A 57,671-nucleotide genomic window follows, 5' to 3' on the forward strand; every position below is an offset into this window, starting at 1 on the left:
TCCGGTACCTGCGACGCTAAAAACGCTACCGTTTATATCGACGTTAACAGCGACGGCCACCACGATTTCGCGACTAAAACCGACGCAAACGGAAACTGGTCCTTCACGCCGGCTACGCCGATTGCCGACGGTGCAACCGTGACCGTATGGGTAGTAAACAGCAAGGGCGAAAAAATTCCTGTCTCTACTCAAATTGACGCCACGGCGCCAGAAGCAGAGAGCATCGTTGTATCTCAGGATCTGAACGTCATTAGCGGCAAAACTGAACCCGGCGCCAAGGTTAAGCTTGACGTTGACGGCGACGGTAAAGCCGACTATGAAGTGACTGCCGATGAAAACGGCAACTACAAGATTACGCTGAATGAAGGCCAGACATTAGTTCCCGGCACGAGCGTTATCAGCCTGGCGGACGATCTTGGCAACACGGCCAGCGTCACGCTTCCCGGTTCACACAAAGCATCCGTACTGGGTATGGGCGAAGACGGCCAGTCAATGGATCTGACCGCTACGACCGACGTAACCTCTCCAACTATTCATGGCCGCGGCGTTCCCGGTTCAACCGTGAACCTGTTGGACGGCGGTAAAGTCATCGGCACGGCCGAAGTTGACGCTAAAGGCAACTGGTCAATCAAGGTTGAGAATCTGGACGCAGGTAAGCACAACTTTGACGTACAGACCGTTGTAGGTACAAAAGTAACGGAGTCAGGTAAAGACGTATCCGTGACGTACGAGCAGAAGGCTTACGACATGTCTGTCGCTAATTCAGACGTTCGTGAGATCGAAACTGACGGTACGATCGACGCACCGATTTCTATTACTCGCGCTCTGCCGAACGGCGGCTACCTGGTAGCTTATCCGGAAGCGGAATCTGCAGGTTCAAAATACTACGACATCAAAATCAAGATCTTCGATGCTGCGGGTAATTTGACCAATACCTTAACGCTGGGCGATAAAAACGTTGCCGACGGCTACAGCAAAGAAAGCGCGCAGAAGTTCCTGTCCAACTTCGACGTTGCCGTTTCTCCGACCGACGGCGCGATCACCGTACTGTACGCCAAGAATGATACGGCCGGCAGCTATACGGGCCACGACGTTGTTTATGAGCGCTTTACCGCTGAAGGCTCGCCTATCACCAGCGGCCCGCAGATGGTCTCCGCCCATAACGACCTCGGTGGCGCTAACGGCATTTTGAAGGAATGGCTGCCGGACGGCATCGCGGATCAAGTTACTGGCTTCCTGTCCAGTATCGTTAATCCGATCGCCGACTTCCTAACTAATGCGCTCAAGACGCTCGACTTCCTGAACGTTCTGCCGAATACCGACTTTAAAGCGCTGGTCGACGGTCTGGTCAACACCCTGCCGAACCATATCCTTTCAGCGATTATCGGTCAGGGAGCAATGAGCTCCTCTATCGTTCAGATGCCTGATGGCAGCGTCGTATTTACCGGTACGCATACGCGTGAATTCCTGGACCTGGAAAATCTGAATGACAATTTGGATATCTCCGGCCTCGTTCGCGACCTTTGCAAAGCGCTGGGCCTGTCCGGCATTCCGATTATCGGTCAGCTGATTGATACCGTAACGGAGCTGGTACTGACCTGGATTAAGGAACCCATCAAGTCGATTGAAGACTTTTTCCTGAAGCTCATCGATACCGATGCGTTTGAACTTGGTTCACACCTGTACAGCTATCGCTATGCGGAAGACGCCAACGGTAATCTGGTTAAGGTCAGCAGCAACATTGAGACGCCGACCGACACTAACTTCGGCGGCTTCCTTGATGAAAACGGCTATATCACCACTAATAACGGCGTGTTTGACACTGTCGTCAACTTCCTGTTTGGCACTAACCCTGGCAGCGATACCGAAGGCCTTGCCGGCGCCGGTATTGGCAACAACCAGTATGCGGTCGTATGGCAGCAGGGTTGCAAAGACTGGTCTCTGGACAAGCTGTTAAGCAGCAGCCCGGTAGATCTGAAGCTGTCCGTCGTTGACTTCAAAACGGGTAAGATCGTTCTTGACGGGGCAAAAATCAATACCAATGCGCCTGCCGGCTCTACCGACATCGCGCCTAAGATTGTTGCTCTGGATGACGGTACGTTCCTGGTTTCTTGGGTTCGCGCAACCAAGGGCGACGGCGGCGACGTTATGGTTCAGCGCTTTGAAGTGTTGAACGATCAGCTGCATCCGCTGAGCGACGCTATCGTAGCTAATCAGTCTACCGATGGCACTCAGGGCCTGATGCCGAACACGCTGACCGGCGCTTACGACATTTCCGTTCTGGAAAACGGCAACTACGTTGTCACTTGGGCATCTAACGCTAACGGCGAATCGCACGTTATGGCCCGCGTGTATGACGCTAGCGGCGCACCTGTGACCGGTGAGCTGGTGGTTGATAAAGGCGTTGACGATGAAGGCACCTGTTCTCTGCCTTCCGTCACGTCGCTGGCCGACGGCGGCTTCGCGGTAACCTGGTCTGAAGTCTCCAACGGTGACAGCAACCTGTATAGCCGCACCTACAACGGCGACGGTACTTCTCGCTATCAGGGCGACAACGGCGACGTTAGCAAGCCGGGTGAATTCATTGAGGGTAACTACCACTCAGCCGAAGGCACCGCGGGTAATGACGTTATCGATGGCCGCAACGGCGTAAGCAATGTTAACGCAGGTGACGGCGACGATCGCATTCTGGTCGACTCTCACAAGTTCAGCGCGATTAACGGCGGCGACGGCTTTGATACTGTGGTATTCCACGATCAAAGCGGCACCACTATCGGTTCTGACGTTCTGAGCAAGCTGCACAGCATTGAGCAGATCGACCTGAACTCAACTTCCGCTCTGCAATTGGACGTTAGCTATAACGATCTGATCAAACTTAACGACGACAAGAAGCTGTTCATCAACGGCACGTCCGACGATAAGGTCGATCTGGATCTGACCAGCTGGAGCAACGTTGCAACCGCTAACAAAGGCGGCGTTGAGTACAACCTGTATGTCTACGACAAAGACGAAGACGCACAGATTTGGGTACAGAACGGCGTTAGCGTTATTTAATAACTCTCTAAGGGGCGAGCTCTCGCCCCTTTTATTACTTAATCACTATTAATCGGATAGTTATTAATTAATAACCTTTATATTAAAGATAAAATGTCTCAAGGATAGATTATGGGTTTTTCACCGTGGAGTGAATGCGTAACAATTATTGCCAAAGAGCTGGGAATTAGCGTTACACCAAACAACTTGCAGCACATTATCCAGAACGGCGGAAGCCACGATGAGATAATGGAAAACATGATAAATTACATAGGATTAAACCACAAAAAAACTAATGAAAAACTGGAAAGAATCCCCAAGCTTCTGTTTCCGGTTTTCGTGCCGTTAAATAACGATCAGGCCGTCGTCATTTATAGTATAAATGAAAATAAAACCGCAACTCTTTCCTTTAATATATCTCCTGATATAAAAACCCAGGTCGACTTAGAACAGCTCGAATCTATGCGAGAGGGTCCGGCTTGGCTTATTTATCACAAAGAGCGAGTTGAAGATAAGCGAATAGATGATTTTCTTAAACCTTATAAAGAAAACTGGCTATTCAATTTGATAAAAAAAGATCTCAAATTTTATGGACAAATTGCGCTGGGTGCCCTGTTCGGCAACATTCTGGCGCTTTCCAGCGCCCTTTTCTCCATGCAGATATATGACCGCGTCATTCCCGCACAGTCCTACAATACGCTTTGGGTATTATTTATCGGCGTTGTCGTTGCGCTACTCATGGACATGATGCTGAGGCTTGCCCGCAGCCACTTGGCCGACGCGATTGGTAAGAAAACGGATCTTTTTATGTCGGGAATGTTCTTTTCACGCGCGCTGCGCATGAAGAACGATGCCAGACCCAATTCTACCGGCGCCTTTGTTGCTCAGCTCAGAGAAATCGAACATATCCGAGAGCTGTTGACGTCTACGACGGTCGTCGCCATGGTGGATATGCCCTTCATTCTGATATTCATCGGCGTTATTGCCTTTATCGGCGGTCCTTTAGCCTTTGCGCCACTGCTGGCTATTCCTCTTGTCATTATACCGGGATTAATCGCCCAGTGGCCGCTTGCGCGCCTGTCGCAACAGGGGATCCGCGAAAGCGCCATTCGTAACGCCATGCTGGTAGAAACCGTCGAAGGCCTGGAAGACATTAAGATCATGCAGTCCGAAGATCGCTTCTTGCGTACCTGGAACGGCTGTAACGCGACAACGGCGCAAATCTCTCTTGAACAGCGTCATTGGGGCAGCCTGATTACCAACTGGTGCCAGTTCGTTCAGCAGCTGGTCTACATCAGCGTTATCGCTATTGGCGTCTATCTGGTTATTGAAAATGACATTACCACCGGTACGCTTATCGCCTGTTCCATCCTTTCCAGCCGCACAGTTGCGCCCCTTGGCCAGCTGGCTCAGGTATTAACCCGCTGGCAGCATGCCAAAATGGCAAAAACCGGATTAGACGAATTTTTGAAAAAGCCGCTGGACCAGAAACCGTTTAGCGAAACGCTCCATACTGATGCAATCCGTGGTCATTTCAGTCTGAAAAACGTTAAGTATCGCTTTAATCCTGAAGCGCCGATGGCGCTGGATATCGGCGGGCTGGAAATCAGTCCTGGAGAAAAAGTCGCCGTTCTCGGTTCTATTGGCGCGGGTAAATCAACGCTGCTGCGACTGATTTCAGGCATCGCCGAAACGACCGAAGGGGAGCTGCTGCTTGACGGTCTGACGATGAAGGACATCAGCAACAACGACGTTCGCCGGGATATTGCCTACCTTCCGCAAAGCGCCCAGCTCTTTCACGGCACGATCCGAGACAATCTGATCATGGGCAAGCCCCAAACGTCATTAGAAAAAATTGTCGAAGCGCTCAATATTGCCGGCGCCGCCAGCCTGCTAAAAACGGGCCAGGGGCTAGAGCTCTCTATAGCAGAAGGTGGACGAGGGCTCTCCGGAGGCCAGAAACAAACGCTTTTGCTGGCCAGAACGCTGCTCCGAGACTCCCCTATCCTGCTTTTGGACGAACCGACGGCCAATATGGATGAAACTCTAGAAAATCATGTCGTTAGCGCTCTGAGCGAACACATTAAGGACAAAACGTTTGTTGTCGTTACGCACCGGCACGCACCGCTAAGGCTGGTAGACCGGATTATCGTTATGAGCCAGGGAAGCGTCGTTCTCGACGGGCCGCGAGATGCGGTATTACAAAGGCTGAAGGCAGCGAACTAGCAGAGATTATAAAAATGAGACTTTTTAAGAAAAATCAAGACATGGCTGAGATTGGCGATGCTCAAACCAGTAAAAACGCGAATATCATTTGGTTCATTCTATCAACATGTCTGGTTTTGCTCATTTGGGCCTATTTTGCCGAACTTGATGAAGTCACACACGGTCAGGGAACCGTCATTACCTGGAACCGTTCTCAGGTCATTCAGGCCAGAGACGGCGGCGTCATTCGAGAGTTGATGGTTCGTGAAGGCGATATAGTGGAAGCCAATCAGCAGTTGGCCATTCTAGACTCAACTCGCTTTAAGGCCGGATACGATGAAGTCGGCGCCAAGGTAAAGGCATTAGCCGTCAGCATTGCGCGCTTAACGGCCGAGATTAAAGATGAAAAGGCACAGCCGGACTTTATCGCTTTTCTGCGCAGCTATGCCAGTGAGTCCAACGATAAAAAGCTCAGCGACGAGGAGTTATTAAACGAACACAAGGTGCTTATCGATCACGAAATGTCGCTATTGGTATCGCGCCGCAGAAGCCTGGAAGAAAACGTCTCCGGCCTGCAAAGAAGCCTGAAGTTAACTAACAATGAGCTGGGATTAATCCGCCCTCTCGTTGCAAAAGGCGCAGTGGGCCAGGTTGAAGAGCTTCGCCTGAGAAAAGAAGAAAACGATTTGAAAAATCGCATTACTGAAGCGCGTAACCATTACTTTGAACAGGCTAAAGAAGAGCTGGTGAAAAAGAAAAACGAGCTGGATTCCATCTATTTCCAACTGCTGCAAAGAAAAGATCAGTTGGCCAGCACGATCATCACATCGCCCGTAAAAGGCATTGTTAAAGACGTTCAGGTGACGACGGTTGGCGGTGTGCTTGAACCCGGAGGCAAGCTGATGGAGGTTGTTCCTTCAGAAGATCAGCTGTTGATTGAGGTAAAAATTAACCCTCGCGACATCGCGTTTATTCATCCTCACCAGAAAGCGATCGTGAAGATAAGCGCCTATGAATCCTCTATTTATGGAACGATGGATGCAGCAGTTGAACGCATTTCGCCAGATACCATTCAGGATCAGGTACGTCGCGAACAGTACTACTACAAGGTGTTTGTTCGTACAGAGCGAGCGGCCCTGGAAACCAAAGACGGAAAGCTGCACGAAATCGTCCCGGGAATGTTAGCGACCGTCGACATTAAAACCGGACAGAAGAGCGTTTTTGACTATTTGCTTAAACCATTGAATAAAGCCAAAGAAGCACTGAGGGAAAGATAAGTGATCAACTATAACAGGATTATGCTATGCCTTGTGCTAGCAGGTATTACCACCCTTTCCGTGCCGTCGAATGCACAAACGCTAAAGAACTCGCTGCAAGAAGCGATAAATCGTTCACCTACGATTAAATATCACAAGGGCAAGGTAGCCTCAGCGGACAGCTCTATCGGTGAAGCCCGCAGCGGGTGGCTCCCCAACGTGTCGGTCAATACGGGAAATGAGCTTACCAATACAAACAGCAACAACAGTAATGACGATGGAAAAACCTATTCTGTGAAGGTTGAGCAAAATCTGTTTGATTTTGGGCGTACCGGAGATCGGGTTGATTATGCAAAATACAATAAGTCGACCGAAGTATATAGCGCTTATGACGAAGCAGAGGTGCTGTCATCTAAAGTTGCGGAAGTTTATTTAAATATTATTAAGTTTCAGCAGATAATCGATATTACCAATAAAAATAAGGCCGAACACCTTAACATACTCCATCTTGCTCAAGCGAGAGCTGACGGCGGTGTTGACAGTTTGGGTGACGTTGAGCAGGTTGAAGTTCGTATTAAGGGGCTGGAAGCCGATCTTTCCGGCTATGAGGCCCAGCTTAAGGCTGCGCAAGAAGACTATTACATTTTAGTTGGCAAGCGCCCTTCCGAGCTTATTGATCCAGACTTAACGGCTATCAAAAATAAGCTGACCGGACACATGCGCGAGAGAATATCAGAATCTCCTCGTATCCAGGCCATGCGCGCAACTAAAGACGCCGCTTCGGCAGAATACGCCTACACGAGCAAAAGCTGGATGCCGGCATTAAGCGTTTCGGTTTCACAAGGGAAGACAACGACCTATGGTGAGAACGATACGCTGGTCATGCTAAACGTTAATAGCAACATTTTTGACGGCGGCGGCGCCATTTACCGCAGCCGCGGCGCTGCCCAGCGCGTAGAAAGCGCACGTTGGAATATTGAAAAATCCATTGAGGATCTATCAACAAAGATTTCTCAAATGTATCAGGATGCGCTGAGTCAGGAACGGCAAATTGATATTTATTCTCAACGCATTACTCACTCATTGGAAGTTAAAAGCCTTTATCACGAACAATACAAAGTTAACCGTCGCTCCGTTTTAGATCTTTTGAACGCGGAACAAGAACTGTTCCAGACGATGAGCAACAAAGTCAGCTCAGAATTTAACTTCAAGATCCTGCTTGTCCGAATTTTTTCTGAACTTGGACAAATAAATAGCGCGTTCAATATAAATGTTGATTTTAAAGAAAATAATGATAATAACTTCATTGTTGATATTATTGGATTTGGCGATAATTCATCTGAAGGATCTGAAAAAGAGGCGGATGAAAATACATCAGTAGACGCTTCACTTATTGCGTCTTCAGTGAACAAGTCAAGCGAAGAAGAAAAGGTGGAAGCCAAGGAATTACCTATCAAAGAGATAGTGGATAAAAATATAAATTCCACGTCAAATATCAGTGTACAATCCCCTCCCGATGCCACAACCCCGGCATTGCGGGAAATCGAGGACCCACTGGCGCTCATTGGCGTTCAGATTAAAAAATAATTATATACAGGATTTCTAGATAAATAATAGTTGATTTAGCTTACATTCAGAAAATATATAATATTAAGTTTCAATAGGCACTGTCTTTGCCCTCAAGAAAGGCAGTGCCAATTTAGCCCAGAAGGGAAAAAATCACAGTTAACCTTGGCATTTTAAAGTATAAAGGCTAATTAAACAGAACCAAACTTGGTCTACAAAATGTGTAGCCACTTGGATAATAAGATCGCAAATCGGCACTGATAATGACAAAAAGGATATTTTTATAAAAAATATATAAGAATGAGATTTCTTATCGTTACTTATATCAAAATGGAATTAAGCAATTATATTTCTATTAACATTTTAACATCTAACACCAGATAGGAAGTGGATTTTCTACTTACGGCATATGTGATAAAAGGACACTTCTTAACTCTTATACTAAACATAGGATAGGCGCTTGAAATGGATAAAGAAAAAATAAAGACCTTGATCGTAGACAACAATAAGTTTGTATGTTTTGCGATCAGTGAGATATTAAAAAACACTGATTTTCTTGACATCGTCGGTGCGATTCATTCGACATCCGGTATTGTTGATATGATTAAAGAGCAAGACATTCAACTCGTTTTGATCAATATTGACTTAATTAATAGCGATAAGGAAAAGCTGGTAAAAGAGATTCAGGGTGAAAGTGCCTCAACCAAGCTCATTGGCCTCACCTCTGAAAGCTCAAACCTGGACATTATCAACTCGCTGGAAGCCCCTATCGATGGGATTATTGATAAAACCCATGATATAGAATCACTTACATTAGTTTCCCGATTAGTAATGAACGGTTTTCAGTGTATTCCTAAGACCAAGCTTTACCATAGCAAAACCAGTAAAACGGCGTCATTAACTAATCGTGAAAGAGAAATACTGCAATTCATTACTCAAGGATTATCAAACAAGGACATTGCGGAAAAACTAAACATCAGCAGCAAGACCGTTAGCGTTCATCGTTATAACATTATGTTTAAATTAGAAATAAAGAACTCTTTGGACTTATTCAAGCTGGGACGCTTTTCCGGATAATCAAAGGCCCGCTTATGGAAAAGCGGGCTTCATAAGCTCACTGGCCAGCCACAGGCCTATTTCATGAATAGGGCTGTTCTTACGCCACGCTTAGCCGAGCATTAGGCAACCCCCCTTTTCCCGTTCGGTAAGTGAACGGGGAAGCTTGCATCCCCCATTAGAAGCGCCTCCTCAAGCAGTAACGATAGCTCTCGGAGCCGGTCACCTATGAGCCTCTTGCTCTTGTCCTGCTCATAGGCTTTTTTATCAATAACCCAATTGCTTATGGGAACATTCTGTCTATCGCACTGACTTCAAGCGGCGTTGTGAGTGGTGCGAGAAAAAGAGTAAAGAGGACTGCCAAAACGCTCGCTTTTTTTGCCAGCGCTTTGGCGCATCAAGGAATAGATTAAGGTAGGTACATAACAAAAAGCGTCGAATAAAACATGAGCAGGACAAAACCCGTAACGGCAAACAGTACTTTCATAATCGCCTCCTCCACCAATAGACACATTAAGTATGCATCAAAAGCGTTTCAATTAAAAACATAAAAACCATAAACGCCATAATGCTTTCACTATTAAGACTAGGAGAGGAATGAAGAAATGTCACTAAAATGTAAATTAAATGTTTAATAAAAGTTTATTTCAAAACAAAAGCGACTGCCCAGTTTGAGATCTTTTTCTATAAATCATTTTTTAATGGAATTTAACGGAAGTATATTCATATTTCTCGATATTAACTGCGATTAAAACCGTATGATAAAAATGACCTATTAGTGTTATTGATCCAGGCTCTCAATCAAAACGCCCTCTGTTTAGCTATAAAAAAACGCCGCAGCAGCGGCGTTTTTCACAAGAAACAGTATGATAGCAAAGAAATCAATCTTGATAACGAACGATATCGGTCGCCATATCGCTAACTATTTGCTGTAAATCTCCAACGGTGACCTTTTGCTTATCGTTGCTTAACTCTTTTCCGAAGCCTTTACGCACAACCTCAAACACCGTTTTTCCCGTTTTGGCGTCAACCAGCTCGCCCTCAAACATTAATACGGTATCTTCATCGCGCTCCCCGGTTGCGGCCATAGTGCCAGCGATGACCAGAGCAACGGGGATCACTTCATAGAAATGTAGCCCTTGGGTTGGTGCGCTAACGCCGGTAATCGCGCCGCGGAATACCAAAGTATTCGGCGTTTGCTTGTTGTCGACTAAGTGCAGGCGCTGGCCCAGCGCAGTCTTGACGCGCTGGTTAGTAAAGCTGAGGATCTGGTCTAAAGTTTGCTGAGAAATTTGCTCATTGGGTTGAGGCGCCGGATGGAACACAATCGGCTCATAGTAGATATTTTGGTAATTATTCATCTTCAGCGCAGGGTCAACCCAGCGCAGTACGGTCTGCCCCGTTGGGCTTTCCGCTTTGTGCAGCTTAGAATAATCAGATAAAAAACCGGAGTACTCATTAGAATCTGCAACTTTTGACGTACACCCCCCTAATAAAAAAGCGCCAAGAACGACCGCCGCAGACAGATGCTTTATCGCCAACATAGTTAACCCCTATTGTCCCATCGTTAGTAAACAGTATCGCCAGTTCCCCGCATTCATATCCTACGATCCTGAAAGCGGACTTTCAGACTTTATTATAGAAGGGATTGGGCAACAGTGAAAAAGTAACACAATGACAATAGTAGCAAATAACCCAGACAATAAGTTAGTTAATCAATAGTCACATCTGTTGATATTCAAGGTATTTTTCTTTTTCGTGAGCGAGCCAACGTTTCACTCGGTCGTTCGCTAAACGTACTGCGGTAAGTTGAAGAAAAGCGCGCCAGGTGCTGGAATCCCCAGCGAGTCGCCGTTTTAGCAACATTATCATTATCTTGTGCCGTCATCAGGTCGCGCAGTGCGCCGTTTAGCCGCATGTTAATAAACCATCCTTTGGGAGACATGCCGACGGTATTTTTGAAAATCATTTCAAGGGCTCTCAGAGTGTATCCCGTAGAGTCCGCCAGTTCGGATAGCTTAATGTTGTAATTCTCGCTGGACAGCACCAGCGTTTCACTGGCCAGAATAAGCTGACCGTGCAGCTGGCTTAAGCGATTGGGAAGAATACCCAACCACTGGTTATCATTTTTGCTTATTGCGGTTGCGCACTCGTTAATGAGATCGCTAGAAAGCTTATTAATAACGTCTGGCGGCAGCATTGGCTTTGCCAGAGGTTCAATGAAGCTAAACATCTCCTTAAAGAATCCGGTTAAGTGCTCGAACGTCGTATTGCTTAGCTTTATCGTTATGATTTGATTTGTAGGCAGCGTCAAACCGTCAGGATGCGCGGACAGCGCCGCCTGTAGTAGATAACGTGGTATAGAGCAAAGAAACCATTCACACTCTCCCTGGGATTGGTAAAAGATATCCGTTCCTTCCGGAAATATGCGCAGGTTTCTTTCACCGACGGGCATTCCATTACATCGGGTAAATTCGTTTCCCTTTACCGTTAACCCAATGTATACAAAGTGAGGTGAGAATTTTCCTCGGCCAGAAATCGACGACGTTCCGGAACGACGATAACCGTATTCAAGCCGAGTTTGCCCCAGATTGAGGCTTATATTCTCTATATCATTCTGCGAGCTAACCAGGCGACGAACCATATTTCCGCCTTGAACCAGATCAAAGTCAGCGGCATCTAACCCGTTGTAATTTCTTTTAAAATAGATGATTTTTTCCACGGTAAGTCGCCCTAAAAGGGAATCAAAAAGATGTTTTTTCTGTATACCATTATGACCTATTATTCTTTAGAATAGTTCAAATTCATAGTGGTATGCTTATTTGATTGATTTTAAATAGGTTAATAATCAATTTCGATTTAGAAACGAAACGTTAGGACACACTCTTAAAAGCAATTATACATTCTGGATTTTTATAAACAAAAAAAACGAAATTAGCACAAAAAAATAACGCACTCGCGTGCGTTATTTAAAATATTTTGAACAATGTTAATGTTGGCGATCGCTTAACGTCTGCACATACTCTGCTAACTGTTGAATATTTTCGTCACTAAGGCGCTTTTTTACCATATTCCCCGCGCCCTTTACCTTTCCATCGCGGCGCGTTTTCAGTGCTTGTATAACTTGAGCCTCATCGAGCGTTTCGAGCTTTCTGGCTTTATTCAGCGCCGTTTTTTCACCATTACGACCATGGCAAGAAGCGCAGTTTTTCTGATAAAACCCCTTAATCTCCTGAGCTTGAGTCGGCGCTGTCGAGCATAGAAATACAAGCGCCAGTGCAAACGCAACGCTAATTCGCTTTATCAAGGCTGCACTCCTCTCGTACGCTCAAAAATGGCGGCCAACTGAGGCTCTTTCATCATGCCAACGTATTGAGCAAGCAGCTTTCCATCGGGCCCGATAAGAAAGGCCGTCGGCGTACCAATAACCTGATAACGTTCCTGAGTAATCGCCAGCTGATCTTTCACGTTAGGAAACGTCACGTTTAAGTCGTTTAATAACGCCTCAACGTTAAAGTCGCCTCTGTCCGTATTTATGCCAACGACCACTATACTGTCGTGAAAATCCTTGCTGAGCTTTTCAAGCGTAGGCATCTCGACCAGGCAACCTCCGCAGTTTGAAGCCCAAAAGTTAAGATACACGTATTTACCCTGCCATTGGGCAAGGGAGGCCTGATTGCCCTGCAGATCGTAGACGGCCAGCGTCGGCGCAGCCTCCCCCACTTTTGCCGTTTCTTCCTTACAGCCGCCGAGCAGCAGTGAAACGCCAAGCAAAGCCGCGACCGTCCACCTGTTCATTTCAGCCAACATGCTGTTCTGCCTCCTGACGATTCACCTCTTCGCCAAGGTATTTTCCGTGCTGTAGGCGAATAATTCTGTCGGTAAAGCGCCCCAGCTCCGGGTTGTGGGTAACCATAACGATAGTTCTGCCCTGCTTGTGCAAATCCGTTAACAGCCCCAAAACCAGTTTTTCGTTCTGTTCGTCAAGGTTTCCGGTCGGCTCATCGGCAAAGATAACCGGCGGTTCGTTAACCAGCGCCCGGGCAATACAAACCCTCTGCTGTTCGCCGCCGGAAAGCTGGCTAGGCAGATGATCGACGCGGTGATCGAGCCCAACCTGCGCCAGAACCTTACGCGCGGCCTTTTCGTCCACCACGCTGTGATAGTGTTGCGCCAGCATGACGTTTTCCAACGCGGTTAAAAACGGGATCAGGTGAAACTGTTGAAACACCAGCCCGATTTTATCGGCTCGAAAGGCGCGACGTCCCTCTTCATCCAGCTTTGCGGCGTCAACGCCGTCCAGCAACACCTGCCCTTCGCTAGCCGTATCCAGGCAGGTCAGAATGTTCATCAGCGTCGTTTTTCCAGAGCCTGATGCGCCCATAATGGCAACAAACTCCCCGCGCTTGATGTGCAGGTTAATGTCATCCAGCGCGATAACCTGGCCAAAACGCTTATACAGGTGCCGGGTTTCTATCACCCACGGCGATGGCGCTTGAATATTTGATTGCTGTTGCATCACCGCTACTCTCCTTTTAATACTTTAGCCGGCTCAATCTTGACGGCGCGATAGGTTGGCAGAACGGCGGCGATCAGCGCCACCAGCAGAGAAAGCGCCAGCGTGAGCGGTATAACCTGAACCCGAAGCCCAATCGCTGCAGAGAATACCGTTTGACCAAGGATCTGTGCCAAGACGTAGCCAATGACGATGCCGACGGCGGCGGCAAACAGGGCCACTATCAGCGTTTCCGTTACAATCTGCCGCACGATGTCGCGGCCCTTAGCGCCCAGCGCTTTTTGTAGCGCGAACTCGCGAGAACGCTCGCTGACGATAGCCATTAGCGTGGTATTCACGCATAGCGTTGAAAGCACCAGAATGACTAACGAAACCAGCCCCATTAGCCCTTTGATCTTGTCCAACACCTGGCCTTCCGAGGCGGAAACCTTACGAATGGGGCGAATTTCAAGATTGGGGTAGTCAGCCTGCAGCCTTTCGGCAAAGGCATCTACCTGCCCTTGTTCATTATTAACGCTCAGCAGCGCGTGGCTGATGACGTTCGGCTGATTCAACCAGCTTTGCGCCAGCGGCAGATTAATAATCAGCACGTTGTCCGTTGCGTCTCCGGCTTCAACGATGCCCTTAATCTGCAGCGGCTTTTTTCTGTCGCCGTCAACCAACACCACCGTATCGCCCACCTTTAACTCAAGGCGGTTGGCCAGCTTGTAACCTATCATGGCGTTACGATCGTCAAAGCTCACGCCGATCCAGTTCCCCGTAACCTGCCAGTAAGGAACGATCTGCTTGAGCGACTCAAACCACACGCCCATCACAACCACCTTTTCAAGCTCCGTTCGAGCTGTCCCATACAGATAGGGCGTTCCCGCATTGACGATATCTTTCGAAGACCCGTCCATAATCTTTTGGTACTCGGCCTGCTCCATGGTGTGCCCATGCCCCGGCCCGATATAAAAGTTGGCGCCAAAGGTGCGCAGTTCCTGGCTCATTTTGGCGTTGATATCAAAGTAGACGGCGGACATCGCGGTCACGATCGCCGCCCCTACCGCCAGCGCGGCGAAGACCACGACGACGCGCTGCATGCGAAGCCTGAGCGCTCGCCACACCAGGCGCCAGAACATGCTTTGTGCCTTAGCGGCCATACAGCACCTCCACCGGATAAAGATAGGCGATTCTACGCGCCGGGAACCACGTACCGACCAGCGCAATCAACACCGACAGCGCCAGCACGCAGGGAACGACAATCCAGGCAAAGCTCAGCGGCGCGTCAAACAGCATCATACCGATGCCCTTCGCCAGCCCCCATCCGGCCAGGCAGCCGAATAGTCCGCCGATAACGCCGCTCATGGCGGCCTCCAGATAGAACAGCGTCATAATTTGCCACTGCCTGGCGCCTAGCGCTTTCATCAAGCCTATCTCTCGCGTGCGCTCCATAATGTTGCTGGTCATCAGCGACGCAATACCCATCGCCGACGCCAGCAGCGCAGCTAACGTAACAACGGCCAGAAGCAGTTGAATCTTTTCGATAACGATGCCTTCTGACGCAGCCACCTGCCAGATGGGGCGAACCCCCGAGCCGGAAATCGCCTCTTCCAACTGGTGAGCGATGGAAGACACATAGGCGGTGCAGTACCACAGGTCATACTCTTCCGCATCCAGCGACTCCAGATCGGCGCGCGCTTTGCGTGAAAGCTCGTTTTCCGGCACGGTCAGCGCTGAAACGCGAACCGCCTGCACTTTACCCGGCAGCCCTAGCAGCGTTTGAACCTGAGCCAGCGGCATGACGAGCTGCTGCTCTTCATCGCCGCCGCTGGCCAAAATGCCGCTAACGACGACCTCCAGACTGCCTTTTGGCCCCTTAACGCTCAAACGATCGCCGATCTTCCAGCCGGTCTGCTGAGCGAGCTGTTGCCCGACCAGCGCTTCAACGGCATCGCCCTCTTCTTTAGGCCACTTGCCGCTGACCTGCCAATAGGGACTCACCGTTTTCTGACCGGTGTGATAGTCCTCTTCATCGGGTACGTCGACGGCCCGATCGAAGAACGTGCCTAGCGCGATGACGCTATGCCCCTGTACGCTAACTTCGCCGCTGAGCAGCGGCGCAAAGCCGATAATGTTATTACGCCAGAAGATGTCCTTTATATTGGGCAGTTCGGCTTCGTCCAGAAACTCCTGCCCGGCCAGCGGATTGCTCTTTTCGCCAAACAGCGCCGGCAGCGTCGCCTGTCCGGCGGGCTCGATCAGAATATTTGCGCCGTAAGACTTCATCTCTCGGGCCATCTTGTCGCCGATATCGATAGATACTGCCAACAGCGCGGATATCAGTCCGGCTGCCAGAAAAATGGTGACTACCGCCAGCGATTTTTTGCCTACGTTGCGCGACCAGGACTGGCGCAGCATTCGCCATAGCATGATTACTTAGCCTCCTGAACGTATTTTTCCGGGTTGTCTCTGAAAGCCTCAAAGTTCGCCTCGTTTGAGAAAAAGTAGGTTTTACCGGCGAAGGTGTAACGATGTTCGGCCTTGGTGTTGGTCAAACGGCTGCCGTCAACGGGATCGGTAACCTCCAGCGTAATGACGGTATTGAAATAGTTAAGCCCGGATTCAAGCGCCTTCTTGCCAATGGTCAGTTCGGTGTCCGTCATTGACCATTCGTCAATCGGCACTGGGTTGCAGCCGCCCGGTTTACCAATGGACGGAATAAAAATGTGTACGTCGCACGCCACGCAGATGACCTGATTGCCTTCCATCACGTATCCCTGATCGCCGCACAGCAGGCAGGCGTCGAACACAACGCCCAGCCGAAGCTTGTCCGGATAGCGATTGATGACAAAAAAACGTACGGCTTTACCGTCGTCAGCGACCCAGACGAAGCGGTGAAGTTTGCCGTCCTTTACTTGCTCAATGGGGATATGAACCATGCCGTCATCAGCCAACAATACGGGCTGAGCCTCCGACAGGCGCGGCGGCTGGGACGCCACCTTATCCCAATAAAGCTGAGCGCCAAAGGCGGCGGCGGCCAGAAACAGCGTTACAACCATCGTTCGACGAGCGTCGAAATAGCGGGCCAGCGCCTTCCGATGCGCAATAGGTTCGCTCTGAACCCGCTCTTTTGCTCTGGGAATGACTACGCGCAAGAGATAAACCAGCACGGTTATCAGTAAAATAAGCGCGCTGACGTAGTTAATCAGCGCCCAGGCGTTGGTGACCTTAGCCACATAGCTCAAAAGCGACTTGGTCAGCCCTATCGCCTGAAGCTTCATCAGCGCCAACATCAGCTCGCCGGATACCGGCGCCAGCAGAATTAATGCAAGCGCAATAATCAGAGGCCAGCGTAAAAAGCGCAGTTGGCTAACGCAGGCGGCGATAAGCGCAGCGGAGGCCGCAACGAGCGCGATGCCGCCCAGGACGGCGCTGACGTTGAGTATAAGATCCGTATTCACCACGCCGGTCGCGGTGATAGCGCTCAGGTTGGGCGTTTGGCCCCAGCGTACGGAGGAGAGAAGAATCAGGATAAACAGCCAGAAATAGCCGACTCGCCGTGAAGAAACGCGCTGGCTTACTAAAAACAGCACGATGGAAGCCAGTTGGAACAGCGTAAAAAACAGCGTCCACTGCTGTGAACGGGGGAAATGAATGCCGGCGAACGCCCCGACCAGAAAGCCCAACAGGCTTAACCACACGACGGGACGCAGTCCCGGCGCCTGACGTGGCGCCCAGCTAACTCCCAGCAGGAGAGAAACGGGTAAAAACGCCTGCAGAACCGAAACCAGAAAATAGTTCATCATAGATATCTGTTTCACGCCCAGACCGCAAAGGCCGGAACGCTTCCCCTATTTTTATGGCGACCACTGCAATCACAGTGATTAAAGAATACGGCCGGAAGGGCTTCACACCCTTCCGGCTAAACGCGCTATTTCAGTTAAGACCTCAGTTCAGACCGACGTACTTAAACTCAAAGCTGGCGTCAAAAGGCTTCCACCAGCGGCCAACGCCGGTTTCGCTGTCGGTATGACGATGCATGCCCGCTTTTGAGGGCGGCTCAATGTGATAGGTCACTTTATAGTTGCCCACGCCCATCATTTTGATGTTTGCGCCGTAGTGCGGGCCGTCGCCGGCAACCATCGGCATGAAGGTGCCTTCCTGCTTCTCTCCGGTATCGGTGTTAACCAGCGTGTAGGAGATAGTCAGATAAGGCATCCATTCGCCGGCGCCGAAGCCGTTTTTATTCCCCTCAATGGCGTGAATATCCGCTTCCAGGTGAATATCAGACTTGGCGGCTGGCAGGCCCATTCCGCGCGGTTCCATGTCTATCGGCTGCAAATAAACCGCCGCGATCTCCAGCTCATTCATTTTTACCGGTTCACCCGCAGGGTACTCTTTAAAAGCGAATGCCGCCGGCGCCGTCAACAAACCGGCGATAAATGCACCGGTAACAAACGTTTTCTTCATTGCCATTTTTTCCATCCTCTTTATCGTCACAATCATTACATCCGTTAGCCGCCCCAGAGAAGCGGTACTAAAGGCATAGGTAGAATTGCCCACATTGCTTCTAGTTATTTATCGCCTTGCGAGACGAATTATTTTTCATTACCCACAGGGCAATCAGCGCCGCAACGATCAGCGCCGCCTGCGGTATCAACGTTTCAACATAGGGGTAGACGCCAAGCCACACGATTTCCGGCATTCCTGCTATTAGCGTGGGTTGGAACAGCTTGCCTTCTATCAGCTCCAATACGCCTTTGCCGGCGAAGACAAACGCCATCAGATACATAAAGCAGCCGGTAAACATAAAGAACGGCTTAAGCGGCAGCTTAACTACGCTAAAGCGCATAACCACGTAGGCAATCAGCAGGATCACACAGCCGATAAGGAAACCTGCCAGAATAGAAAGATGCCCGCTGACGCTTGTCGAATCCCCCATCAGCGCAAAGTAGAACAGCACCGTCTCCGCTCCTTCACGATACACCGCCAGGAAGCTGGTTAGCCAAAGCCCAACGATAGAGCCCGTAGACAGTGAGTTTGAAAGCTTGCCTTCCAAATAGGCTTTCCAGTGCTTCGCTTCGACTTTTGACAGCAGCCAGTAGCTCATAGAGAACAGCATGACTACGGCAATCAGCATCGTCACGCCTTCCAGCAGTTCACGGCTGGCGCCGGAGTTGGAAAACAGCCACTGGAATATCACCGCCGTCACTACGCTTGCCAGCAGAGCAACGTAGACCGACTGGCGGATCAGAGGAAGCTTGTCCTGATGGTTGTTTTTCACCAGATAGGCCACGATGGCGGCCACGATAAGCAGCGCCTCCAGCCCTTCGCGCACGATAATAAGCAGGCTATAGATGAGAAGGCTCCAGCTCGTTTGAGCGCCGCTGCCCAGCATCTCGACGGCGGCTATAAGATCGGTTTGCAACGCCTGGGACTGCTGCTCTACGCTCTCTATTGGCTGACCGGCCTTAATCTGGCTAACCATTCGGGTGAAGTGGTTTTCTATTTGGGTTTTAAATGCGGCGTCGCGGGAACCAATCTTATTCTCCATTCCGCTGGCTTCAAACAGATCGAAGTAGGCGTCCTGTATGGCCATCATCGCCCCTTTGCCGTCTCCACCCTTATACTGCGCCAGCGCGGCCTTAACGGCGGCGTCGATATCAGTGACGACCTTGGACCAGTCAGCGTCCGGAACGCTGTCGGCAACGGTATCCGCCGCGGCGACGGCCTGTTGCTCTTCGCGCGTGATGGGAAGACCCGGCAGCAGGTCTTCAAGATCCTGCAACAGCGTGGTGATGCGGTAGCTGACGTCATTCATCCTGTCGGCTTCGCCGCTGATATTAATCAACTCGTTAAACTGGCGGTTAATATCGCCGGCCTGCTGCGAAGAGCGATTTTGACGAACGGACATTTCCATTTCGGAATTTTTGAAGCCGTCATACTGCGCCTGCTGCACTTTGCGGCGAGCCTCGGCATAGTTTCCGTTTTGATAAAGCGTTATCGCTTCCGCCAGCAAATCGTCAATCGTTTTAAAGCTCTGCTGCCAGTACGGCGCAATATCGCTGTTGTCGTACGTACCGTGCTGCTGCTCTGCGCTGAGTTTATGTCCATCCTTCAACACGGGTAAAACGCTGTCCAACTCGTCCTTCAGCCAGTTAATCTTGGCGTCAACGTCGGCCTGCGGCTTACCTTCGCCGATCATTTTGCGAATTTCGCCAAATGCGGCTTCCATCTGATAGCTTTTTTGGGCGGAGATGTTGATGCGAATGGGGCCTTCAAGGTTCTCAAAAACCTCAAAATAGGCCATCTGCACTTCCGTGCGGGCTTCGGCAATTTGCTGCTGCTGATAAAACTGAGAGGTTTTATCCAAGCGCTGACGAATGTCGTCCGTAAGCCGTTGGTAATCCGTTGCCATAGCAATCGCACTAAACGCACACCATCCAATCAGAAGAAAAATCGTTTTTTTCAAGATAGACATAGTTATGATATTAGCTATTACAATGATAGTTATTCTCATTATACTGACTTAGAGAAAATAATTAACCTGATCTTTGTCAAACTATGAGGACAGGAGAAGCTGCTGCGGCAAATTGGATGCCTTTGTAGAGTGGTAAAACGGCTTTCTTAAACGCGTGGGATTGTTAGCGATCAAAGAAAACGCTGTTTTACGTTTCTCGCCCGACGGCGATGTGGAATAATTAGCGGGTTTGAAGTTGAGCGGAAGTAATGCAGGGTATGTCGATATATTGCCAATATGCTGTCAGTTCCTTCCCGTTTTTACGCTATATCTCTCAATCATGATAGATTTGTTAAATTAAAGATAAATAATCTTTGTTTTATCGCCGCTTACGCAGCGTTTCATCTTGAATTCACTTCACCCTATAGTTTAAGCCCCTGTTTGTTCCCGTTCTCTTAACAAGCCAACGCATTTCTCGCTCAAAAAATAAGCGTTTCATCCCTCACTTTAATTCCCCTAAGTCACACGCTTTAAAGGCAAAAGAATCAAAATACATTTAAAACAAAGCGTTATTCCAAAATGCTCCTTTTAACATAAGGGAACATCTCGGAGTTTTGGTGAAGCCTTACCTATTATAAAAAAAGCTGGTAAAATTGACTCACGTCAAATAAATCAGAGTTACAACCTATGATTCCGGAAAAGCGAACAATTCGGCGCATACAGTCAGGCGGATGTGCAATTCACTGTCAGGATTGCTGCATCAGTCCGCTATGCATCCCTTTTACGCTGAATGAGCATGAACTGAATCAACTTGACAACATCATTGAGCGTAAAAAGCCTATCCAGAAGGGGCAGGCTCTTTTCAAGGCCGGCGACGAACTTAAGTCGCTGTACGCCATTCGCTCGGGCACGATCAAGAGCTATACCATCACCGAACAGGGCGATGAGCAAATTACCGGCTTTCATCTGGCGGGCGATCTGGTTGGTTTTGACGCCATCGGTACGCACACCCATCCTAGCTTCGCTCAGGCGTTGGAAACGTCGATGGTGTGTGAAATTCCCTATGAGATATTAGACGACCTGTCCGGAAAGATGCCCAGCCTGCGCCAGCAAATCATGCGCCTGATGAGCGGCGAGATTAAAGGCGATCAGGATATGATCCTGCTCCTTTCCAAGAAAAATGCCGAAGAGCGGCTGGCCGCCTTCATTTATAATCTGTCCCGCCGCTTTGCCCAGCGCGGTTTCTCCCCCAGGGAGTTCCGGCTGACGATGACGCGGGGAGACATAGGCAACTACCTCGGCTTAACCGTAGAAACCATCAGCCGCCTGCTCGGACGCTTCCAGAAAAGCGACATTCTGAGCGTGAAGGGTAAATACATTACGATTCAGGATATTGACACGCTGGCCGACTTGGCCGGGCAGAATCAGCCCGAATAGACATACCCGTTATATTCACGCGATGCGCTTGCCTGGCCGTCGCGTGAATCGCCCTCTTCTTCTCTTTCTTCTTTCCTTCTGAATTCATTTCACTTTTCTCTTGATTGTGCCTTTCGTTCTTAGCGCTTCGTGACATAATTAGGCTATGTTTCGCCACTTACAACGATACAAACTACACGAACAGGGGAAATCCTATGAGCCTTGAACGCGGCGCCGAAAAACTCTCTCCGGCCCAGGCGCTGGACAGATTGGAAGCCATGTATAACGAATCGGTCGAAGCGCTGCGCGGCTCCATCGCCGCCTTTATCGAGACCGGCGCCCTTCCCGACGATAGCGCCCGTAAAGCGGGCCTGTTTGTGTATCCGGAGCTGAAAGTCAGCTGGAACGGCGTATCCCAGTCGCCGAAGAAGATCCGCGCCTATGGCCGGTTCACCCATCCAGGCTGCTACACAACGACCATCACCCGCCCGTCGCTGTTTCGCGCCTATCTGGAAGAACAGCTGACGCTTTTACAGGAAGACTACGGCGCTAACATCGAGGTTGTACCCTCTCACCACGAGATCCCCTATCCCTACGTCATCGACGGCGCCAGCCTGTCGTTGGACAGATCGATGAGCGCCGACTTAACGCGCCACTTTCCAACAACCGAACTGTCCCAAATAGGCGATGAAATGGCCGACGGCCTTTTCCAACCGACGGACTTCAGCCCGCTTTCACACTTTGACGCACGGCGCATCGACTTCTCGCTTGCGCGCCTGCGTCATTACACCGGCACGCCCGTAGAACACTTTCAACCGTTTGTTCTGTTTACCAACTATACGCGCTACGTTGACGAATTCGTCCGCTGGGGGCGCGGGCAAATCGCCGACGCGGATTCCCCCTACGTCACGCTCTCCTGCGCCGGCGGCATACTGATTGATGAACACAACGTCCTACAGGCCGACGCTTTCGACTTCAGCGGCAAAAATCATCAAATGCCCGCCTATCATCTGATAACGAAAGATGGTCAGGGCATCACGCTGGTCAACATCGGCGTCGGGCCTTCTAATGCTAAAACTATCTGCGACCATCTGGCCGTGCTGCGCCCCAACGTCTGGCTGATGATTGGCCACTGCGGCGGCCTGCGCGAAAGCCAATCTATCGGCGACTACGTGCTGGCCCACGCCTACCTGCGGGACGACCACGTATTGGATGCCGTTCTGCCGCCGGATATCCCAATCCCCAGCATTGCAGAGATACAGCGCGCGCTTTACGACGCCACCAAGCTGGTCAGCGGTATGCCCGGCGTCGAGGTAAAACAGCGTTTACGCACCGGGACGGTGGTAACAACGGACGATCGCAACTGGGAGCTGCGCTATACCGCCTCGGCGCGACGCTTTAACCTCAGTCGCGCTATCGCCATTGATATGGAAAGCGCCACTATCGCCGCTCAGGGCTACCGTTTTCGCGTTCCCTACGGAACGCTGCTGTGCGTATCAGACAAGCCTCTGCACGGCGAAATCAAGCTGCCTGGGCAGGCGAATCGCTTCTACGAAGGCGCTATCTCCGAGCATTTACAGATAGGCATCTGCGCGATAGACCTCTTACGCACTGAAGGTGAACGCCTCCATTCTCGTAAGCTGAGGACGTTTAACGAGCCGCCCTTCCGCTAGCGGTTAAACTATCGTCAATCCAGCGCGATACGGACTCATATCAATCTGCTAGATGGCAAAAGATTGATCCGAGTCCGATTATCGCGCTGTTATGTTTTTGTTGTATGGTTTACTCTTTATTTACTAATTTAGTTAGTCACGTTTACTAATGGCTGGGAGGACGCTATGGCACACTACCAAAATCTTATCGTGGCAATCGATCCGGACGAAGAGGATCAGGCTGCCCTACGGCGTGCGGTTTATCTGGTTCGCCGCAACGGGGGAAAAATCAAAGCGTTCCTGCCTATCTTCGATTTTTCCTACGAAGTGACAAGCCTACTGTCGCAGGATGAGCGAATGGCCATGCGCCAAAGCGCAATAGACCAGCGGGTTGCCTGGATACGCCAGCTGAGCCACTATTACATTGAGTCCGGCGTAGACATAGAGATTAAGGTCGTTTGGCACAAGCGCTATCATGAAGCGGTGATTGAAGAAGTCGCCGAATTCGGTCACGACCTGCTGCTGAAGGCCGCTCACCAGCAGGACCGCCTGGAATCCGTTATCTTTACTCCCATCGACTGGCACCTGCTGCGTAAGTGCTCCTGCCCGGTATGGATGGTAAAAGACCAGCCGTGGCCTGAACAGGGCAAAGCGCTGGTTTCGGTCAACCTGGCCAGCGAAGAGGATTTTCACGACGAGCTTAACCATAAGCTCATCAAGGAATCGCTGGAACTGGCAACCTTCGCCGACAGTACCGAAGTGCACTTGGTCAGCGCCTATCCCACTACGTCTATCAATATCGCCATTGAGCTGCCCGAGTTCGACCCGACGGTGTATAACAACGCCATTCGCGGCCAATACCTTGTGGCGATGAAGGCGCTTCGCCAGCAGTTTGGCATCCCTGAGGAGTTGACTCACGTTGAGCGCGGCCTGCCGGAAGACGTCATCCCGGCCGTTGCCGAGGATATCAAAGCCGGTATCGTTGTGCTGGGCACCGTGGGCCGTACCGGGCTCTCCGCCGCTTTTATCGGCAATACGGCTGAGCGAGTGATAGGCCATCTGCGCTGCGATCTGCTGGCCATTAAGCCGGATGACACCGCTGAACACGACGAGCACGACGACGAAGACTGACGCGTTCATCGTTAGCGCCAGATAAAACAAGGGCCGCAATTTGCGGCCCTTTGGTTTTGACAATTCAGACGAACGCTTAGAGCGCGCGCAGGATGTTGTCTACGCTGGCTTTCGCATCCCCAAACAGCATTTGGGTATTTTCTTTAAAGAACAGCGGGTTTTGCACACCGGCATAGCCGGTATTCATTGAGCGCTTGAATACGATAACGTTCTGCGCCTTCCACACTTCCAAGACCGGCATGCCGGCGATTGGGCTGCGCGGATCTTCCATCGCTGCCGGGTTAACGGTATCGTTCGCGCCGATAACCAGAACGGTATCGGTATCCGGGAAGTCCTCGTTGATTTCGTCCATCTCCAGCACTACATCGTAAGGCACTTTAGCTTCAGCCAGCAGTACGTTCATGTGGCCAGGCAGGCGCCCGGCAACCGGGTGGATGCCGAAACGAACCTTAATTCCCTTCTCACGAAGCTTGGCGGTAATTTCCGCTACCGGATACTGCGCCTGCGCCACCGCCATGCCGTATCCCGGCGTGATGATGACAGAACTTGAGTTCTTGAGCAGTTCGGCAACCTCTTCCGCCGTCGTTTCGCGGTATTCTCCCATCTCTTCATCGTCGCCGGTAGACGAGCCATCGGTACCGAAACCGCCGGCGATAACGCTGATAAAGGAGCGGTTCATTGCCTTACACATGATGTAAGACAGGATCGCACCGGAAGAACCCACTAGCGCACCGGTCACGATCAGCAGGTCGTTGCTCAGCATAAAGCCCGCCGCCGCCGCCGCCCAACCGGAGTAGGAGTTCAACATGGATACAACCACCGGCATATCCGCGCCGCCGATAGAGGCCACCAGGTGCCAGCCAAAGGCCAGGGCAATGACGGTCATGATCAGCATGGCGAAGACCTGAATGCCGACGCTTTCGCTGTTAACGAACATCAGCATCAGCAGGAATGAAACCACCAGAGCCGCAAGGTTCAGCTTGTGGCGATGAGGCAGCATCAGCGGCTTGGAGGAGATCGTGCCGCGCAGTTTGCCAAACGCCACCACTGACCCGGTAAAGGTCACCGCACCGATAAAGATGCCGAGGAAAACCTCTACGTGGTGAATGTTGAGAACAACCTGCAGCTCCTGCGGGCTAACGCCTTCCAGATGTGGGCCGACGATATAGCTGTTAAAGCCGACCAGAACGGCAGCCAAACCTACAAAGCTGTGCAGGATGGCAACCAGTTCAGGCATTTCCGTCATCTCGACCTTTCTGGCCAGATAGATACCGATTGCGCCGCCGATAACCATCGCAGCCAGGATCCAGCCAACGTTGCTGGAATAAGGGCCAAAGATGGTAGCGACAAGCGCGATAGCCATACCGATGACGCCGAACGTATTCCCCTGCTTCGACGTCTCATGCTTGGACAGCCCGGCAAGGCTGAAAATAAAGAGAATGGCAGCAACAATATATGCGGCTGTAACTAATCCTCCAGACATATTTGCTACTCCTCTTAGTTCTTCCGGAACATTTTCAGCATGCGCTGGGTAACGGTAAAGCCGCCAAAGATGTTAATGCTGGCGATGAGAACCGCGATAAAGGAGAAGAGCGTAACCCATCCCCCGTGGCCGATTTGCAACAGCGCGCCGACGACGATAATGCCGGAAATGGCGTTAGTCACCGACATCAGCGGCGTATGCAGCGCGTGGCTTACGTTCCAAACCACGTAGTAGCCGACTACGCAGGAAAGCGCGAAGACGGTGAAGTGGGACAGAAACGCTGCCGGAGACACGCTGGCCAGCCAGCCAAACAGAATAATCGCCAGCGCCAGCAGAGCCAGCTTCTTCACTGGAGAGCTCTTTTTCTCAACGACCTGCGCTGCGGCCTGCTCTTGCGCCTTTGGCTTTTGAGGCTGAGCCGATACTTTAATCGGCGGAGCCGGCCAGGTAATTTCGCCGGTCTTAACGACGGTGACACCGCGAATAACGTCGTCTTCGAAGTTAATATCCAGTTCGCCGTTCTTCTCCTTGCACAGGAGCTTCATCAGGTTCACCAGGTTGGTGCCGTAAAGCTGGGAGGACTGGGTCGGCAGGCGGCTAGGCAAGTCGGTATAGCCGATGATTTTTACGCCGTTCTCGGTTTCAACCACTCTATCAGCCTGCGTCAGCGCGCAGTTACCGCCGTTTTGCGCCGCCAGGTCAACGATAACGCTGCCGGCCTTCATGGAGGCGATCATCTCTTCAGTAATCAGCTTCGGAGCCGGCTTACCTGGAATGAGCGCGGTAGTGACAATAATGTCCACCTCTTTCGCCTGCGCGGCGAACAGCGCCATTTCCGCCTTGATAAAGGCTTCAGACATCACTTTGGCATAGCCGTCGCCGCTGCCCGCTTCTTCCTCGAAATCCAACTCAAGGAACTCGGCGCCCATGCTTTGCACCTGCTCCTTAACCTCAGGACGCGTATCAAAAGCGCGAACGATAGCGCCCAGGCTGCCCGCGGCGCCGATGGCCGCCAGCCCGGCAACGCCTGCGCCGATAACCATGACTTTCGCAGGGGGAACCTTACCGGCAGCGGTGATCTGGCCGGTAAAGAAACGACCGAACTCATGGGCCGCTTCCACGATTGCGCGATAGCCCGCTATGTTGGCCATCGAGCTCAGCGCATCCATTGACTGGGCGCGAGAGATACGGGGGACAGAGTCCATCGCCAATACGGTGACGTTTTTATCCGCCAGCTTCTGCATCAGTTCAGGATTCTGCGCAGGCCAAATGAAGCTGACGAGCGTGGTGCCTTCCCGAAGCAGCTCCACCTCGCCGTCGTCCGGCGCGTTGACTTTAAGGATAATGTCGGATTTCCAGACGTCGTCCTTTGATACAATCGTTGCGGCGGCGGCCTCATACGCTGAGTCATCAAAGCTTGCGAACTTGCCCGCGCCTTGTTCTATCGCCACAGAAAACCCGAGCTTAATCAGCTGCTCTACCGTTTTCGGCGTTGCAGCTACTCGGGCTTCATTGGCCAACCGCTCTCTTGGTACACCAATTTGCATATTTTTCCCTTTTCATCAATCGTGGATGATAAGCGTTTGTTATGCCCTTTTCCCCGCTTTGCCAGCGAACGGCAGCCCAGAGCGTAAGGGTATAATCTGAATTTTCCTGACGTGTTTAAGCCGAGTACACGAGAAGCTGAATAATCGTAATGTCTTATCAATTGCCCCCGGTCAATTCAGCAGCCTATAACCTACTGAAAATATACTCGGCGATCCATAGTCTCCGACGTTATTCTCATGTTTTTTTATCAACTTGTTATAAAAATTAGATCTATTGTTGATTTTTTAAGCTTAACCGGCGCCAAGCGCTTTTTATGCGTCGGCACAAAAACCGCAGACGCGCATTCAGCGTGCTGAAATAATGAAAAAATGCTAGCGTATTCCCTGTCAATCCGTGACATAATCGCTTACCCTTGGCGGTAGCAATTTCACGACGTTAATAAAAAGTAAGGCGTAAAGGATCCTTTATGAAGCTGAAAACAACGCTAATGACTACAGCTCTGCTTTCCGGGATGGCTTTTTCTGCATTTGCAGCACAAGAGTTAACACCCGAGAATGCCGATCGGTTAGTTCCTTTCGACAGAATCACCTTTACAGGTCACTACAGCAGCATTTTTGAAGCCAATCAGGCGGCTTCAAAGCGGGCTGACAAAGTCGGCGCGGCCTCATTTTACGTGCGCGACATCAGTGACCAAAACTCTGAAGGCGGAAACTGGCGCATTATCGTAGACCTTTATAAAGCCGACGCGGCTGTGTCAACCAAAGAGACGGAATACCGCGTCTTCAACGGCGTTCGTGAACTCCCTAAAGAAGAGGCCGTTAAGCTTGAGCCGTTTGATACCGTCTCCATTCGCGGCTATTTCCCGCTGCAGGACGATATCAATGACGCCATCACTAAAGAAGCGAAGGAAAAAGGCGCCTACTCTTTCTACATCGTGCGGCAGGTTGACGCCAACCGCGGCGCCAACCAGTACGTAACGGCCTTCATTTATAAGAAAGACGCGCCGATGCGTAAAATCCAGACTCAGGACAACCCAATCCCCGCCGATTCTGACGCAGGGCGCGCAGCGCTGGCCGCCGGCGGTGAAGCGGCTAAAGACGTAGAGATTCCAAACGTCGCTTCTTCAACGTCGTTTAGCACTGACGTTGGCCGCTTCTTTGAAACCCAAACCAGCACCGAAGGCTCTCGCTATACCATCACGCTGCGCGACGGAACCAAAATCCAGGAGCTGAATAACGCCACTGCTGCCAAGATGACGCCGTTCGACTCCGTCACCATTACCGATAACTTCAGCAACTCGGTGGATATGTCCGAGCAGATCGCCAAGCGGACTGCGGCCAAGGGCGGCAAGTACTACCACATTACCCGCCAGTGGGAAAAACAGGGCGGCGTGGTTACCGTATCGGCGGATATTTATAAGTAATATTGCTTTGTCCCGTCCTAAAACATGTTGGCAGTTTTTAGCAAAAGGCTGGGGATAATTTACCCCGGCTTTTTTATGTATCGCATCCGGAGTTTTCATATCTAAACTCAGATGCGGCATCAGTTCGTTGTATATTTTATCGACTCTTTGACAAGTCTTTTTAGTTCACTCATATTTCGGTACTTATGCCAAAGAAATACCTATTTGAGGATGCTATTTATCCACTCTGCCTGAGGGAGCAAACTCAACCATTCAATATTAAGACAGTCTATTTTTCGATGAATTGTAATTTTTTATCAACATAACCTCCGTTTTGAGGATGGCCATCACGCAGAAATTCTACTTCTAAATGGGACAGGATTTTGTGTCAAAATCAAATGGGCAAACTCCACCAGGCGACGCCTTTATCCAAGCTCAGCTTATTGCAACAAAACCGTTTTATCTGGTCATATAGGTAGGCTGAGGTACAGTTCTGCCATAACGCACTCGCCCATTCTTTGTATCACAATAAGTTCTTGTCCCTTTAGTTGACCAAGTCTCTTTTATCTGTGCGCCAATAGAGCCATAAAATGCTTCCAGCTGGTAAATATCTCTAATAATAAACCAATTACCACGATCGCAAACTGCAAGGGGAAATTCACCAGGTCTGGCTACCGCACCGATGAATCCACCTTCTCTGTCAACAACATCTTTTTCATGTGAAAGCATATAAGAAGAGAAGTTAACCTGAGCACCGTGTCGAACTACATTATGCTCAATACTATAAAAAGGACGTGCTGAGTCGACTTTTGCTACCTGACGGTTAATACTATCTATGATGTCTTTTTCTTCTTTTGAATTAACCATGACAGTTCTTGGACGACCAGCCCCCCGGAAAGTAATCATATCGTGAGCATCATAATCTCCGGTATAAGGAAGTGATTTCCAATCTTGCTGGGAACGTAGTAAGTCGATATTTTCTGGGTTTGTTAAATCCAGGATCCCATTGGATACAGCATGAGCAATGGGTGTTTTACTTACATCACCAACATAGATACCAATTAGTCCTGTGTCATCCCAGTGGCCTACATAACCAATAATTTCAAGCTTCTCAACCAGCTTTAGCATAGCTTCATATTCTTTCGGATCTTTATATTTTGATCTCAGAGAACTAGGTTTTATGGTTTTTTCCAGAATGTCATGGCCTTTTGCTTTCGCCCCGTAATGTAATGCATTGATAGTGCAGGGACCGGCCTCACGAAAGCTAACGCAGAAATTGCCTCTCTTTGCTGCTTCCGAGATTGCCGCCATATGCCTCATTAAAATAAAATTTTCAGCAATCTCTGTTAGATGATTAATTTTATTATTCATATTATTACCTCACATATCTTTCTAATTCTATACTGAGAAAAGGGAATAGGTAATAAGAAATATAAATGATATCTTTAACTTGAAAAATAGTCACACACTTAAATAGAAGCTAATAAAATATATGCTTGCATATTCTATTGTCTAGTATATTTACTGAAATGGCAAAATATGAACAAACAACTAAAAGTCGTTGATCTTTTCAATTCATTCCAATACTACATTGGCTAATTTTATTTTACTGGAAAAGCGACATTAACTATTTTATAGTTAATTAATAGGAACCGTGGAGTGTTACTAGTTAATTCATTAATATCCTTTATGCGTAAACACATCTCAGGATGGAACACTAAATGAATTGGACAAAATCAGCCCTACAGGCAATGGCCTCATCGCGCAGAAGCGCCCTTCTTTACTGACATCACCACCGCGGTTAACTATGACCGGCGCCATAGCGAGGTTCGTCGTTTGTCATGAATTCAATCGAATCATCGCTAAGATAGGGAGTAACAAATATTTTTCCAGCGCCATCCTTGGAATAAACGGCATCGCCATTATGGTATCTGGTAAAATTTCCTGCTCCAGAGGAGTCGCTTCTTTGAAAATAATAAAAATTCAGTTCTGATTTCAGATAATATCCATGCCCCCTACAGCAAGTCCAGTTTTCATTGGCATCAGCGGATAGTTGAATGCTGTCCAACCTATAATCCTTCATATTTGGGAATGAAAACTTTCACTTCCCCATTTGAAAAGTATGCATTTTCATAGGTGAGATAGATTCTTTTATTCCATAGCCTATCGCCGCGGGCGTCGTAAAAGACGCTAATTCTCGCGGGTTTCATGTAAGTATCCGGCTTGAGGTACTCTTCATTATTCAGAGAGAACACGACATAGCCGTAATTATTCATTTGCTCTGCCTGTAATGGTGCTACAGTTTCATCTCGATACCGAGCGGCCGGAGACCTTAAGTAATCAAAGATTGAAATTGCCGCCAATATAATAAAAAAAACTAAAATAACGTATCTCATCCGTAAAACCATACCGCAAAACTCCTGTTAAAAACTCTAAAAGCCATATCCTTTATGCTGGCTAGCCGCCTGTTGGTAAAGGCGTTAGAGTAATGCCGCCTTCTATCTATAAAGGCGGGTTTTTACTCTCTATTATGCTGAATTTGTTACAGCGTCACCTACTCTATCGCCTGAAGAATTCTCTTGTCTGATACGGGATACGGGGTTCCCAGCTGCTGGGCAAAGTAGCTGACCCTAAGTTCCTCAATCATCCAACGGATCTCGGCAATTTCCGGCGGAGCGGCCTTATGTGGCGGCAGCTTGTTCAACAGCGCCTGATACTGCTGCTGTACGCTTTCCACCCGCAGCATCTGGGCGCGGTCGCGATGGGGATCGACGGGCAGTTTTTCCATGCGCCGCTCAATGGCCTGCAGATAGCGAAGAATGTCCGCCAGCCGCCGCCAGCCGCTGTGGCTAACGAATCCCCGATAAATCAGGCCGCCCATCTGCGCCTTGATGTCCGAAAGCGCCAACGCCAGCGAAACGTCAACGCGCCCCTTCAGCCGCTTATTGATCGCGTGCGTTGTCGTTAAAATTTGTTCAACCTGCTTGGCGATATCCACCACGCAGTCGTTCAAATCGGCACGTACACGCTCTTTTAGCGCTTCAAAGCCCTCTTCGCCCCACGCCGGGCCACCGTTCATCGCAATAAGTTTATCGACGCCGCAGTCGATGCAGTCGTCAATCAGGTCGAGCACTTTGCCAAACGGGTTGAAATAGAGGCCCAGCTTGGCCTTGTTCGGCAGCTTTTCGTGCAGATATTTCACCGGCGAAGGAATATTCAGCAACAAAAGCCGCCGAGTGCCCTGCCACATGGAGGCCTGCTGCTCCTGCTCCGTTTCAAACAGGCGAATGCCCACGCTGTCCTTGTCATCCGTCAACGCCGGATAGGCCTTCACGGAGTAACCTCCCCGTTTCTGTTCGTAGCGTTCTGGCAACGAACCAAAGGACCACAGGTGCAGGCCGCTTTGTTCGATGCCGTCATCGGCTACGTCGGAGAGGGTTTCCTGCACTTTTTGCTTCAGCTTTTGCTTCAGGGCCGCCAAATCTTTCCCTTCCGCCAACGGCTTGTTTTTGTCGTCTACGACTCTATAGGTGACTTTAAGATGATCGGGCACCTGATCCCATTGCCACTCATTACGTGACACCGTCACACCTGTCATCAAGCGAAGCTCGCGCTCCAGCGAATCAAGCAAGCCGTTCTGCAGCGGCGTTGTGCGGGCAAGAAAGGCTTCCGCATAGTTGGGCGCAGGCACAAAGTTGCGCCTGACGGGCTTAGGCAACGACTTGATTAGCGCAATAACCAGAGCGCTACGCAGGCCGGGAATTTGCCAGTCAAAGCCCTCTTCCTGAACCTGATTAAGCACCGGCAGAGGAATATGCACCGTTACGCCGTCGGCGTTGGCGCCAGGCTCAAACTGGTAGGTGACGCGCAGGCGCAGGTTTCCCTGCTGCCAGGTATTGGGGTAATCAAGGGCGCTTACCTTGCCGGCGCCCTCTTTAATCAGCATCGATTTTTCAAAGTTCAGCAGGTCCGGCTGCTCGCGAGAGGCTTTATGCCACCAGCTGTCAAAGTGGCGGCTGGAGACGACCTCCTGACCAATGCGCTGTTCATAAAAATTAAACAGCGTCTCATCGTCGACCAGAATGTCTCTGCGGCGAGACTTATTTTCCAAATCTTCAACTTCGGAAATCAGCTTACGGTTAGCCTTAAAGAACGCATGCTTGCTCTGCCAGTCGCCCTCAACCAGCGCGTGTCGAATAAACAGTTCCCGGCTTACGACCGGATCGATGCTGCCGTAGTTGACCTTGCGCTCAGCGACAATCGGCAGACCGTACAGCGTAACCTTTTCACTGGCCATCACGGCGCCCTGCGCTTTTTCCCAATGGGGATCGCTATAGGAACGCTTAATAAGGTGCTGCGCCAACGACTCAACCCACTCCGGCTCAATGCGGGCTGCCGTTCTTCCCCACAGTCGGCTGGTTTCCACCAGTTCAGCGACCATCGTCCACTTGGGCGGCTTCTTAAACAGCCCGGAGCCGGGAAAAATAGCGAAGCGGGCATTGCGAGCGCCGGTAAACTCCTGCTTTTCGACGTCCTTTTGGCCAATGTGCGACAGCAGGCCGGACAGCAGCGCCATATGTATCTCGCGGTATTCGGCCGGCACGCTGTTAACCGGGAACCCCAGCTCTTTCACGACCTGCCGCAGCTGGGTGTAGACATCCTGCCACTCCCGCACGCGCAGATAGTTTAAGTAATCGCTTTTACACAGCTTACGGAACTGAGACGACGAAAGCGCCTTTTGCTGTTCGGCAAGATAGTTCCACAGGTTCACAAAGGCGATAAAGTCTGAGTCCTTATCGCTAAAGCGGCGGTGCTTTTCATCCGACGCCTGCTGTTTTTCCAGCGGCCGTTCGCGGGGATCCTGAATGGACAACGCGGAGGTAATAATCATCACCTCGCGCACGCAGCCGTTCTTTTGCCCTTCTATCACCATGCGCGCCAGGCGAGGGTCGATGGGCAGCTGTGCCAGTTGGCGACCAACGGCGGTAAGCCGACTTTTACCTTCGTCAAAAGACTCAATGGCGCCCAGCTCTTCCAGCAGGCGGACGCCGTCCTGAATATTGCGCTTGTCCGGCGCTTCAACGAACGGGAACGCCGCGATGTCGCCAAGCCCAATCGCCGTCATTTGCAAAATGACTGACGCCAGATTGGTACGCAAAATTTCCGGATCGGTGAACTCGGCGCGGGAAAGGAAGTCCTGCTCGGAATAAAGGCGAATGCAGATACCGTCGGAAACGCGCCCGCAGCGCCCCTTCCTCTGGTTGGCGGACGCCTGTGAAATAGGCTCAATCGGCAGCCGTTGAACCTTTGTCCTGGCGCTATAGCGACTGATGCGCGCCGTACCGGGATCGATAACGTACTTAATGCCCGGAACGGTTAAAGAGGTTTCGGCGACGTTCGTCGCCAGCACGATGCGTCGCCCAACGTGGGACTGAAATACGCGATTTTGCTCGGCGTTAGACAAACGGGCGTACAGCGGCAGGATCTCCGTATGGGGCAGGTTTTGCTTGTTCAGCGCGTCCGCGGTGTCGCGGATCTCCCGTTCGCCGCTCATAAACACCAGGATATCTCCCGGCGCTTCGCGCATTAGCTCGTCGACCGCGTCCAAAATCGCCTGTTGCTGATCGCGATCGCCGTCGTCACTCTCCTCAGCAATCGGGCGATACCGTACTTCAACGGGATAGGTTCTGCCAGAAACCTCGACTATCGGCGCCTGATTAAAATGGCGGGAGAAACGCTGCGGATCGATGGTCGCCGACGTAATGATAACCTTGAGGTCCGGGCGCTTTGGCAGCAGCTGTCGCAAATAGCCTAGGATAAAGTCAATGTTCAGGCTTCGCTCGTGCGCTTCGTCGATAATAATCGTATCGTACTGCGTCAACAGGCGATCCTGCTGAATTTCAGCCAGCAGGATGCCGTCGGTCATCAGCTTGACCAGCGTGTTATCGCCGATTTTGTCGTTAAAGCGAACCTTATAGCCAACGGCGTCGCCCAGGGGAACGTTCAGCTCGTCGGCAATGCGGCTGGCTACCGTCCGCGCCGCCAGCCTTCTCGGCTGAGTATGGCCAATAACGCCTTTGACGCCCCGCCCAAGCTCCAGACACAGCTTCGGAATTTGCGTCGTTTTTCCAGACCCCGTCTCACCGGCGACAATAACGACCTGATGATCGCGAATGGCGGCCAGCAGCGCCTCACGCTTTTCGCTGACCGGCAGCGACGGAGGATAGCTGATAGCCGGGCGTGCGGCTTCGCGATTGGCGACCCGCAGCAGGCTTCGTTCGATGTCTCGTTCGATTTCAGAAAGCGCTGACGCCTGTTTCTCTGGCTGCCGAATGCGGCGCACGCCGTCCAGGCGGCGCTGTAAACGCCTCTTATCGCCGAGCATCAGCATTGAAAGCCGGTCGGATAAGGCGGCAAAGGGGGATTTCACGAGTTGCTGTCCTGTATTGAATAAGAGGATAAACTTTTTACGCAGCGCATCTTACCATAAAGCTGACAAAGTCAGTGCCGACGCGGCTTTCTTTATCCTTCAAAAAAACTGAATAACACCTTCTAATAATTATGCTATCAACCTTGGCGCCGAGTGAATAGAATGCGATGCATACCAAGATGAACGACATAAACAAGGATTTATCATGAGTAACGTATTAGTTCTAAAATCAAGCATTCTGGCGGATTATTCTCAGTCTAACATTCTGGCCGACTACTTTGTCGAGCAGTGGAGAAGGGAAAACCCCTCTGACGTCATTACCGTTCGCGATTTGGCCGCAAACCCAATTCCGGTATTAGACGGCGAGCTGGTTGGCGCCATGCGCCCAAGCGGCCAAGAACTGTCGCCTCGTCAACGTGAAGCGCTGTCGCTGTCCGATGCGCTGATTGAAGAGCTAAAAGGTAACGCTATTATCGTCATCGGCGCGCCGATGTACAACTTCAATATCCCTACTCAGTTAAAAAACTATTTTGACCTGATTGCCCGCGCCGGCGTGACGTTCCGCTATACGGAAAAAGGCCCGGAAGGCTTGGTCAAAGGCAAAAAGGCCTATGTGTTGACCAGCCGCGGCGGCATTCATAAAGACTCGCCGACCGATCTGATGTCCCCTTACCTGAAGGTATTTCTGGGCTTTATCGGCATTACCGACGTCGAGTTCATCTATCAGGAAGGCGTGGCCTACGGCCCTGACGTTGCGAAAAAAGCGCAGGACGACGCCAAGTCCTTCATTGCGCAATATATCACTGCCTGATGTGAAAAGCGGGGCGATATGCCCCGCTTTCGTTCCTGCTCGTCGCATTAACTATTTTTTTAGCCATAGCCCGTTAATACCCTTAACGTACTCTCCGCTCGGCGCGCGGTCGATGAGCTTTTTCCCCGCCATTTTGGCTACGTCTTCGGTGCGAAGGCCGTTTTGTTCCGCGACCTTCTTATACTGCTCAAGGCGCGCCTGATTGATTTTATCGGCAAACTCTTTTGCCTGTGCGCTTTCGTTTACCGGCGCCAGATAGCCGCTCAGGGTTTCCCCCACTAGTCCCTGCCGTTTGGCATCCTGTAGCGTCAAGGCCCATGAAGCGGAGCTAAAAAGTAAAAAGAACGCGGTAATTCCAGCGTAGATAGCCTTCATCGCATCCTCCTAAAATATGTCTGACTGCGTTTTCAGCATTTTTTCAACGTCTTTATCTACCTTGATATGAATTTCGTGTTCAATTTTCACGTTCATATTAATCACGATCGGCTCCTTTGACGGGGCGACTTCAATACGCGGTACGCATCCGCCAAGGAAAATCGCGGCGAACGCCGTCGCTACTATCCCTTCGAATTTATTCACGAGGTTTCTGCTCCTTGGGCAATGAGAAAAACTGTTCTAGCGTGTCCTGCAGGTTGTCACCAAAACGCAGGCTGCGCCACAGCTGAAAAATGTCTTCTTCATGATGATAGTTAAGTATGACCAGCCGTTCGGCGTTTTTGGTCGGGTTAAAGCCTTTAATCTGCGCCTCCATGGTCAACATGCCCAGATTGTTCAGGTTAACGTCCGCACGGGAACGGCTGATTTCCATGTAGCGCAGCCAGTCCATAATGTCGCCGGTCGCCATATTGTCTTCATTGATAGCCGCCACTAAGTCTCTGTCCAGACGAAGCGTTAAAGAGCCGCTATTTTCAATCCATCCGTTACGCACCACCCATTCAGGGTGATTTAGATAAAGCGGCAGCTCTCCGTCCACTTTACCGGACATCGTGAACTGCTTTGGCTTAAGAATGGTAAACAGTTCGCTCAAATCGATACCTTTTAACGTCAGTACGGCGGGCGCCTTCTGCGGGAAATTCAGCGCCTGCATGCCGATATGCCCACTGAGCATATCGACGCCTACGTTAGTTAAGCGCAGCGGGCGGCTGGCCGAATGGGGGAAAAAGCCTTGCAGATCCGCGCTGATATTCTGCATATCAAACAGGTTATTGAGCCGCTTAACCCGCAGCTGAACCGGCCCCTTCGGCCCCAGTTGCCAAACGTGATCTTTCAAACGATAGGACATCACGAAGTCCAGACCGCTGAGCTCTCCGTCCTTCAGCCACATGCCGCCGTTCTTCACCACCCAGTGACCGCCGGCCTCGATGCCGTTTTTCTCTGAAATTGAAAAGGCAGCCTGCGCGTAAAGCGTACCGCTGCGGATCTTAAATCCCAACTCGGGAGACAGCAGCGTTTGGAATACGCCCAGCGACTGCTGCGGCCACCACGCTTCACCGCGAATCAGCTCACCGTCCCAGCGTCCGTTCAGGTTGATGGGGCCAACCCGCCCTGCGCTTAAATCACCCTTCCACTGAAAGTCCGCCGGGTTATGGCCGAAAAAGCGCACGTTGAGCGTTGAGGTGGGTAAATAGCCGCCGTTGGTAAACGACACCTTCTGCGTTTGCAGCAGCCAGCCGGCCTCATAGGTATTCTGCGCGCGATCCCAAACCAGCGGCTCCGACAGCGTCAGGCGCGGCTTGTCTACCGTAACGCGGCCATAGGCCAAATGATTAAAGCCGGTCGACAGCGACTGAAGGCTGATTTGGTTTCCCTCCCATGCGCCCTTTCCCGACATGTCCCACTGAGCCTGAAGCGGAGGCATGCTGCCGTTACCCCAGAAGTTATACTCCCAGCGGCCTTGGTCAAATAAAAACTCATGCGCCCGGCCGTCCAGGTGCAGCCTGTATTTTCCCCAATAGCGATGGCTGGCGTTAATAATTGTCTGCAGCCGACCGGTAACGCCTTTATCCGTCAGGCGGATCCCCGCCAGCGGGAGGCGGGCTTCATGCAAATAGATATCCGGCGTTACCGGCCCGGTCGCACGCAGCAGCGCGCCGGAAGTCAGAGTAACGGTCGGATTAAGCAGCGTGCCGGTGAGCGCGCCAGGGATAGTGGCGTAGAACGAAATGTCGTCTTCATTAACCTTACCCGTCAGTTGAAAGCGCAGATCGCTATTTTTGAGGCTTGCCAAGCCGGGAGCAAGGTTTAGTACGACGTTACCCTTGCCGGCGCTGCCCTTTGTAACGACGTTAATGCGCGCTTCCAGATTTGCTTCGCTGTAGTCCTTATTCCAGTCTTTTACCGTCATGCTGACGCCGCCGGAAAACGCCTGCCCGGAGTAAGGCCACTGCCACTGCCCCTGCTGCACCGTTAACGTTTTTCCCGACAGCGTCCACGGGATGTCCAGCAGCAGAAGGTCTTCCCCTTTCGGCGTTACGCTCAAATGCCCGTCCTGCTGCCGCCAGGCGAGTTTGACGTCCAGCGGCTTATCGACGGCCGTAGAAACCACCTCAGCGTTAACGTCGCCATATTCAGGGATTGAGTTCATGTTCAGCGGCACTTTAACCGCGCCGTTAAGCGCGATAACTTCAGGGCTGTCGGGAAAGCGTAGCGTAAAAGACTCCAGCGTCAGCGTTTGCGCGCTGTCCAGCGTGGCGACGCCTGAAAGCAGCTCGCCGGAAATAGCCAAACGCTGCCCCTGTTGGCCGCTGGCCAACGCAACTTTACCGCTGTAGGATTCCCAAGGCGTGACGCTAAAGCGATCCAGCGATACATTGAGTGCAGGCAGCGCCTTTTGAATATCCGCCAGCGACGTTTCGGAAGATCCATCCTCCGCTTCCTCCTGCTCGGCAAGCTTTTCCAAGCAGTGAGTATCGATATCCAGCGATTTTCCGCTTATATTCCACCGGCTATTTTCATAGGTTAACGTGAACGCACCAACGTCCGCCAAAAAGCAGTCTTGCGCTAAAACCTGTATACCTTTGAAAGAAACGCCGCGTTTAATCAGTTCAGGGCGTTGGGTAAACACAAGCTGAGAGCCGGAGGGAAGCCAGTAAGACGCGACATAAGGGAGCCAAACGGCAATGGTCTGCCAGACGAGACAAAGAGCCAGCGCTACCGCGAGTGCGATAAAAAATGCCGCTTTGATACGCTTTTTTATGACCACTGTATGACCACGCTCTGACCGCTCGAATGGGGGCTTTAAACTCGATAAATATGATCGACAAGGTTAGCATATTGGTAACATTGTCTAAACCCGAAATATTGGCCTATACGGAATATCGTTAAATTGTTCCAACGCATTATCTCTGGTAAATTTATTTTAAATCTTTGGTGGAGATATTAAATGAAACTGGCAATTTACAGTACAAAACAGTACGACAGAAAATACCTTGAAATCGCCAATCGCCGTTTTGGCGTGAGCCTCGAATTCTTTGACTTTAAGCTTAGTGAACAAACGGCAAAAAACGCCCAAGGCTGCGATGCGGTCTGTATTTTCGTTAACGATGACGGCAGCCGTGCGGTATTGGAAGAGCTGACGAAAGTCGGCGTCAAGATGCTGGCCTTACGCTGCGCCGGCTTTAATAACGTCGATCTTGACGCCGCCCGCGAGCTTGGGCTTAAGGTCGTTCGCGTCCCGGCCTATTCGCCGGAAGCCGTTGCTGAACACGCCGTCGGCATGATGATGAGCCTCAATCGCCGCATTCATCGCGCCTATCAGAGAACGCGCGACGCCAACTTCTCTTTGGAGGGGCTGATTGGCTTTAACATGCATAACCGAACCGCCGGCATTATCGGTACCGGAAAAATCGGCGTTGCGCTGATGCGCATTCTGAAAGGGTTCGGCATGCGCCTCTTGGCTTTCGATCCTTATCCGTCGGCGCAGGCGTTGGAGCTGGGCGCAGAGTATGTTGATCTGAAAACGCTGTATGAACAGTCTGACGTTATTAGCCTGCACTGCCCGCTAACGCCGGAAAACCACCATCTGCTGAACGCCGCCGCCTTTGAACAGATGAAGGACGGCGTCATGATTATCAACACCAGCCGGGGCGGGCTGATTGATTCCCCCGCCGCCATCGAAGCGCTCAAAAGGCAAAAAATTGGCTCCCTGGGCATGGACGTTTATGAAAACGAACGGGACCTGTTTTTCGAAGATAAGTCAAACGACGTCATTCAAGATGACGTTTTTCGCCGCCTTTCCTCCTGTCATAACGTCCTGTTTACCGGGCATCAGGCCTTCTTGACCGAAGAGGCGCTGCTGAGCATCTCTGAAACGACGCTGCAAAACATTCAGCAGTTGGAAAACGGCGAACCGTGTCCTAATCTATTGTAAAACAACGGCCGGGCACCGTTATCAACCACGATGCCCGGCCGCAGGATTGTCGCCTTTTGGAGAGAAAAGAGTGAGAACACTATATCCTCTGCTTTTTGCCCTTGCCGTTCTAACCGGCTGTAGCTCTGGACACAAGCCGCCCACTACCGAACGGGACTTAATGCACCACAGATTCGTACTGACCCATGCCGACGGCGTCGCAATGAAAGACACCAGCAGGCAGCAGCGCCCTCTTGACATCGAGTTTGGGGAAAACATGCACATCAGCGGCGCCATGTGCAACAGCTTTATGGGCAAAGGCGAGCTTAAAAACGGCGTTTTGACGGCGCCGCAGCTGGCCTCTACGCGCATGGCCTGTCTAGATGAGCACTTAAACCAGCTCGATCAAACCGTCTCCAACATGCTTAACGAAGGCGCGATGGTTCGCTTTGAGAACGGAACGCTGACGCTCAGCACGTCGACCCACTCCCTCACCTATCGCCTGATGGACTGGGTCAGATAGCGACGAAGGTTAACAACTTAAAAAGCCGGAAATATCTTCCGGCCTTTTCATCTCGCTATCAGAACCGCTTGCCGTTCGACAGCTGACATTTGCTTACCGCGCTGCCGTCAAGATTATGCAAGGTTGTCGGCATTCCGCCCATGCTGCTGCAGTTGGCCAGTGCGACCGCATCCATAGGCTCCGCGACCGCCTCCATCTTTTGATGGGATACATAGCGATGCGGCTTATCGGGTTCGCTTGAACATCCGGCTAAAATTACCATGCAGCTCAACGCCAACAGGCACGTCCTTCCCTTCATGCTGTCACCTCAACGACTGATTTTTTCAATAATGGGGATACTTCTACGTTCGCTTAAAAGAAACGCATTTGACATATTTTCATTACATTTTGATAGCATTTTTTGCACCGCACGCGGTGAAGTCTTTCGCTATTATTCATGCATTAACTTAACTCATTGACGAGTGAGCCCGCTGTTTTAACTCACCGACTCCATCTTTCGCCAGCATATCGCTGGCTTTTTTTTATTTTCACATCGGGAAACGCATCATGACGCTTTAACCCACTATTTTTACTCTATTCGGCGCGGTACGTCTACGATACTTATATCTTCAAATGCAGAAAATAGAGGCTTTCATCCCATTTTCAGCCTTTTTTCGCACTGAAGGAATAACATTACTACACAAAACAGTCGCCGCCCTTGCAACACAATCTGATATACTGGGCTATCAGTCTGGAAGACTCTATAAACGGGACAACGACGTGCCAATAAAAGGATTTTCTTTGTCCTGAACGTGGGCATGTGAATCAATGAAGGTCGTGTTTATGATTACTACCGATGGTAACAGTGCGGTCGCCTCCGTGGCCTACCGTTCAAGCGAAGTTATCGCCATTTATCCCATAACCCCCAGCTCAACGATGGCCGAACAGGCTAACGATTGGTCCGAGTATGGGCAGAAAAACGTCTGGGGAGACACGCCTCGCGTTATCGAGATGCAGTCGGAAGCCGGCGCTATCGCAACCGTTCACGGCGCGCTTCAAACCGGCGCGTTGGCAACCTCGTTTACGTCTTCTCAAGGCCTGCTGTTAATGATCCCGACGCTGTACAAACTGGCCGGCGAGCTCACGCCTTTTGTACTGCACGTCGCAGCCAGAACGGTGGCGACTCACGCACTGTCGATCTTCGGCGATCATTCTGACGTTATGGCCGTAAGGCAAACCGGCTGCGCCATGCTGTGCGCCGCGTCGGTTCAAGAGGCTCAAGACTTCGCGCTTATCTCTCAGGTAGCTTCACTCAACGCCCGAATTCCCTTTATTCATTTTTTTGACGGTTTTCGCACCTCTCACGAGATCAACAAAATCGTCCCGTTGAGCGACGATACGCTGCGCCAGCTGCTGCCTGCCGATGCCATTAAGGCACATCGCCAACGCGCGCTGACGCCCGATCGCCCCGTAATTCGAGGAACTTCGGCCAATCCCGATACCTACTTTCAATGCCGAGAGGCCACGAACCCTTGGTATAACGACGCCTACGGCCACGTCGAACGAGCGATGGATGACTTCGCCGAGCAAACAGGCAGGCGCTATCGTCCGTTTGAATACTACGGCCATCCCGAAGCGGAGCGCGTTGTCATCCTTATGGGCTCCGCCTGCGGTACGACTGAAGAGACGATCGACTCGCTGCTAACGCGCGGTGAAAAGGTCGGCATGCTGAAGGTTCGGCTCTACCGTCCCTTCTCTGCCCGCCACTTCCTTGAGCGTCTCCCCTCAAGCGTGAAAAAAGTCGCCGTGCTCGATCGCACTAAAGAGCCCGGCGCTCAGGCCGAGCCCCTTTATCTGGACGTTATGACCGCGCTGGCGGAAGCCTTTTCTCGCGGCGAGCGCGCGTCGCTGCCGCTGGTTATCGGTGGCCGCTACGGCCTGTCGTCCAAAGAGTTTGCGCCGGACTGCGTATTGGCCGTGTTTAAAGAGCTGTCGTTCGACAGGCCGCGCCCCCGCTTTACCGTCGGCATCTTCGACGACGTAACCCAGCTGTCGCTTCCGCTAACGGATGAAACCATCCCTCAAAAGGCAACGTTGGAGGCGCTGTTTTTCGGCCTTGGCAGCGACGGCACCGTATCGGCCACCAAGAACAACATAAAAATCATTGGTAACGGTACGCCGCTTCACGCCCAGGGCTACTTCGTTTATGACTCCAAAAAGGCTGGAGGGCTAACCGTTTCCCACCTGCGGGTGAGCGAACATCCGATTAATTCCGCCTATCTTATTGAGCAGGCCGATTTTGTCGGCTGCCATCAAAATCAGTTTATCGATAAATACCAGATGATAGAAAAGCTGAAAGTCGGCGGCACGTTCCTGCTCAACACGCCCTACGGCAAAGACGAAATCTGGCGTCGCCTGCCAAGAGACGTTCAGGCCCTGCTCCATCAGCGTAAGGCGCGATTTTTTATCATTAACGCAGCGAAGATCGCTCGCGAATGCCGCCTCGGCGCTCGCATCAACACCGTGATGCAAATGGCGTTCTTCCACCTGACGCAAATCCTTCCCGGCGATACGGCGTTAAAGCAGCTTCAGGACGCCATCGCCAAAAGCTACCGCAGCAAAGGGGAGGAGGTCGTTCAAAACAACTGGCAGGCGCTGGGCGCTACCGTCAGCGAGTTAGCAGAGATTACGCTGCAGCCCATTGATGAAAACGCCGCCGATCGTCCGCCCGTCGTTTCAGACAGCGCGCCGGACTTTGTTAAAACCGTGACCGCCGCCATGCTGGCCGGCCTGGGCGACGCTCTGCCCGTTTCCGCTTTCCCGCCTGACGGCACCTGGCCCGTTGGCACCACCCGTTGGGAAAAGCGCAACATTGCCGAAAATATCCCCATTTGGGAAGCGCCGCTGTGCACCCAGTGCAACCACTGCGTCGCCGCCTGCCCGCACTCGGCCATCCGCGCCAAAGTGGTTTCACCGGAAGCCATGGTCGACGCGCCTGACGGCCTTCAATCGCTGGACGTAAAGTCCAAAGACATGCGCGGCCAAAAATACGTTCTCCAGGTTGCGCCGGAAGACTGCACCGGCTGTAACCTGTGTGTTGAGGTCTGTCCGGCAAAAGATCGCCAGGATCCAAGCATCAAGGCGATTAACATGAAACCACGGCTGGAAAATCTTGAGGTGGAAAAACGCCACTTTGAGTTTTTCCTTCAGCTGCCCGAGATTGACAAGAGCAGGCTTGAACGCATCGACATCAGAACCTCTCAGCTCATTACGCCGCTGTTTGAATACTCCGGCGCCTGCTCAGGCTGTGGGGAAACGCCCTATATCAAGCTGCTGACTCAGCTCTACGGCGACAGGATGATGATCGCCAACGCGACCGGCTGCTCCTCCATTTATGGCGGCAACCTGCCCAGCACGCCCTACACCGCCAATGCGGAAGGTCGAGGCCCCGCTTGGGCCAACTCGCTGTTTGAGGACAACGCAGAATTCGGCTTGGGCTTCCGGCTGACCGTCGACCAACACCGAGCCAGGGCGATACGACTGCTCGATGAGCTGACGGACGCTTTGCCACCAGATCTGATTGAAGCACTGAAGGCCGAGGAAGCGGACGTTAACGTCCGACGCGCCCAAATAGCCCAGCTGCAGGCGCTTTTACGCAACGCTGATGCCCCTCAGGCGAAGGAGCTTATCGAAAGCGCAGACTACCTGGTCGATAAGTCTATTTGGCTTATTGGCGGCGACGGCTGGGCCTACGATATCGGATTCGGCGGGCTGGATCACGTCATGAGCCTGACAGAGAACGTAAACGTTTTAGTGCTGGATACCCAGTGCTATTCAAACACCGGCGGTCAGCAGTCCAAGGCCACGCCGATGGGCGCCGTAACCAAGTTTGCCGAACGGGGTAAGCGCAAAGGACGTAAAGATCTGGGCGTCAGCATCATGATGTACGGTCACGTATACGTTGCGCAAATCTCCCTCGGCGCTCAGCTAAACCAAACGGTGAAAGCCATACAGGAGGCTGAAGCCTACCCCGGCCCGTCGCTGATTATCGCCTACAGCCCCTGTGAGGAACACGGTTACGATTTGGCCTTTAGCCATGACCAGATGAAGCAGCTAACAACCTCCGGCTTCTGGCCGCTGTACCGCTTCGATCCGCGACGTTTGGACGAGGAAAAGCCGGCTCTCACGCTGGACTCTCGCCCTCCCGTAGAAGGCCTTGCTTCTGCGCTGCTTAAGGAACAGCGGTTCCGTCGGCTTGATACACAGGAGCCGGAAGTCGCCGCAGAGCTGCATCAGGCTGCGCAAAGAGATCTTCAGAAACGCTATGCGTTACTCAGCCTGCTGGCCGGTAAATCGGAAGAAAAAACGAGCGCGCAATAGCGAGCAACGACGGGAAAAAATAAGGCGCCAAACTCGGCGCCTTATAAATTTTACAACTAAAATAACCACCTCTAAGGTACAGCACGTTGGGCAAGCGCCCGTTCTAACAAATTAATCCATCATATCTCAGCCGCTATGGCTAAGTTCGCCTTCTGAGGCCTTCAAATATCTCATAACGGTATTAAGCCCGACTTTCAGCGTTCGGCTCGTTTGCCTTATCCCTGCGCCCTGGGCGGTCATTTCAAGAATTTTTTCTTTCATCCCTGGCTGATGAGCGCGATATAAATAGGAAAGCTGAAAAGTGCGCTTACAGTTATTGCAAAAATAGCGAGGATAGCCTCCTCGGCCTTTACCGTGCTTTCTTACCGGCTTTGTCTCATGGCAGTGACGGCATGTGACTTCGATAGTTACCATCTTCCATCTCCTTTTCCCAATCCTGACCGCTGATTGCATCCCTATAAAGCAAGCGCCTTCGGCATGCGTATACTCGTCTCATAAAAATGAACACCGTATCGCCGAATATTCCGGCATTATTTTTCTTAGAATCTCTGTATTGGCTTTGTCGATTTTAATACATCTGAAAAATTTACATCACTGGTATAATTGACAGTTATTATTATATTTGCGCTATTTTTCGTACGTTATTTGTTCAGTCAGCTTTCTTTTTTTTGATTATTTAATCGTCGCTCGCTATTCCCGGCTTTTTATTAACGCCTTTCTTTTGATAAGCACGAACAAGAACCAAGAGGAAAACGACAAAGCGCTCTCTCCATCATGAGCGAGTGACAACGAGGGCAATAATCCGTACCATAGCTGCCCATTGTTTACGTGCGGCCACCGCGCCGGCCGGGTATTTTGAACAGAGTCAACGTCATGAGCACAAGCGCTACGCTAAACCAAAAACAGCAATACAATCTGAACAAACTGCACAAGCGGTTACGCCGCGGCGTAGGCGAAGCCATTGCGGATTTCTCAATGATCGAAGAAGGCGATCGCGTCATGGTGTGCCTTTCAGGCGGTAAAGACAGCTACACCATGCTGGACATCCTGCAAAACCTGCAGCGCAGCGCCCCGGTAAAATTTGAGCTTATCGCCGTCAACCTGGACCAAAAGCAGCCCGGCTTTCCCGAACACGTTCTGCCGGAATACCTGTCCACCCTCGGCATTGAGTACAAAATCGTAGAAGAAAACACCTACGGCATAGTAAAAGAGAAGATCCCTGAAGGAAAAACCACCTGCTCGCTCTGCTCACGCCTGCGCCGCGGCATTCTTTACCGGACGGCAACGGAGCTTGGCGCAACCAAAATCGCGCTGGGCCATCACCGTGACGATATGCTGCAAACGCTGTTCTTAAACATGTTCTACGGCGGTAAGCTTAAGGGCATGCCGCCCAAGCTCATCAGCGATGACGGCAAGCACATCGTGATCCGCCCGCTGGCCTACTGTCGCGAGAAAGACATCGAGCGCTATGCCGACGCCAAGGCGTTCCCCATCATCCCCTGCAACCTATGCGGCTCCCAGCCCAACCTGCAGCGTCAGGTGATTAAAGAGATGCTCAGAGAGTGGGACAAGCGCTATCCTGGCCGTATTGAAACCATGTTCAGCGCCATGCAAAACGTCGTGCCGTCGCACCTGTGCGACCGCGAGCTGTTTGACTTCACGGCAATAAAGCAGGGAATGGATCTTCCCGACGGCGGCGATCTGGCGTTCGACAGAGAAGAACTGCCTCTGCATCCCGCAGGCTTTGAGGCTCAGGATGAAAACGAGCTGGGTATTAACGTCGTTGAAGTTAAATAGCGTCGGGTTGAAAAGAAAAAAGGCGGATTTCCGCCTTTTTTACCGTCGGGCTACAGCCACTTGCTCCGCTTAAGCCACCAGAGAACCCCGCCGCCAAGAACCCCCAGGCACAGGCAGAAAATGGCAAAGGCGTTACCTTTATCTCCCCCCGGGATCCCGCCCAGATTGACGCCAAACAGCCCGGTAAGAAACGTCGCCGGCAAAAACAGCATCGCCATCAGCGACATGGTGTAGGTTCGGCGGTTCATGGCGTCCGCCAGCAGCGAATTAATTTCATCGACAATCACCGCCGTGCGTGCAATCGTGGCGTCGAGATCGTCAAGCCCTCTTCCCAGCCGCTCGGCGATATCCTGCATGCGGTGGCGGTCTTCATTGCTCATCCAGGGAAAGCGTTCGTTGGCCAGGCGAGAGAAAACGTCGCGCTGCGGCATTAAGTGACGACGTAACACAATAAGCTGCTTACGGATCAGCGCAATTTCTCCCCGTTCAGGAACTTCTTGCTCCAGCAGGCCGTCTTCCAGCTCAATGACGCGCCCGTGAATATCGTCAATAAAGTCGCTCACCCTGTCGGTCAGCGCATCAAGAATATCAACCAGCCAACCGCCGACGTGCGTCGGACCGCTGTGGTTCATCAAGTCCTGACCGACTTCGTCTATGGCGTGGATTGGTCGATGGCGAGTCGAAACGATCAGGCTTTCGGTTAAATACACCCTCAGCGTAACCAGCGGATCGGGTAAAGACTCATTGTTCAGATTAACGCTTCTCAAGACGATAAGCGTCCCCTCGCCCTGGCGTGAAACTCTGGGGCGGCAGCTTTCTCCCGCCAGAGCATCCTTAAAGGACTCCGGCAGCAGCTCAGTCGCGTTCAACCAGGCCAGGCTTTCCGGCTGCTCATAGTCAAAATGCAGCCAGCACGGCATAGAGCCGGACGCCACCGTGTCGTCCGTAATTGGGAGTACGCCCCCCTTGCCGTCCAGCTGCCAGGCGTGTATTGCTTGAGAAACCAACAGCTGTTTACCGGTTATCTTCTCCACGTAGACCACCTTTTTTTGAGCGTCGTCTCCTGAATTAATCGGCCTTTTTATCCAAAACGGACGTTGTAAGCCGGGAAATGCAGCACAGCTTGTCGGCTTCGTCGTAAATACGGATATCCCATACCTGCTGGCTACGCCCCAAATGCACCGCTTTAGCGACACCGCGCACCCGCCCCTGGCGCGCGGAGCGGACGTGGTTAGCGTTAATTTCGACGCCGACAACCAGCCTGTCGCCCTCGGTACAAAGATAACCTGCTACCGAGCCGATAGTTTCAGCCAGAACGACGGACGCGCCGCCGTGCAGCAGGCCAAACGTCTGCGTGGTGCGTCGGTCGACCGGCATGGTCGCCTCAAGGAAATCCGGCCCGATTTGGGTAAAGACGATGTCGATATGCTCCATCATCGTGCCTTTGGAAAGTTGGTTTAGCGCCTCCAGCGTTGTTTGGCGTTTCCACATACTGCACTACCTCATCTCATCAATTAAACCAGCTCCAGCAGCGCCTGAAGCGGATGCTTTAACACAACCTGATTAAACCGTTTCACCTGACTGCGGCACGAATAGCCGGTCGCCAGGCAGCGGCTTGCGCTTTTACCCGCCAGCGCCTTTTGCCAGGACAGCGCGTAAATCGCCGCCGAATTTTCGGCATTGTCGGCCTCATGGCCATAAGTTCCCGCCATGCCGCAGCAGCCCAAATTTATCGTATTCAGCGTAGCGCCGACTCGACCGAACAGGCCCTGCCACTGTCGGCCGCTGTTCGGTAGCGCGGTGCTTTCGGTACAGTGACCAAACAGATACCACGGCTCCGCCGCTACGGCCTTTTCCGGCAGCAGGTGAAGATTAGCCGTCAGCCACTCATGCACGAGAAGAACCTGAAAATCGCCCCGAGCTTCGCCAAGAATTTGTTTATATTCATCTCGATAGCACAGCACCAGCGCCGGATCGACTCCCACCATGGAGATCCCCAGCCTTGCCACCCGATTTAAGGCTTCTGACGTGCGTTTAGAGGTTTGCGCAAACTGCCGCAGGAAGCCCTTAATATGCTGCGCCTTGCCGTTGGGGCTAAACGGCAGCAGTACCGGCGTCATGCCCAGTTTCTCTATCAGCCGGACAAAGTCGGCCACTACCGCCGCGTCGTAATAGCTGGTGAACGGATCCTGAACCACCAGCACGTGACGCTGACGCTGTTCGACGACCATGGTTTCGAGCTGTTCCAGCGTAATAGAACAGGCGCGGTGCCCCTGCAGCTGCTGTTTCAGCGTAGGCGTTGACAGCTGCGGCAGGTTGACCATGCCGATGCCCTTTGCGCCAATGGCCTGCATCCACGGCTGTCGAATGAAGAAGTTAAACACCTTGGGCGCCTTGGCCATCAGCGGCGCGTAGCTCTCAACCGACGCCACCAGATAGTCTCTGGCCGGGCGGAAATAGCGGGTGTGGTAAAGCTGTAAAAAGCGAGAGCGGAAGGCAGGCACGTCAATCTTTATCGGACACTGGGTCGAGCAAGCCTTACAGGCCAAACAGGCGGACATCGACGCTTTAACTTCGTGGGAGAAGTCATACTCTCCCTTACGCTTAGCCAAGGCGTTTTGCGTTTTGGCCAAAAGCTCGCGCCAGCTCAAGCGCCGCTGCGACAGCTTTTGCTCAATCTCCAACGGATCTACGCCCGCCTCCGCCAGCTGGCGCAGCCATTCTCTTACCAGCGTCGCGCGCCCCTTCGGCGAATGAACGCGATCGCCGCTGACCTTCATCGAGGGGCACATCGGACTGTTCACATCGAAATTGAAGCACAGGCCGTTACCGTTGCACTCCATCGCGCCTTTAAACGACGTTCTTACCGCTAAAGGGATCTGCCGATCGTAGGTCCCCCGCTTAACGGCGTCCACTTTCAACAGCGGCGCATCGCTCTCCAGTGGCGTACAGATTTTCCCTGGGTTGAGGCGATTAAGCGGGTCGAAAGCGCCTTTAATCCGCCGAAGCTCTGCATAGAGTTCCTCACCGAAGAATTCGGAGCTGTATTCAGCCCTGAAACCCTTACCGTGCTCACCCCACAATAATCCGCCGTACTTGGCCGTTAGCGCGACGATGCTGTCGGACAGCTGCTTCATCAAGCGTTCCTGCTGCGGATCGCACATGTCGAGCGCGGGGCGAACGTGCAGCACGCCGGCGTCAACGTGCCCGAACATGCCGTAGGCCAAGCCGTGGCCGTCCAGCAGCGCGCGGAACTCCGCAATGTAGTCGGCTAAGTGTTCGGGAGGAACGCAGGTGTCTTCTGCGAAAGGGATCGGCTTTGCCAAGCCCTTGGCGTTACCCAAAAGGCCTACCGCCTTTTTACGCATGCCGTAAATGCGCTCAATGTCGGCCAAGTCGCTGCACAGCTGGTAGCCAATAACGCCGGCCTCGCTATTTTCCATCAGTTCGTCAAGCCTGGCGCAAAGCGCCTCTACCTGACGGGCGATAAGCGCCTCATCGTCGCCGGCGAATTCAATGATGTTAAGGCCCTGCATGTCTTTACCGGGCACGTCAGTAATAAGATTTTTTACCGACTCCCAAACGATGTCCTCGCGGGCCAGGTTAAACACCTTGGAGTCTACGGTTTCGACAGAAAGCGCCTTGGCCTCGACCATCAGCGGCGCGTTGCGCAACGCGGAATCAAAGCTGTCATATTTGACGTTAACCAGCCGCCGAACCGACGGCAGGCGCGTGATATTTAAGCGGGCTTCGGTGATGAACGCCAAAGAACCCTCGGAACCGGTTAAGATACGGGTTAAGTCAAACGTTTGCAGGTCGTCGCTGTAGACGTGCTTCAGATCGTAGCCGGTCAGAAAGCGGTTCAGCTTTGGAAACTTGTCCAAAATCAGCTGGCGCTGGGTTCGGCAGCGTTCCATTACGGTGCGATAAACCTCGCCGACGCGGGTCTTTTGCGCCGCCAGCCCTTCGGCCAGCGCAACCGGCATAGGATACGTATCAAGCAGTTCGCCGTTTAACAGCACGCTTCGCAGCCCCAAAACGTGATCGGACGTTTTGCCATAGGCCAGCGAGCCCTGTCCTGACGCGTCAGTATTGACCATGCCGCCGAGCGTGGCGCGGTTGCTGGTGGAAAGCTCCGGCGAGAAAAAAAAGCCATGGGGCTTGAGGTACTGATTGAGCTGGTCTTTAATCACGCCGGCCTCAACCCGAACCCACCCTTCTTCCGTGTTCAGCTCCAGAATGCGGTTCATATAGCGGGACATATCCACCACGATGCCGTCATTGAGCGACTGCCCGTTGGTTCCCGTACCTCCGCCTCTGGGCGTAAAGCGCAGGCTTTGGTATTCATCCGCGCTGGCCGTGCGCGCAATCAGCACCACGTCAGCGGTAGAACGGGGGAAAACGATCGCCTGAGGCAAAAGCTGATAAATACTGTTGTCGGTCGCCATCGTCAGGCGATCGGCAAACTGCGTCGCTACGTCGCCGCTAAAGCCTGAGCGCTTCAGCGCCGCTAAATACGCGTTCACCAGTGCATCGACGCCCGGCGCCTGTTTGAGCTGAGGAATCATTGCCGTTAATCTCTTCTTTTTTTCTTATTTATTCATCTGCCTCGACAGGTTTAATGAGGCATTCTTAAAACATTACCCAATCCCGCAGACTAGCACACGCTGCCGCCGTTTGCGTAGCCCGTAGAGAAAATTATCCCGGTGACAAAACGACGCCATTCAGCATTAAACCTTGAAACAACACATCATTAACATTATGGCAAAAAGGATAATTTTTTCCCGTCATGAATTACGGTGGCGCAAGTACCGCCTATCGTTGATAATATCAACAATAACCCATTCATCTACAACGAGTATGGTTCATGACTCAACCACAAAAGCGCTTAGATCTTGCCCGCCTGATGTTTGGCGTACTGTTTATCACAATACTTATCGTTGCCAGCCTTTGGGTAATCCGCCCCTTCGTACTCGGCTTTGCCTGGGCAGGAATGGTGGTCATCGCGACCTGGCCGCTGCTGCTGCGCGTACAAAAGCTCACCGGCGGCAAGCGGTCGCCGGCCGTTGTGATTATGACGCTGCTGCTGGTGCTGCTGTTCGTACTGCCGTTCAGCCTGGTCATCAACAGCATTGTCGATAACAGCGGCCAACTTGTCAGCTGGCTGGGCGACTCTCAGAACTGGCACATTCCAAGCCTCAACTGGCTGGAAGACGTTCCCATGGTTGGCGAGCGCCTTCATCATGGCTGGCAAAGTTTGATTTCCGACGGCGGAAAATCGCTGGTTGCGAAGGTGCAGCCCTATGCCGGCGCGGCAACGACCTGGTTTGTGTCTCAGGCCGCCCACGTGGGAAGCTTTGTGCTGCACGGCACGCTGATGGTGGTCTTTAGCGCCATCCTCTACGCCAAGGGCGAAGCGGTCGCTAAAGGCATTCGACATTTTGCACTGCGCCTGGCGGAAGAGCGCGGAGAGGCAGCGGTGATTCTGGGGGCTCAGGCGATTCGCGCCGTTGCGCTCGGCGTCGTGGTTACGGCAATGGTTCAGGCGCTGCTGGGCGGCATCGGGCTCGCCGTTGCGGGCATTCCTTATGCAACGCTGCTGACCGTGTTGATGGTCATCTGCTGTTTGGCCCAGATTGGCCCCGGTCTGGTTCTTTTCCCTGCGGTGATTTGGCTCTACTGGAGCGGTGACAACACCTGGGGAACGGTGCTGCTGGTCTGGAGCTGTGTCGTCGTTTCACTGGACAATTTCCTGCGTCCGGCGCTGATTCGTATGGGCGCGAACCTGCCTCTGCTGCTTATTCTCTCGGGCGTTATCGGCGGCCTGTTGGCGTTTGGCATGATTGGCCTGTTTATCGGCCCCGTCGTGCTGGCGGTATCATACAGGCTTATATCCGCCTGGATGGACGAAGTGCCGGAGCCTTCAGACAGAGTGCCGGACCTTGAAGAGACGCTGGGAGACGGCAAGTAGCTTATTTATTCTCGCTTATGGATAAATAACAAGGGACGCTCTCTGAACGGCGTCCCTTGTTTCATTACTATTGAGCCCTACTCATCAAAAGCTAAAGCGATAGCCTGCATTAATCTGACGTTGATTAAACCGGTGTCCGGTCGAGCTTGCAGCGTCCAAATAAAAACTGTGCTGGTTATTTAGCTGCGTTGTCACGCCAATGCCGTTATTCCACCATCCCCCACGGTTAACGTGACTTTCCTTGGCGTCATTGAGCCGATAGCTAACTCGGCCGTCAAGCTCCGTCACGTAGCCCGTTTTTAGATAGACATTAACCGGCACCCCGCTATTGGCGCTATAGCCCACAAGCGCGCTCACGCGGCCAAGCGTGGAATGATAGGCGTCCGTGTCGATAATCAGACCGTTACTGGCTTTTATCGTCATATCATCCTGATAGGAGAAGCTGAGCTGCGCCTGTGGTTCCAGATAAACGCCATCGGCATCCGGCGAAAAATAAAAGCGTTTTCCGGCTTCTAATGAGGCGCTAAAACCGTTGCTTGAATCATCTCCGCTGACGCGCTGGCTGCTGCTGTCAGTCACGTTAAACGAGTTCTTCATTCGCGAATACTTAATCAATCCGTCAAAATAGAGTCCGCTGGCGTCCATATAGCTAGCATAGGCGCCGAAGCTCTGCGCATTAAGGCCGCCATCGCCCTGCTTATAGCTCTGGCTCGCGTTGGATGCGCCGAACATGACGCCCAGATAAATATCGTTATCCTGAGCATTGAGCCTTATATCGCTACCTAGCTGAAAGCCGTGGTAGTTCATATTGAAGCCGCTAAGCTGCCCTTTAGCGAAATTATCAAATCGCCCCGCAAAACCTCGCGCCCAAAAGTCGCCCTGCCCCTTGTCCTGACGTAATTCGCCCATGCGCTGCAACAGCGTTTGTGTTTCAGCGTAGCTCATTAAGTAGTTGGCATTAATAAAGTTGGCCGCGGCGTCAGCCGTTGAAGTAATGGGGGCTTTATTACCGCCATTTCCACCCGGCGTAGGGGAGCCGCCGTTGCTTCCGCTATTTCCACCGCCGCTTGATGCGGCGGCCAGTTGCCAGTTTTTACCATTAGCCTCTTTCTGCAGCTGATAAGTATATCCCCCCATATCTACCGTACCGCTCGTTAGCGTAAAGCTACCGCCGCCGTCGGCGGTTTCAACCAGCGTCAGTCTTTCCGTACCGTGAGTACTTTGACTTCCATCGCTAAGTACGTTCAACGTATGGCTGCCGGACGTTGTACCGTTCACAATAAGCCTGTCGCCGCTTCCGTTTTGTAAATTGGCCCGCATGACAAACGTACCGTTTCCACTGAGCGAATTGCTTACCGTTAACGTACGGAATAACCTTGTCACAGCAGGGCTGTTGGGATCGTTTTCAAATGAGGTAACGCCGCCGTTGCTTAACTCGGTAACAGCAGAACTGTCGGTCATTCTCCACTGCCCGCCGCCAGCAGTGGTCACTTTGGCGTTTTGCGCGCTTCCCAACCAAACGGAGTCATTATTGAGCGATACGCTCGCACTGCTTTTTATATCGGCATAAACGTCGCCGACCAGGCGGCTGGCATTATCGGCAATCAGGCTAACCGAGCTGCCAATCGTTCCATCAAGACCCGAAGCGGAGCTCTTTGGTACGATCGTTGCGTTAATGAGTTTACCGTTCGTCGCGCTAACGTTAACGCCGTTTAAATTTGCATTAATAGCGGAACCCTGCGCGTTGAATGCGTCTCCCTGCGCGCTCTCAATCATGCCGCCAAATTGGGTAATATTAATGACAGAGGTTCGATCTCCGCTGCTCTTTTGTCCAACGGCAAATACCGCGTGAGCATCCGCGCCGTTTGCTTTAATCGCACTGTCGCTGCCGCTGACAGTACCGGTATTAGAAATAGAAACCAGCCCTCCTTTATTGACATAAATCGCGTGAGATTGAGAACCTGATGTCTCAATCCTGTGGGCATTGCCGTCAATTTTTATTGTTGGACTAACGCCCGAGCTGGAAGCTAAAGAAGCATCGGCGACGATGCCGTAAGCGTTGTCGCCCTGCGTCACTATGCTTTGTTTGTCTCCGGTTAGAACAATTTCGGTATTGACGGCGGCAGACGCGCCATGGGCGCCGTTACCATGCGTTGTCACCGAGACAGAGGAAGGCGCAAGCGCATCGCCAATAAGAATGTGGGACATTCCGTGGCTTGTCGTCCCTGTAGCCATACCGTGAGAAGCATCGCCATGGGTTTCTATCGCGTTGTTCTCGCCGGTCAGTATGATATAACCGTCTTTTGTGTTGGCGGAACCCGTCGCAGGAACCGAGTTCCACACCCAGAGCCCGTAGGACTCTTTACCGCCGGTGCTTATTTGTACGTTGTTCGCCGTTACTTTAGTGTCGTTTGCTCCCGCAGAGCCGTTCTGTACGCGGATGCCGAATCCCGACGGTAGCTCAGAGCCGGCCAGGCCGGTCGTAATGATAGCGCCACTTCCCAAATTAACCGTGGCGCCATCTCTGGCGTCAACCCCTACGGCAGACGTTCCCATCGTCCCTGTCGACGTAGAATTGATAACGAGTGAACCTCCGTTCATCACGGTAAACGTTCCTTTATCGACCCTAAGCCCAACGGTATCCGTATTGCTTCCCAGATCAATACTCAGCGGAGCGTTAACGGTAAGCGACGATGCGCTATTCCCATCGACGACAATGGCTTTGGCCGTAGGGGCGTTAGTATTGGCCGTTGTATCGTGATTCAACGTTAATTGCCCACCGCCGGTGACTCGTATCGCTGGAGAAACTGACGTATTGGTGTAGCTTGCACTACCGCTGCTGCTTTCTGTCGTACCGTCAACGTTAAGCGTTGCCGAATGGGCCGAAAAGCTGCCCAAAAGCGCAATAGAAAGCGACAGCGCAACCTTTTTCCTTTTCGGATAGGCTGAAATGGCTCGTAATACGTTACTCATATTTCCATACTCCTTGTAACAATAAAAAGTGTTCCTCATTCACCTTTTTTTAGTGCGCAGGAACCCCTTAAAAACAATGTTTTTAATAAAAATTTCATGTCATAACAGAAGGTTAAAACTTAGAAATAATAGATAGCGTTTTAGCTTTAATAAAATCGTTTAAAACGATCGAACCATCCCTATAGATCGCTAAAAGCGATCAATGATAAGAATTATTTATGTTGAAACAGCTATTCATAAGAGCGTCATGAGAATGGTTTTCTCATAGCGAAAAAACGCCGCCGCATAAAAATGCGGCGGCGTTTTTATCTTACTCCGTCTCTGCGTCAGGCCGAAACGGAGGTTTTTTCCGCCAGCGCCAGCCAGGTCTTAATCACCGTATCCGGGTTAAGAGAGATGCTGTCGATACCCTGCTCCATCAGCCAGACCGCAAAGTCTTCATGGTCGGAAGGCCCCTGTCCGCAGATGCCGACGTATTTCCCCTGCTTCTTCGCGGCCCGAATGGCCATGGCTAGCAGCGCTTTCACTGCTTCGTTACGCTCATCAAACAGCGTTGAAACTACGCCGGAATCGCGATCCAGCCCTAGCGTCAGCTGTGTCATGTCGTTAGAACCGATGGAGAAACCGTCAAAGTGCTCCAGGAACTGTTCGGCCAGCAGCGCGTTAGAGGGGATTTCGCACATCATGATGACCTTAAGGCCGTTTTCCCCGCGCCTTAGCCCCTCAAGCGCCAGCTGGTCAACGACCGCTTTCGCCTGCTCTACGGTGCGAACGAACGGGATCATGATTTCGACGTTGGTCAGCCCCATGCGGTTGCGCACGCGCTTAACGGCCTCACACTCCAGCGCAAAGCAGGCTTTGAAGTCGTCAGAAACGTAGCGACCAGCGCCTCGGAAGCCCAGCATCGGGTTCTCTTCGTGAGGCTCATAGCGGCTTCCGCCCACCAGATTGGCGTATTCGTTAGACTTAAAGTCAGACAGGCGCACAATCACGCGCTTGGGCCAGAAGGCGGCGGCCAGCGTCGCGATGCCTTCAGACAGTCGACCGACATAAAACTCGACCGGATCGTCGTAACCCATCATCAGCTCGCGGATCTCCTCTTTTATCGAGGCTTCCTGCTGGTCAAACTCCAGCAGCGCGCGCGGGTGTACGCCGATCATACGGTTGATGATGAACTCAAGGCGAGCCAGACCGACGCCTTCGTTCGGCAGTCGGGCAAAGTCAAACGCCCGATCGGGGTTGCCGACGTTCATCATGATCTTCAGCGGAATGTCCGGCAGCGCATTGAGCTGAGAGCTCTGAACCTTAAACTCCAGCGCGTCCTGATAGATAAAGCCGGTATCGCCTTCAGCGCAGGAGACCGTGACCTGTTGCCCTTCTCGCAGCACGTCGGTTGCGTGGCCGCAGCCCACGACGGCAGGAATGCCCAGCTCGCGGGCGATAATGGCCGCGTGACAGGTGCGCCCGCCCCGGTTGGTGACAATCGCCGCTGCGCGCTTCATGATGGGCTCCCAGTCCGGGTCGGTCATGTCCGTCACCAGAACGTCCCCCGGCTGGATCCTGTCCATTTGGCTCAGGTCGGTAATAATCTTCACCGGACCGGCGCCGATGCGGTGGCCGATCGCACGGCCTTCCACCAGCACGTTGCCGCGCTTGTGCAGCTGATAGCGCTCCATCACCTGCTCGTTGGCGCGTACGGTTTCCGGCCTTGCCTGCACGATATACAGCTTGCCGGTCTGCCCGTCCTTCGCCC

Annotated in this window: 40 protein-coding genes and 1 pseudogene (2 of these 41 running past the window's edge); 15 read left to right on the forward strand and 26 right to left on the reverse strand. The window is 51.9% G+C overall.

Going from position 1 to position 57,671, the window contains the following annotated elements:
* From V8L73_RS09850 to V8L73_RS09870, 5 genes are all read left to right on the forward strand, one after another.
* Nucleotides 1–3,054: the 3' portion of an Ig-like domain-containing protein gene (locus V8L73_RS09850; RefSeq protein ID WP_347254754.1), read on the forward strand. Its footprint begins 549 nt before the window's first position; 3,054 of the gene's 3,603 nt are visible here — the last part of the coding sequence; the start codon falls outside the window, past its left edge; its stop codon occupies nt 3,052–3,054.
* Nucleotides 3,055–3,165: 111 nt separating this feature from the next.
* Nucleotides 3,166–5,259 carry a type I secretion system permease/ATPase gene (locus V8L73_RS09855; RefSeq protein WP_261830919.1) on the forward strand — a complete coding sequence of 698 codons (2,094 nt, stop codon included), beginning with the start codon at nt 3,166–3,168 and terminating at the stop codon, nt 5,257–5,259.
* A gap of 41 nt (nt 5,260–5,300) precedes the next feature.
* Complete coding sequence (locus V8L73_RS09860) at nt 5,301–6,515, forward strand: HlyD family type I secretion periplasmic adaptor subunit (RefSeq protein ID WP_027273139.1); 1,215 nt, start codon at nt 5,301–5,303, stop codon at nt 6,513–6,515.
* A complete protein-coding gene (locus tag V8L73_RS09865) occupies nt 6,516–8,081 on the forward strand; it encodes a TolC family protein (RefSeq protein ID WP_027273138.1) in 1,566 nt (521 codons plus the stop codon).
* A gap of 444 nt (nt 8,082–8,525) precedes the next feature.
* A complete protein-coding gene (locus V8L73_RS09870) occupies nt 8,526–9,137 on the forward strand; it encodes a response regulator transcription factor (protein WP_027273137.1) in 612 nt (203 codons plus the stop codon).
* 860 nt (nt 9,138–9,997) lie between these two features.
* Here V8L73_RS09870 and V8L73_RS09875 read toward each other — a convergent pair.
* The 10 genes from V8L73_RS09875 to V8L73_RS09920 form a co-directional block, all read right to left on the reverse strand.
* The gene (locus tag V8L73_RS09875; RefSeq protein WP_027273136.1) at nt 9,998–10,660 is read right to left on the reverse strand and encodes a DUF3313 domain-containing protein; all 663 of its coding nucleotides are present in this window, start codon (nt 10,658–10,660) and stop codon (nt 9,998–10,000) included.
* A gap of 194 nt (nt 10,661–10,854) precedes the next feature.
* Nucleotides 10,855–11,838: a helix-turn-helix transcriptional regulator gene (locus V8L73_RS09880; RefSeq protein WP_027273135.1), complete on the reverse strand. Its 984-nt coding sequence runs from the start codon at nt 11,836–11,838 to the stop codon at nt 10,855–10,857.
* A 267-nt stretch (nt 11,839–12,105) separates the two neighbouring features.
* On the reverse strand, nt 12,106–12,423 hold the full coding sequence (locus tag V8L73_RS09885; protein WP_051155537.1) for a c-type cytochrome: 318 nt from the start codon (nt 12,421–12,423) through the stop codon (nt 12,106–12,108).
* Complete coding sequence (locus V8L73_RS09890) at nt 12,420–12,926, reverse strand: TlpA family protein disulfide reductase (RefSeq protein WP_245614578.1); 507 nt, start codon at nt 12,924–12,926, stop codon at nt 12,420–12,422. The genes V8L73_RS09885 and V8L73_RS09890 overlap by 4 nt, the downstream gene beginning before the upstream one ends.
* The gene (locus V8L73_RS09895; protein ID WP_036023229.1) at nt 12,916–13,635 is read right to left on the reverse strand and encodes an ABC transporter ATP-binding protein; all 720 of its coding nucleotides are present in this window, start codon (nt 13,633–13,635) and stop codon (nt 12,916–12,918) included. Before V8L73_RS09895 ends, V8L73_RS09890 begins: the two co-directional genes overlap by 11 nt.
* A gap of 5 nt (nt 13,636–13,640) precedes the next feature.
* Nucleotides 13,641–14,753, reverse strand: coding sequence for an ABC transporter permease (locus V8L73_RS09900; protein WP_071783270.1), 1,113 nt, complete (start codon nt 14,751–14,753; stop codon nt 13,641–13,643).
* Nucleotides 14,754–14,763: 10 nt separating this feature from the next.
* Nucleotides 14,764–16,044 carry an ABC transporter permease gene (locus tag V8L73_RS09905; protein WP_027273130.1) on the reverse strand — a complete coding sequence of 427 codons (1,281 nt, stop codon included), beginning with the start codon at nt 16,042–16,044 and terminating at the stop codon, nt 14,764–14,766.
* Nucleotides 16,045–16,046: 2 nt separating this feature from the next.
* Complete coding sequence (locus V8L73_RS09910) at nt 16,047–17,417, reverse strand: Fe-S-containing protein (RefSeq protein ID WP_347254811.1); 1,371 nt, start codon at nt 17,415–17,417, stop codon at nt 16,047–16,049.
* A gap of 145 nt (nt 17,418–17,562) precedes the next feature.
* Nucleotides 17,563–18,090, reverse strand: a complete 528-nt coding sequence (locus tag V8L73_RS09915; protein WP_027273128.1) for an iron transporter — start codon at nt 18,088–18,090, stop codon at nt 17,563–17,565.
* A 94-nt stretch (nt 18,091–18,184) separates the two neighbouring features.
* Nucleotides 18,185–20,095 carry an FTR1 family protein gene (locus V8L73_RS09920; RefSeq protein WP_347254755.1) on the reverse strand — a complete coding sequence of 637 codons (1,911 nt, stop codon included), beginning with the start codon at nt 20,093–20,095 and terminating at the stop codon, nt 18,185–18,187.
* A 666-nt stretch (nt 20,096–20,761) separates the two neighbouring features.
* Here V8L73_RS09920 and V8L73_RS09925 point away from each other — a divergent pair.
* The 3 genes from V8L73_RS09925 to uspE all read left to right on the forward strand — a co-directional run bounded on the left by V8L73_RS09925 (nt 20,762) and on the right by uspE (nt 24,273).
* The gene (locus V8L73_RS09925; protein WP_261830912.1) at nt 20,762–21,511 is read left to right on the forward strand and encodes an FNR family transcription factor; all 750 of its coding nucleotides are present in this window, start codon (nt 20,762–20,764) and stop codon (nt 21,509–21,511) included.
* Nucleotides 21,512–21,705: 194 nt separating this feature from the next.
* The gene (locus V8L73_RS09930) at nt 21,706–23,163 is read left to right on the forward strand and encodes an AMP nucleosidase (protein ID WP_347254756.1); all 1,458 of its coding nucleotides are present in this window, start codon (nt 21,706–21,708) and stop codon (nt 23,161–23,163) included.
* Nucleotides 23,164–23,328: 165 nt separating this feature from the next.
* Nucleotides 23,329–24,273 (forward strand): universal stress protein UspE, encoded by a 945-nt coding sequence (uspE, locus tag V8L73_RS09935; RefSeq protein WP_027273124.1) that lies wholly within the window; start codon nt 23,329–23,331, stop codon nt 24,271–24,273.
* Nucleotides 24,274–24,349: 76 nt separating this feature from the next.
* Here the strand turns inward: uspE and pntB are convergent, their stop codons facing one another.
* Together pntB and pntA are read right to left on the reverse strand one after the other, a co-directional pair.
* Entirely contained in the window at nt 24,350–25,756 is a 1,407-nt protein-coding gene (pntB, locus tag V8L73_RS09940) for a Re/Si-specific NAD(P)(+) transhydrogenase subunit beta (RefSeq protein WP_027273123.1), read from the reverse strand.
* A 14-nt stretch (nt 25,757–25,770) separates the two neighbouring features.
* Nucleotides 25,771–27,303 (reverse strand): Re/Si-specific NAD(P)(+) transhydrogenase subunit alpha, encoded by a 1,533-nt coding sequence (pntA, locus tag V8L73_RS09945; protein ID WP_347254757.1) that lies wholly within the window; start codon nt 27,301–27,303, stop codon nt 25,771–25,773.
* A 467-nt stretch (nt 27,304–27,770) separates the two neighbouring features.
* On the opposite strand from pntA, the gene ydgH reads away from it, so the two are divergent.
* Entirely contained in the window at nt 27,771–28,727 is a 957-nt protein-coding gene (ydgH, locus tag V8L73_RS09950) for a DUF1471 family protein YdgH (protein ID WP_027273121.1), read from the forward strand.
* Between the two features lie 69 nt (nt 28,728–28,796).
* Here ydgH and V8L73_RS09955 read toward each other — a convergent pair.
* The 4 genes and pseudogenes from V8L73_RS09955 to hrpA form a co-directional block, all read right to left on the reverse strand.
* Nucleotides 28,797–28,957, reverse strand: a pseudogene (locus V8L73_RS09955) (IS3 family transposase); the annotation flags it as partial.
* 208 nt (nt 28,958–29,165) lie between these two features.
* A complete protein-coding gene (locus V8L73_RS09960) occupies nt 29,166–30,077 on the reverse strand; it encodes a hypothetical protein (protein ID WP_347254758.1) in 912 nt (303 codons plus the stop codon).
* 430 nt (nt 30,078–30,507) lie between these two features.
* Nucleotides 30,508–30,774 carry a hypothetical protein gene (locus V8L73_RS09965; RefSeq protein WP_347254759.1) on the reverse strand — a complete coding sequence of 89 codons (267 nt, stop codon included), beginning with the start codon at nt 30,772–30,774 and terminating at the stop codon, nt 30,508–30,510.
* A gap of 486 nt (nt 30,775–31,260) precedes the next feature.
* Nucleotides 31,261–35,136: an ATP-dependent RNA helicase HrpA gene (gene hrpA, locus V8L73_RS09970; protein WP_347254760.1), complete on the reverse strand. Its 3,876-nt coding sequence runs from the start codon at nt 35,134–35,136 to the stop codon at nt 31,261–31,263.
* 205 nt (nt 35,137–35,341) lie between these two features.
* Here hrpA and V8L73_RS09975 point away from each other — a divergent pair, with 205 nt between their 5' ends.
* Nucleotides 35,342–35,947 (forward strand): FMN-dependent NADH-azoreductase, encoded by a 606-nt coding sequence (locus V8L73_RS09975; protein ID WP_347254761.1) that lies wholly within the window; start codon nt 35,342–35,344, stop codon nt 35,945–35,947.
* Nucleotides 35,948–35,998: 51 nt separating this feature from the next.
* Here the strand turns inward: V8L73_RS09975 and V8L73_RS09980 are convergent, their stop codons facing one another.
* From V8L73_RS09980 to V8L73_RS09990, 3 genes are read right to left on the reverse strand one after another with little or no spacing between them, the layout of a single operon-like run.
* Entirely contained in the window at nt 35,999–36,322 is a 324-nt protein-coding gene (locus V8L73_RS09980) for a YdbL family protein (protein ID WP_027273118.1), read from the reverse strand.
* Nucleotides 36,323–36,331: 9 nt separating this feature from the next.
* Nucleotides 36,332–36,508, reverse strand: a complete 177-nt coding sequence (locus V8L73_RS09985) for a YnbE family lipoprotein (RefSeq protein ID WP_027273117.1) — start codon at nt 36,506–36,508, stop codon at nt 36,332–36,334.
* 10 nt (nt 36,509–36,518) lie between these two features.
* Nucleotides 36,519–39,143 (reverse strand): YdbH family protein, encoded by a 2,625-nt coding sequence (locus V8L73_RS09990; protein ID WP_347254812.1) that lies wholly within the window; start codon nt 39,141–39,143, stop codon nt 36,519–36,521.
* A 186-nt stretch (nt 39,144–39,329) separates the two neighbouring features.
* Here V8L73_RS09990 and V8L73_RS09995 point away from each other — a divergent pair, with 186 nt between their 5' ends.
* A complete protein-coding gene (locus tag V8L73_RS09995) occupies nt 39,330–40,316 on the forward strand; it encodes a 2-hydroxyacid dehydrogenase (RefSeq protein ID WP_027273115.1) in 987 nt (328 codons plus the stop codon).
* Nucleotides 40,317–40,386: 70 nt separating this feature from the next.
* On the forward strand, nt 40,387–40,818 hold the full coding sequence (locus V8L73_RS10000) for an META domain-containing protein (protein ID WP_347254762.1): 432 nt from the start codon (nt 40,387–40,389) through the stop codon (nt 40,816–40,818).
* A gap of 58 nt (nt 40,819–40,876) precedes the next feature.
* Here the strand turns inward: V8L73_RS10000 and V8L73_RS10005 are convergent, their stop codons facing one another.
* The gene (locus V8L73_RS10005; RefSeq protein WP_347254763.1) at nt 40,877–41,116 is read right to left on the reverse strand and encodes a hypothetical protein; all 240 of its coding nucleotides are present in this window, start codon (nt 41,114–41,116) and stop codon (nt 40,877–40,879) included.
* Nucleotides 41,117–41,640: 524 nt separating this feature from the next.
* On the opposite strand from V8L73_RS10005, the gene nifJ reads away from it, so the two are divergent.
* Nucleotides 41,641–45,177 (forward strand): pyruvate:ferredoxin (flavodoxin) oxidoreductase, encoded by a 3,537-nt coding sequence (gene nifJ / locus V8L73_RS10010; RefSeq protein ID WP_347254764.1) that lies wholly within the window; start codon nt 41,641–41,643, stop codon nt 45,175–45,177.
* Between the two features lie 126 nt (nt 45,178–45,303).
* Here the strand turns inward: nifJ and V8L73_RS10015 are convergent, their stop codons facing one another.
* Nucleotides 45,304–45,591, reverse strand: a complete 288-nt coding sequence (locus V8L73_RS10015; protein WP_027273111.1) for an IS1-like element transposase — start codon at nt 45,589–45,591, stop codon at nt 45,304–45,306.
* Between the two features lie 459 nt (nt 45,592–46,050).
* Between V8L73_RS10015 and ttcA the strand changes: the two genes are divergently transcribed.
* The gene (gene ttcA, locus V8L73_RS10020; RefSeq protein WP_027273110.1) at nt 46,051–46,974 is read left to right on the forward strand and encodes a tRNA 2-thiocytidine(32) synthetase TtcA; all 924 of its coding nucleotides are present in this window, start codon (nt 46,051–46,053) and stop codon (nt 46,972–46,974) included.
* Nucleotides 46,975–47,024: 50 nt separating this feature from the next.
* Here the strand turns inward: ttcA and zntB are convergent, their stop codons facing one another.
* Genes zntB through ydiJ form a run of 3 tightly spaced genes read right to left on the reverse strand, consistent with a single transcriptional unit; the run spans nt 47,025 to nt 51,542 of the window.
* Nucleotides 47,025–48,008: a zinc transporter ZntB gene (gene zntB / locus V8L73_RS10025; RefSeq protein ID WP_027273109.1), complete on the reverse strand. Its 984-nt coding sequence runs from the start codon at nt 48,006–48,008 to the stop codon at nt 47,025–47,027.
* 34 nt (nt 48,009–48,042) lie between these two features.
* Nucleotides 48,043–48,465, reverse strand: coding sequence for a hotdog fold thioesterase (locus V8L73_RS10030; RefSeq protein ID WP_027273108.1), 423 nt, complete (start codon nt 48,463–48,465; stop codon nt 48,043–48,045).
* A gap of 23 nt (nt 48,466–48,488) precedes the next feature.
* Nucleotides 48,489–51,542, reverse strand: a complete 3,054-nt coding sequence (gene ydiJ, locus V8L73_RS10035) for a D-2-hydroxyglutarate dehydrogenase YdiJ (protein WP_347254765.1) — start codon at nt 51,540–51,542, stop codon at nt 48,489–48,491.
* 299 nt (nt 51,543–51,841) lie between these two features.
* Here ydiJ and ydiK point away from each other — a divergent pair, with 299 nt between their 5' ends.
* Complete coding sequence (gene ydiK / locus V8L73_RS10040) at nt 51,842–52,945, forward strand: AI-2E family transporter YdiK (RefSeq protein WP_027273106.1); 1,104 nt, start codon at nt 51,842–51,844, stop codon at nt 52,943–52,945.
* A gap of 84 nt (nt 52,946–53,029) precedes the next feature.
* On the opposite strand, the gene V8L73_RS10045 is transcribed toward ydiK, so the two are convergent.
* Complete coding sequence (locus V8L73_RS10045) at nt 53,030–55,918, reverse strand: autotransporter outer membrane beta-barrel domain-containing protein (RefSeq protein WP_347254766.1); 2,889 nt, start codon at nt 55,916–55,918, stop codon at nt 53,030–53,032.
* 326 nt (nt 55,919–56,244) lie between these two features.
* Nucleotides 56,245–57,671: the 3' portion of a phosphoenolpyruvate synthase gene (gene ppsA, locus V8L73_RS10050; RefSeq protein WP_347254767.1), read on the reverse strand. 964 nt of this gene lie beyond the right edge of the window; only the last 1,427 of its 2,391 coding nucleotides appear in the window; its start codon lies beyond the right edge, outside the window; the stop codon is at nt 56,245–56,247.

This window comes from Leminorella grimontii, assembly GCF_039789245.1.
Taxonomy (GTDB): Bacteria; Pseudomonadota; Gammaproteobacteria; order Enterobacterales; family Enterobacteriaceae; genus Leminorella; species Leminorella grimontii.

Coding starts and splice junctions, on each gene's coding strand:
- V8L73_RS09855 (WP_261830919.1), top strand. CDS start 3,166: ATGGGTTTTTCACCGTGGAGTGAATGCGTAACAATTATTGCCAAAGAG.
- V8L73_RS09860 (WP_027273139.1), top strand. CDS start 5,301: ATGGCTGAGATTGGCGATGCTCAAACCAGTAAAAACGCGAATATCATT.
- V8L73_RS09870 (WP_027273137.1), top strand. CDS start 8,526: ATGGATAAAGAAAAAATAAAGACCTTGATCGTAGACAACAATAAGTTT.
- V8L73_RS09875 (WP_027273136.1), bottom strand. CDS start 10,660: ATGTTGGCGATAAAGCATCTGTCTGCGGCGGTCGTTCTTGGCGCTTTT.
- V8L73_RS09890 (WP_245614578.1), bottom strand. CDS start 12,926: ATGTTGGCTGAAATGAACAGGTGGACGGTCGCGGCTTTGCTTGGCGTT.
- V8L73_RS09895 (WP_036023229.1), bottom strand. CDS start 13,635: ATGCAACAGCAATCAAATATTCAAGCGCCATCGCCGTGGGTGATAGAA.
- V8L73_RS09900 (WP_071783270.1), bottom strand. CDS start 14,753: ATGTTCTGGCGCCTGGTGTGGCGAGCGCTCAGGCTTCGCATGCAGCGC.
- V8L73_RS09905 (WP_027273130.1), bottom strand. CDS start 16,044: ATGCTATGGCGAATGCTGCGCCAGTCCTGGTCGCGCAACGTAGGCAAA.
- V8L73_RS09910 (WP_347254811.1), bottom strand. CDS start 17,417: ATGAACTATTTTCTGGTTTCGGTTCTGCAGGCGTTTTTACCCGTTTCT.
- V8L73_RS09915 (WP_027273128.1), bottom strand. CDS start 18,090: ATGGCAATGAAGAAAACGTTTGTTACCGGTGCATTTATCGCCGGTTTG.
- V8L73_RS09920 (WP_347254755.1), bottom strand. CDS start 20,095: ATGTCTATCTTGAAAAAAACGATTTTTCTTCTGATTGGATGGTGTGCG.
- V8L73_RS09925 (WP_261830912.1), top strand. CDS start 20,762: ATGATTCCGGAAAAGCGAACAATTCGGCGCATACAGTCAGGCGGATGT.
- V8L73_RS09930 (WP_347254756.1), top strand. CDS start 21,706: ATGAGCCTTGAACGCGGCGCCGAAAAACTCTCTCCGGCCCAGGCGCTG.
- uspE (WP_027273124.1), top strand. CDS start 23,329: ATGGCACACTACCAAAATCTTATCGTGGCAATCGATCCGGACGAAGAG.
- pntB (WP_027273123.1), bottom strand. CDS start 25,756: ATGTCTGGAGGATTAGTTACAGCCGCATATATTGTTGCTGCCATTCTC.
- pntA (WP_347254757.1), bottom strand. CDS start 27,303: ATGCAAATTGGTGTACCAAGAGAGCGGTTGGCCAATGAAGCCCGAGTA.
- ydgH (WP_027273121.1), top strand. CDS start 27,771: ATGAAGCTGAAAACAACGCTAATGACTACAGCTCTGCTTTCCGGGATG.
- V8L73_RS09960 (WP_347254758.1), bottom strand. CDS start 30,077: ATGAATAATAAAATTAATCATCTAACAGAGATTGCTGAAAATTTTATT.
- V8L73_RS09975 (WP_347254761.1), top strand. CDS start 35,342: ATGAGTAACGTATTAGTTCTAAAATCAAGCATTCTGGCGGATTATTCT.
- V8L73_RS09980 (WP_027273118.1), bottom strand. CDS start 36,322: ATGAAGGCTATCTACGCTGGAATTACCGCGTTCTTTTTACTTTTTAGC.
- V8L73_RS09995 (WP_027273115.1), top strand. CDS start 39,330: ATGAAACTGGCAATTTACAGTACAAAACAGTACGACAGAAAATACCTT.
- V8L73_RS10005 (WP_347254763.1), bottom strand. CDS start 41,116: ATGAAGGGAAGGACGTGCCTGTTGGCGTTGAGCTGCATGGTAATTTTA.
- nifJ (WP_347254764.1), top strand. CDS start 41,641: ATGATTACTACCGATGGTAACAGTGCGGTCGCCTCCGTGGCCTACCGT.
- V8L73_RS10015 (WP_027273111.1), bottom strand. CDS start 45,591: ATGGTAACTATCGAAGTCACATGCCGTCACTGCCATGAGACAAAGCCG.
- ttcA (WP_027273110.1), top strand. CDS start 46,051: ATGAGCACAAGCGCTACGCTAAACCAAAAACAGCAATACAATCTGAAC.
- V8L73_RS10030 (WP_027273108.1), bottom strand. CDS start 48,465: ATGTGGAAACGCCAAACAACGCTGGAGGCGCTAAACCAACTTTCCAAA.
- ydiJ (WP_347254765.1), bottom strand. CDS start 51,542: ATGATTCCTCAGCTCAAACAGGCGCCGGGCGTCGATGCACTGGTGAAC.
- ydiK (WP_027273106.1), top strand. CDS start 51,842: ATGACTCAACCACAAAAGCGCTTAGATCTTGCCCGCCTGATGTTTGGC.
- V8L73_RS10045 (WP_347254766.1), bottom strand. CDS start 55,918: ATGAGTAACGTATTACGAGCCATTTCAGCCTATCCGAAAAGGAAAAAG.